Raw genomic sequence first — 56253 nt, 5'->3', positions numbered from 1 at the left:
CAGACGATGGGCGATGAGTGCTGGCGCTTCAGCGGTCTACTGGAAGCCGAGGCCCGCCGCTCCGGAGCCCATCGGAGCAAGGACCTCGTCAGTCATCTGACCGGCTGCCCCCGATGCCGCCACGTCCTGCGTGAACTGGCGGGCCTGAAGGAACATCCGGCCGTCGTCCTCGCGGAGGGACTGCTGCCGTGGGCCGGAGCCGCGTATCTCGCCACACGCCACCCCCGGCACGCCCTCAGCGACCCCGGGGAGCCCGGCATCCGGGGGCTGCACACTCCCGCCGGACCGCCGGGCAGCGCCACGCAACTGGTCAGCACCGTCGTCGCCGCCACTGCCTCGGCCCGGTGGCGGGTGGGGAGCACCTGGCGGGCCTCCGGCCGACGAGCCAGGGCCACGGCGACACTGGCCGCCGCGATCGCCGTCGTGGCCGTGGCCACGATGACCGTCCTCGCGCTGCCACCGGTGCGCCACGCCGCCAAGACCAAGGAGGAGACCGCGCCCACGATCCCGCCCGCGCTGGACACCTCGCCCCCGCTCGCGCCCGCGTCCCCCTCGCCGAGCCCGTCCGCCTCCTCCTCGGCCCCTCACTCCCGCGGCACCGAGAAGCATCACCGACGCACGTCTCCCGAGCCGAAGCCGTCCCCGAAGCCGGAACCGTCGTCGGACGGTGGCGGGGACACCTCACCGCCGGCCAAGAACGGACCGGCCTTCACCCAGGTGGTCAACGGGAAGAACGGGCTGTGTCTCGGGGCGCGGGACGGCCGTCTGGCGGCAGGAGCCGATATCACCGTGCAGACCTGCACCGATACCGCCGCGCAGGGGTGGTACATGAGCGCGGACCACCTGATCCGCAGCTCCGCGGACCCGGCGTTCTGCATGGACTCCCGCAATGACACCGACACCGGAGTCGGTGTCTGGCCGTGCGGCGAGGCCGATGACCGGATGTCCGACAGGCTGCGCTTCCAGACGGGCGGCGACGGTTCGATCCACCCGTTCATCGATGTGGAGGACTCGGCCGTGACCCCGCTGGGCGACTCCGCCGGGGAAGGGGTCATCTTCGACTGGTCCCGTGGCTACCCCAACCAGCATTGGTGCGTCCGTGGCCCAGGGGGTCTGGGAAACCTGCCGAAGTGCTAGCCACCTCCGATGCCGGGCGCGGGGAGCGCCGGTGCGCGCTCCCCGCGATCTCCGACAGCGGAACGGAACGGTCCCGATCCCGTAAGGTCGGCGGATGGCGAAGTACTTCGACGTGCACCCCGAGAACCCCCAACAGCGCACCATCGACAACGTGGCCGACCGGCTCCGCTCCGGTGCGCTCATTGCCTACCCCACCGACTCCTGCTTCGCGCTGGGATGTCAACTGGGCAGTCGTGAGGGCATCGACCGGATCCGGTCGATCCGCCACCTTGACGATCGCCACCACTTCACCCTGGTATGCCAGAGCTTCGCCCAGCTCGGCCAGTTCGTCCACATCGACAAGGACGTGTTCCGCGCGGTCAAGGCGGCGACGCCCGGCAGCTACACCTTCATCCTCCCGGCCACCAAGGAGGTACCGCGGCAGCTGCTGCACCCGAAGAAGAAGACCGTCGGGGTCCGGATCCCCGACCATGTCGTCACCCAGTCCCTGCTCACCGCGCTCGGCGAGCCCCTGCTCTCCAGCACCCTGCTCCTCCCCGACGAGGAGGAGCCGCTGACCCAGGGATGGGAGATCAAGGAGCGTCTGGACCACGTGGTGGACGTCGTGCTCGACTCCGGTGACTGCGGCACCGAGCCGACCACGGTCATCGACTTCTCGGGCGACGGAGCCGAGATCGTACGCCGAGGAGCGGGCGACACCTCGCGGTTCGAATAGAACACCGGCAGGCCACCCGGAGACGGTGAGGCCGCCGAGGAGGAGCTGAGACGCGCGGTCGGCGCGTGCCCGGTGCCGGGCCGCGCCCGTCGTCGCTCCTGCCTGCGGCGCAGGGCGGCTCCGCCGCGCGGGTGAGCCGGTCCCTACGTGCGGCGGATGTGCGCGTCCGGGCGCGGGTGCGAAGTTGTCGGAGCACCCCGCGGTACCCCACCGGGTCGGCGGCCGCTCGCGGTCGCCCCATCACCCCCGGTTCGGACGAGTGAACGAGGAGAGCCGGCCATGGCGGCGCACACGATCCTGACCCGGTTGCACGGCCGGACGGTGGCCGGCGTGCCCCGCTGGGCCGTGTGGACCGCTTACACCATCACCCTGCTCGCGCTGCCCTCGTGCGTGTGGCGGATCGCGGCCGTCAACCTCGGTGCGCCGCTGCTGGAACACGACGCGACCGCCCCTGCCGGTCCGGAGACGTTCGACGGGGAGTGGTGGTACCTCATCGGGCTGAGTGTCGTCAGCGAGGCACTGGCGTTCCTGGCGGTCGGGCTGGTCGCCACGTGGGGTGAGATATGGCCGCGGTGGATCCCCGGACTGGGCGGACGCCGGGTTCCGGTCCTGGCGGCCGTCATTCCTGCCGGGCTCGGCTCGGTGGTGCTGCTGGTCTTCCCCTACGCGATGGTGATGTCCGCCTTCGGTCTGAAGATCACCGGCGAGCCGGACGATCTGGCCGTGCACGGCTGGCAGATCGCCGCCTTCTGGTTCGCGTACGCGCCGCTGGCCTTCTGGGGCCCGCTGCTCGGCGTCTTGACGGTGCACTACTACCGGCGACGCCGCTGCGCCGGGCACGCCGTCGGGAGCCGGGAAAGCCGGGTCGGCCCACAGCGATCCGTACGGGACGTTTGGCGAGCCGACACCCGGAAACCCGGTGCCGTGACAACGGAGAAAGGAGTCACTGATGAGCACCGTGCGGGAGTCCGTCGAGGTTGAGGTTCCGCTGCACACGGCTTACAACCAGTGGACCCAGTTCACCGAGTTCCCGCGGTTCATGGAAGGCGTGGATCAGGTGACCCAGGTCGACGACCGGCACAACCACTGGTCGACCTCCATCGCGGGTGTGCGCCGCGAGTTCGACACCGAGATCGTCGACCAGCTCCCCGATGAGCGCATCGCCTGGCGCACGACCTCGGGTGATGTACGGCAGCAGGGCCTGGTGACCTTCAGGCGGCTGGACGAGAGGCACACCGAGGTCAACCTGGCGCTGGTCTTCGAGCCGACCGGAGTGGCCGAGAAGGCCGCGGACATGACCGGTGTGCTCGACCGGAGGATCAAGGGCGATCTGCACCGCTTCAAGGACTTCATCGAACGCCGGGGGCAGGAGGAGGGGGCCTGGCGGGGCCGTATCAGCCCCGCCTGACCCTGGACCGCCCCACGGAGGGACGACCCCGTCCGCCGTACCCGTTCAGTCGGAGGTACGCGGACGGGGTCGACGCGTTCCACGGTCGTCTCGTCCGGACGCCGCACATACCGGGATGGCTCGCGCTCCATATCGAGGAGATCGAGCAACTCGCCCCGCCGGGAACCGGGTTCCGGCGGAGGCGACGGGCGTCGGGGAGGCGATGCCGGGGGTGTGCGATGCTGCCCCGCATGTCTTCTGAGGGAACAACGGCCCATCCGGTGAACACTCCCCCGCACTCCCGCGACCGCCGCCTGCGCGGCTGGGGACTCGTCCTGCTGTCCGTCGCGGGACTGCTGTGGATCTGGGCCGCCGTGCTGCTCCTGGCGCCGTACCACGTCACGGTGCCGTACAGCATCACGGGCGACGACAAGAAGTGCGAGGCGCCGCTGTTCGCCGAGGTGGACGAGTCCGAAGTGGCGAAGAAGGGCACGGCGCTGGTCACCGCGTGCGCGGCGGAGCGGCGCTGGCCGACGGCCGTGGCGGTGATCGGGGCCTCGGTGCCGGTCTCCGTCTTCGGCGCGGTCCTCTACACCACGGGTGCGCTGGGCCGTCGGCTGAGCGAGCCGGCGACGGGGCCCACTCGCGGCTCCGCCGGGCAGCTGCCCGATCCGACCGCCCCAGGAGGCCGGCACCACTGAAGCGGCGATGGTGTCACCGGAGCCGCTTCCGGCCGCCGGAAGCGGCTCGGCGTCACCGTCCGGGCGGCACCGGGCAGTTGTACCGCCTCGGTTGCGCGGGCGGGCTCACCGGGCCGTGTACCGGGTCGGGGCCTAGACTTCCGGTATGGAACAGACCTGGCTGGAGAAGCTCGGTACCGGTAAGTACCTGCTCGTCACCAGCTACCGCAAGGACGGCTCGGCCGTCGCCACTCCGGTCTGGGTGGTGTCCGACGGGCCGGCGCTGGGTGTGTGGACGGCCACGGACTCATGGAAGGTCAAGCGGATCCGCGACCGCGGTGAGGTGATGGTCGGCCCGTGCGATGTGCGGGGCAACCCCACGGGCGAGCAGCGCCCCGCCACCGCCGAGATCTGCGACGCGGCCACCACCGAGCGGTACCGCGCGCTGGTGGCCCGCAAGTACGGCCCTCTCGGGCGGCTCACCCTCCTGGGCAGCCGACTGCGGCGCGGCAAGGCGGGCACCGTCGGCATCCGGATCACGGCCCCGTGACGCGGTGCCCCTGGGGATCGCCGGACTGAGCGGGGCTGAGCCGACGGGAGTTCCCGGAGGCGCCGCCGGGTGACGCGAAGCCCCGGCGGCCGCCGGGCGCCGATGGTGCGGGCGGGTCAGACGCGGGCGGCGGGTTCGGCCGCGCCGGTGCGCAGTCCGCCGTGGTCGCGTCGGCTCCCGTCGGCACCGGCGGCCGCGTCGCCATCGCGGTGGTCGCTGTCGGCGACACCGGCCATGCCGGCGTCAGCCCTGCCACCGTCCGATGGGCGTCGCCCGTCCGTGCCCCCGTCGGCACCGTCCTGGAGGGTCTGGCCGCGCAGCAGGAACCACGCCCCGACCGCCGTCGCGAGCAGGACCACCGCGCCCACACCGCAGGCGATCCGCAGACCGGCCACGAATGAGTCCTGTGCCGAGGCGAGCAGTCCGGCGGCGAGGTCGGACGGCAGGTGGGCGGCCGACTCGGCCGCGCCGCCCAGCGACTCATGGGCGGCCGCCGCCGTGTCCGCCGGGACGCCCGCGGGCGTCTCGAAGCCGCGGTAGACACCGGTGACCATCGAGCCGAGCAGGGCGATACCGAGTGCCGCGCCCAGTTCGTAGGCCGTCTCGGAGACGGCGGACGCTGCGCCCGCCTGCTCCTTGGGGACGCTGGAGAGGATCACATCGGCGGTGACGGTGAACGAGAAGCCCGCTCCGACACCGACGACCAGCAGCACCCCGCCGAGCACGGGGAAGCCGGTGTGGGCGTTCAGGAAGACCAGTACGGCGAGCGAGAGCCCCATGGCCGCCAGACCTCCGGACACGATCGCGCGGACGGAGTAGCGCCGGGCGGCCGCACCGGCCACCAGCCCCGCGACCACGGCACCGATGGCCGCGGGCAGTTCGGCGAGTCCCGCCTCGAGCGGTGTCCGTCCCTGGACGAGTTGCAGGAACTGTGACAGGAAGAAGACCAGCCCGGACAGGCCCAGGATGGTGAGCAGGTCGGCCAGGACCGCGCCGGAGAAGCCACGGTGCTTGAACAGCCGCATGTCCAACAGCGGTTTCGGAAGCGTCAGTTGGCGCCGGACGAATGCCAGCAGCGCGAGGACGCCGACCAGGCCCGCCACCATCGCCACCGCGCCGGTGGCATGTGTGGCCAGCTCCTTGACGCAGTAGACGACACCGATCATGCCGACGAGGGAGAAACCGACGCTGAGCAGGTCCCAGGGACCGGGGTCGGGGTTCTTGGACTCCGGCAGCAGCTTCACACCGACGAGGACGAGCACGGCCATCACGGGCAGGTTGATGAGGAACACCGAACCCCACCAGAAGTGCTCCAGCAGGAATCCGCCGACGATCGGCCCGACCGCAGCGCCCGCGGAAGCCGCGGCGCCCCAGATGCCGATGGCGACACTCCGTTCCTTCGCATCGGGGAAGAGGTTGCGGATGAGGGCGAGGGTGGACGGCATCAGCGTGGCACCCGCGACACCGAGCAGCGCACGGGCCGCGATCATCATCTCGGGCGAGGTGGCGTACGCGGCGAGCAGCGACAGCCCGCCGAACGCGGTGGCGCCGATGAGCAGCAGCTTCTTACGGCCTATGCGGTCACCGAGACTGCCCATGGACACCAGCAGGCCCGCGATGACGAACGAGTACACGTCGCCTATCCACAGCAGCTGGTTGCCGGTCGGCTCCAGGTCCTCGCTGAGGTACGGCGTCGCCAGGCCGAGGACCGTCGCGTCGACGGCCACCAGCAGCACGGCCAGGATGAGCACCGACAGGGCGAGCCAGCGTCCCGGAACCCCCGCGGCCGCGCCGGGCCGCGGGGCCCGGTGCGGGCCGGTCAGACGCTCCGGGGTCTTGCCAGTCACTTCTCCACACTCCGAATCATTCCTCCGAGCAGCAGCTCGGAGACCATGTGACCCGCGTCCTTGGACGCGATCCTGCCTTCCTGGGCACTCCAGGCCGAGGCCGCGATCAGGGCGTACAGCGCCTCGGTCAGCCAGGCCGGTGTCAGGTCGAGCCGGAACAGCCCCTGCTCCTGGCCCCGCCGGAACAACGCGCCCACCTGTTCGTCGATGCGCTCCCAGCCCTCGTCCATGGCATCGGACTCGCACAGCTGGTTCTCGCCGTAGATGAAGGCCAGGAAGCCCGACACCGGCAGCGCCTCGATGACCAGGCGCCGCACCGCGTCGACCGGATCCCCCTCGTCGATCCGCGCGGCCGCGAGCCGCTCCTCGACGAGCTGGATGCCGAGCACACCGAGCGCCTGGACGAGCGTGTCCCGCCCGGCGAAGTGCCGGTGCAGGGTGGCGCGGCTGATCCCGGCCGACTTGGCGATCTCATCCATGGACGCCGTCGCCTTACGGGCGAGCAGCTCGGCGGCGGCGCGCAGGACGTGTTCACGATCAACGGACATGAGACAAGAGTAACGCATGTGAGACACGAATGTCTCATGCGATACGCGCGTGATTCATCGCGACTGCCGGACTACGTGCGCGGCACGGGTACACGCGGAGCAGGTAGTGCTCCGCGTATTTCCACGCTGCACCCCCTCGCGGAGCACCGGGAGAGTGATGGGGCCTGCCGCTTCCCGCCCCCGAGCGCCGCGACGACCGGGGACGGGGGGCCGTCGCATGGACGGCCCAGGTGAGGTGCCACACCACGTAAGCGCCTATTGATGTGCGGGGAATTGTTCTTGTGATGCTGGGGTCTTGCTGGCGCCCGCGGGATCGGCGGCGGCCTGCACGAGGTTGCGCTCCAGGCGTTCCAGGGTGCGCAGGGCCGCGACGCGCTCATCGCCGGAGAGGTCCGCGGTCACCAGCTCCTCGAGCCGGCTCCAGTTCCGCTCGACCTCGCGGCGCAGGGCATGACTGGCGGCGGTGGGTTCGATGAGTGACACACGCTTGTCGGTGGGTGAGGGGCGGCGGCTGACGAAGCCGGCCTGCTCCAGACGCCGGACGGTGCGGGTCATCGTGGCGGCGTCGGAGTCCATCAACCGCACCAGATCCGCCTGTCGCTGTGCACCGAGTTCCCACAGCTGCATCATGACGAGCTCCTGGCCCGGGTGGAGACCGATACGACGCAGCAACTGGCCCGCGAACATGCGATGCAGACGGGCCAGCCGGAAGATCGCATGGCCGATCGGACCACTGTCGGCCGCGGTCGGCACCGGAACGGTGGCCTCCTGCCCCGGTTCCGTGAAACTCCATCCGGCCCCCGGTGTGGACTGCGCCATCTCCTCCTCGCTTTCCTGCCTGGACAACATACCCCTCCTTCACCGGCATACGCCCTCATGGAGCCCGCCAGAACACAGGCTCAGCAAGGCCATCCGGCGGATGTGGCGCGCTTCACAGCGAACCTCGGGAATGATCGCGGGGGATTTACCTGTTCGGACAGGTGATTTACTTGTTCGGACAGGCATCTGCTGCTGCGGCGGCGGATCGCCCTGACCGCGGAACGTCACTCATCCCGAGGAAGAAGGCCATGACCACTGCTTTTGATCCGATCGTCCTGGGCGACAAGCACCTGACCAGCCGTATCGCGATGGCTCCGATGACCCGCAGCCGTGCGTACGGGCCCGGCGCCGAGCCGACGGAGCTGATGGCGACGTACTACGCACAGCGTGCCGACGCCGGGCTGATCGTCACCGAGGGCATCCAGCCCTCGGCGGTCGGCCAGGGCTACCCCGACACCCCCGGCCTGCACACACCCGGCCAGGTCCGGGCATGGCGGACGGTGACCGACGCCGTGCACCGCGAGGGAGGCGTGATCTTCGCGCAGCTGATGCACACCGGCCGGATCGGTCACCCCAGTCTGCTGCCCGACGGCCTGACGCCGGTCGCGCCCTCGGCGGTGGCCGCCCAGGGCAAGGTGTACACCCACCAGGGTCCGCAGGACTTCGTCACACCGCAGGAGTTGACCGAGGCAGAGATCCGGGAGACCGTCGGCGACTTCGCGAACGCGGCGCGCAACGCCATCGAGGCCGGATTCGACGGTGTGGAGATCCACGGCGCCAACGGCTACCTGGTCCACCAGTTCCTCGCGGACAACACCAACCGGCGCACCGACGGCTGGGGCGGCACCACCGAGGGCCGGATCCGCTTCGCCACCGAGGTCGTCACGGCCGTGGCCGAAGCCATCGGCGGCCACCGGGTGGGCCTGCGGATCTCGCCCGGGAACGTCTTCAACGACATCGCCGAGGACAACCCGGACGAGGTCTACGGGGCTCTGCTGGACCGGCTCGCCGCTCTGGACCTCGCCTATCTGCACCTGATGGAGGGCCCGGACCGCTCCCTGACCGCACGGCTGCGCAAGGCCTGGCCGGGCACGTTCATCCTCAACCCGTTCACCTACCCGGACGCCACCGGCGTCGACGCGCTGAACCTGGTGGAGGACGGCAGCGCGGACATGGTGGCCTACGGGGCGCTGTTCCTCGCCAACCCCGATCTGCCCCGGCGTCTCGCTGCCGGCGGTCCGTTCAACACCGCGGACAAGTCCACCTTCTACGGCGGCGACCACCGCGGCTACACCGACTACCCGACCCTCACCGCCTGACCGGCCACCCCGTCGACACCGCCCCTACCTGGGAGGTCCTGATGTCCAAAGCAATCGCCTTCTCCGAGTACGGCGCACCTGAGGTGCTCCGGCTGTCGGAGGTCACCCCGCCGGAGCCCGGACCGGGCCAGGTCCGGATCCGGGTGCGAGCCGCCTCGGTGAACCCGCTCGACATGAAGATCCGCTCCGGCCTGATGGCCGCCGCCATCCCGGCGAGCTTCCCCGTGGTCCCCGGCCTGGACGCGGCCGGTGTCGTCGACGCCCTCGGCGAGGGAGCCGAGGCCGCCGTGGGCGATGAGGTCCTCGGTGCCACGGTCGGCGGCAGCTACGGCGAACACGCGCTGCTGGAACGGCCGGTCGCCAAGCCCGCGGCGCTGTCATGGGAGGTCGCCGCGTCGCTGGTCACGGTCGGCCGGACCGCGTCCCGCGTCCTCGCCCAGCTCGGTGTGCGCGAGCGGCAGACCCTGCTCGTCCACGGCGCCGCGGGCAGCGTGGGCTTCCTCGCGGTGCAACTGGCCGTCGCACGCGGCATCACCGTCATCGGAACGGTCGGTGAACACGACCTCGATCGCGTCACCGCGCTCGGAGCCACCGCCGTCCGCTACGGCGACGGCTGGGCGCAACGGGTGAAGGACGCGGCGCCCCAGGGAGTCGACTTCGTCCTCGACGCCTCCGGCGCCGGTGTCCTCGCCGACTCCGTGGCCCTGACCGGCGACAGCGCACATGTCATCACCATCGCCGACATGTCCGCCGCGCGGCACGGCGTCCGCTTCAGCTCCGGGGGCGCCGATCAGGTCGGGGAATCCCTGTCGGAGCTGGCGCGGATGACCGCCGACGGCAGGCTCACGCTGCCGATCCGGCGCACCTACCCCCTGGCGGAAGCGGCGCGCGCCCACAGAGATCTGGAAGCGGGTCACAACCGGGGCAAGGCCGTCCTGCTGCCCTGACCCCCGATACCGCCGCCTCGCGTCACAGACACCGACGAGGCGGCCACCCGGGCCGCAGCCGGCGATCCCCCGAGCCGGCTGCGGCCCGTCCACCACAAGCCGAACCGCCACGAGCGAAGGACCCATGAGCCGATGGCAGCCCGCACCACCCTCGCGCCGCTCACGGCCGACGCGGACATCACCACCGCGTTCGAGGTCCTCGGCCTGAAGTGGAACGGCATCATCCTCCACACCCTCGCCACCCGGCCCGCCCGCTTCGGCGAACTGCACACCGCCATCGGGCAGATCAGCACCAAGATGCTCGCCGACCGGCTCCGCGAACTCCTCGACGCCGGGCTCGTCATCCACGACCGGCTCCCGCCCGGACCCGCCACCTACACACTCACCCCCGACGGCCGGGCCCTGCTGCCCGCACTGGAGTGGATCCGCTCCTGGGCACAGCGCAGAAGAACCACATAACCCCGCTCGTAGAACGGAACTCATCATGTCCGCACGCCCCCTGCCCGAAGCGACCTTCGCCCGCACCGTCCTGGGCTCCGGCCCGGGCCTCGCGCTGGCCCATGGCGCCGGGAGCAGCGTGACCGGTACCTACGGTCCGATCCTCAAGGGCCTGGCGGCCCGCCACACCGTCGTCGGCATCGACTACCCCGGCAGCGGCGACACCCCCCGCTCCACCACACCGCTGGAGCTGGACGACCTCGCCGACCAGCTCGTGGCCGCCGCCGTCGCCGAGGGCCTGGACACCTTCGCCCTGTCCGGCTACTCCCTGGGCGGCCCCGTCGCCATCCGCGCCGCCGCCCGCCACCCCGAGCGCGTCACCGCCCTGGTGCTGACCGCGACCTTCCCCCACCGCGACAACCGCATGGCCCTCGCCCTGCCCGTCTGGCGCAAGCTGGCCCAGTCCGGCGACCGCCGGCTGCTGGCCGAGTACCTGACGATGATGGCCCTGGGCGCCGACGCGCTGGAAGCGATGCCGGACGAACAGATCGAGCAGGCGATCGGCTTCACCGCCGCCAGCGTCGCCGAGGGCACCCCCGAACACGCGGATCTGGCACCCCGCGCCGATGTCCGCGGCGACCTCCCGAACATCACGGTGCCCACCCTGGTCATCTCCACCACGCAGGACTGGTTCACCTCCACCCGTCTGCACCACCAGCTCGCCGACACCATCCCGGGCGCCAAGCTGGTGGAGATCCGCACCGGCCACCTGCCCATGGTGGAGCGCCCCGAGGAATGGCAGCGGCTGATCACCGACTTCCTCGACCAGCACAGGGCCTGAGACTCACCGTCGGCGGGGGCACACCGATGATGAGGTGCCCCCGCCGGCGGTGACAGCATTCCCCCTGGCTCGCGTCCGACGTGGCCGCCCGCTCATCCGAGGGAAATGTCATCAAGGGGGATGTCATCAACACGTCCAGTCAGGTCGATGGATCAGGCTCGCACTACCGGACCGCCCGGCTGCTGCACGACCAGGACGCTCCGCTGGAGGAGGTCGCCGGTCATCTGCTCGCCGCAGATCCCGGTGGCAGGCACTGGGTGGTCGGCGCGCTGCGCGCCGCCGCACGCCTGGCCGCGGCACGCGGCGACTCCGAGCGGGCCGTGGCGTACTTGCGGCGCGCGCTGCGCGAGCCCCCTTCGTCCGGGGAGGAGGTCCTGCTGGCCGAACTCGGCCGCGCCGAGGCACCGGCTCACCCGGCGGCCGCGGTCCGGCACTTGTCGGCGTCGCTGAACGGGCTCAGCACGGACTCGGCGCGGCTGGAGGTGGTGCCCGTCCTGGCGGACGCCCTGGAGCGGGGCCAGCGCGGCTGCCAGGCGGCGGAGCTCCTCGACCGTGAGGCCCGGTCGCTGACCACGAGCGACCGGCCCCATGACGACACCGTGTTCGGCCTGTGTCTGCAGCGTGTCCTCATCGAACTGGAGGACCTGGACCGGCGGCCGGGTACGGGCGGGAAGCTGGCCGGGCTGTCGACCGACGACGACCGCACCCGCGAACGGGCCACCGCGGCGGTCCGGTCGGCTCTTGCGGTGGGCCGCCCCGCCGATGCCGCCACCGTGGCCTCGTACGCCCGTGACGCGCTGGACGGCCCCCTGCCACAGGACGAGGTCATCACCCGTGCGATCGCACTGGGCGCCCTGGCCCTGGTGTGGTGCGACCGGTCGGAGGAGACGACGCGGATTCTCGACCGCCTGTCCGAGCAGACGCAGTGGTGCGACGCCACCGCCGCGCGGACACTGGTCTCGATGGGCCGGTGCGAAGTGGCCTACCGGACCGGCCGTCTTCCCGCCGCACTCGACGCGGGACGCCGCTGGCTCGATCTGGCCTCGGTCTCCCGTGGAAACCCCATGGTGCCCCTCGCTCTCGCAGGTGTTCTGCGCGTGCTGGCGGAGACGGGACGGCACGAGGAAGCCGAGTCGCTGCTCGGCCTCGCCGAACCCGAGCGGTACGGCGACGTCTGGCAGTGGACACACCTGCTGGAGGCACGCGCGCGCATGCGCCTGGCGGACGGCCGGTTCGCCGATGCCCTGGAGGATCTGCTGGAGTGCGGACGCCACCAGGTCGCCTGGCAGCGGGACAACCCCGCCATCCTCCCGTGGAGATCCCTCGCCGCACTCGCCCACCTCGCCCTGGGCCGTTCCGACCAGGCCGCACACCTGGCTCACGAGGAACTGGAGCAGGCCAGGGCCTGGGGCACCCCCCGTACCCTCGGCATCAGCCTGCGCACGGTCGCCGTGACCGTGCGCGGCCGAGGGGGCATGAAGCAGCTGGAGAGCTCCGTCGGCTTGCTGGAAGAAGCGGGAGCCACGCTCGAACTGGCCCGGTCGCTCGTCGAGTACGGCACCCTGCGCTTCGAGGCCGGGCATGCCCGGCTGGGCCGGGACACGGCCCGGCGCGGGCTGGACCTCGCCCGGCAGTGCGGGGCCGTCGGCCTCACCGACCTGGCCCGCGAACGTCTGCGGGCGTTCGGCGCGCGGCCCCGCCGGGCGGACACTGCCGGAGCACTGGCGTTGACCGGCCGCGAACGCCGCGTGGCGGAGCTCGCGGCCGGTGGACTGACCAACCGGGAGATCGCCGACACCCTGTTCATCACACAACGGACCGTGGAGAACCACTTGACCAGTGGCTTCCGGAAACTCGGCATCACCCGTAGACGCGAGTTGGCATCCGTGCTCGACAACGGACCGAAATGACGGTGGCGCGCGGACGGGCGGCGGGCCCGTGCCTGGAAGACAGGACACGGGCCCACCGCCACCCGCGGCCGCGGAGCCGAACCCGCGTACCGCAGCGCGTTGCCGGCTACCCGGCCCGTCGCAGTCCCGCGTACTGCATCGAGCCGAACACCACCACGGCCACGCCGATGAAGCCCACGTAGCCGCCACCGAGGAGGGTCAGTGGGAACCACGACGCCCCGGCGGCGAGTATGGCCGCGCAGCCCAGCGCCCACACGACGTTGAGCACGACGGCCGCGACGGCGATCGGCCGGATCACGGCCGGACGGGTGGCCGCGTACCACAGACCGGCGGCGTAGACCGCCAGGAACGCACCCTGGGCCCAGTGCAGCCACACCGGCAGGCCGAGCAGCGGGTCCAACGTCCTGGCACCCAGCAGGCTGAGGGCCGCGACACCTCCGGACACCATGCCGTCCAGCTTCAGGGAGAAGCGCAACAGGCCGTTCGGGGCTGATCCCGCCGTGCTGAAGCGGTCAGTGTTTTCCATCGATCTCTCTCTTCGTATCCGGGCGGCCCTGAGGGCCTGTCCTCACGAAGATCAAGGCTGCCGAGTCGGACGCCATCGTGGATCACGGGGTTTCCGTGAGAATTCGCGCCACGCCGGTCCGCGCAGGCGGCCTCCTGCGCCGAGCAGGTAGTGATGGCGTAGCCGACTGCGTAGTTTCCGCCTTTCCGCCGCACAGCGGGCCGTGCAGTGTGTGAGGTGTTCGACCGCGATACCGTTCAACGTTGGGTAGGGCGATGGAAACCTCGCAGCAGTCCGCACACGCGCCACGGGCGCCGTTGCGTACCGGCGCCGTCGGCCCCAGCGGCAGAAGCCAGGGCGTGGCCCTCATCGAGTGCGACCCCCGTTTCACCGGTCACACCTCGCGTCCGCTCGCACACCGACCGGAAGCGGCCGGCCACGCCCGTCGCATCGCCCGGTCGGTCCTCAGCGCCTGGCACATCGACGAGAACGCCGCCCACTCGGTACTGCTCGTGGTGTCCGAGCTGGTCACGAACGCCGTAGAACATGCCCAGCCGCCGCTGGCCCTGCATCTGTGCCGGGAGAAGGCGGACCGACGGGTGTGGGTGGGAATCACCGATGGCGGCCCCTCGGCGCAGGACGATCCACGGGCGTCATCCCGCGCTCACGACGAACGCGGGCGCGGTCTGGTCATCGTCGAAGCCCTGGCCGCCGCTCACGGCATCGATCGTCATATGGGCGGGACCACGCACTGGGCGCGTCTGCCGGTGGCGTACGGGGCTCGCGGATAGGCAGTCCGCCACGCGCGATGGCCGCCCGTCGGTGAAACTACTTCCTAGTAGACTTTTTGTCCCGATCAGGGGTCGATTACTCTCCGGAAGTATGGATTCCGCGGCTCGGCCCAGCGTCCCGGAGGGCGTCGAGACCCTTCCGGCCGACGTCACCAGTTTCGTCGGCCGACGGCAGCAGGTGACGGATGCGAAGCGGCTGCTGGCAACGTCGCGAGTGGTCACGCTCACCGGCCCCGGAGGGGTGGGCAAGACCCGCCTCGCCCTGCACGTGGCCGCCGCCGCGTCGCGGAGCTTCCGGGACGGAGTGCGCTTCGTCGAGCTGGCGGAATTGCGCGATCCCTCTCTGTTCGCGCACACGGTGGCGGCGCAACTCGGCCTGCACGACCAGCCCTCGCGCACGACGATCGACATGATCGTCGAATACCTCGGCTCCCGCGAGGTACTTCTCGCCCTGGACAACTGCGAGCATCTGATCGACGACTGTGCGCTGTTCGTCGATGCCGTCATCCGAGCGTGTCCCCAGGTGCGGATCCTGGCGACGAGCCGGCAGTCGCTCGGCGTGTACGGCGAGACGACCCTGGTGGTTCCCCCGCTGCCGGTGCCCAGCCCGGAAGCGGTGCCGTCGCCGGACGCGCTGACGCAGTACGACGCGGTGAAGCTTTTCGTCGACCGCGCCGGCGCCGTGCTGCCCGGGTTCAGCCTCCGCAGCCAGGACTGCGCGGCCATCGCGCGGCTGTGCCGCACGCTCGACGGGATCCCGCTGGCGATCGAGCTGGCCACGGTGTGGCTGCGCGCACTGTCGCTGGGTCAGATCGAGGAGCGCCTGTCCGAACGCTATCGCCTGCTCACCGTCAGCCCCCGGAACGCACCCACCCGACAACGCACGCTGCAAGCGCTGATCGACTGGAGCTACGACCTGTGCTCGCGGCCCGAGCAGGAGCTGTGGGCGCGGGCGTCGGCGTTCTCCGGCAGCTTCGACCTGGACGGCATCGAATACGTCGGCGCCGATGATGAGCTGACGCCGGAGGAGATACGCAACATCGTCCTCTCCCTCGTCGACAAGTCCATCCTGATCCGCGACGAGCGTGATGGCCATGTGCGCTACCGGATGCTGGAGACCATACGCGAGTACGGCGAGGCGCGGCTCGTGGCGGCCGGTGAGCACATCGCCGTCCACCGTCGTCATCGTGACTGGTACGCCCGCATGGTGGAGCAGTTCCAGGCCGAATGGATGGGGCCGGATCAGGATTCCTGGATCCTGCGGCTGCGACGCGAGCACGCCAACTTGCGGGAGGCTCTCAACTTCTGCCTCACCCAGCCCGGAGACGCCGTCCTCGCGCTGCGCCTGGCCGACAAACTGGGGACCTACTTGGGCGCCCAGGGCTTCAACAGCGTCACACGCCACTGGCTCGACCAAGCGCTGGCGGCCGGCTCCGAGCCTTCGCCGGAGCGCACCTCGGCACTGCGCAGAAACGGCTGGGTCGCGCTGTTGCAAGGTGATGCCGACGCCGCACACGCGCAGCTCACCGAGGCCGCCGAGTCGGCCAGGAAGCTCGGCCTCACGACGGAGAGCGCGTACGTGACGCTCGTGGAGGGAGTGAAAGCCACATCCTCCGGGGACATCGAGAAGGCGGCGCTGCTCACCACCGAGGCCCTGTCCGTGTTCAGTTCGGGCGACGACCTCAGCGGCAGGCTCCTCACGATGGCCATCCATGGACTCATCCTCGGGAACACGGGGCAGCGCGACCGTGGCCTGGCCCTCCTCGAGGAAGCAGTCGCCACCAGCGCGCGGCGCGGAGAGGTGGTCTGGCGCGCCTGGACACTCCTCGCCCTCTCCTTCGTCGAACTCGATCACGACCTCACACGCTCGGAAGCGGCGGCGCGTGAGGCGCTGAACCTGCGCCGCAGAGTCAGCGCCAAGGTCCTGATGGCCTTCGCGTTCGAAATCCTTTCCTGGGTGAGCGGACGCCAGGCGCGCCATGTCCGGGCAGCGACCCTCAGCGGTGCCGCCGACACCATGTGGCGGACGGTGGGCACGTCACCGGCCTACTTCCACCCGGTGGGAGTGGTGCACCATCAGCACATCGGCATGGTCCGCGCGGCCCTGGGCGACGACCGCTACGACGCCGCGTTCCAGCGCGGCCGCGACCTGCCCGAACAGGCGGCGGTCGACTACGCGCTCGAGACGGCTCCCTCGGCCGGTGAGCAACGCCAAGCGAGCGGTGACGAGACCGACTTGACGCCGCGCGAGAAGCAGATCGCCAAGCTGGTGTCCGAGGGCCTGACCAACAAGGAGATCGCGGCACGCCTGGTCATCGCCCCCCGCACGGCCGAGGGACATGTGCAACGCATCCTCATCAAGCTCGGGTTCAGCTCACGTGCGCAGATCGCCGCCTGGTACGTCAGCGGGCAGACGGTCCGGGAAGTGTCCATCCCCTCGAACTGACCGCCATGGCTCACGCGTGAGCGGCGACCCTGACGCATCCCCGTCGGAGCCCCTGACGTAGCGTTCACCGCGAAGAGGCTCATACGCACGGGGGTTGCACGATGAAGAGGCCGACACGGCGCCAGTGGTTCGCTCTCGGCACCACCGGTGCCGTCCTCGCCCTCGCGGCCGTCTTCGTCGTACGTGAGGTGACCTCATCGGCCTCCGGTATCGAGCCCGCCGAGCACGCCGGTTCGCGGGCATGCGCCGGACTCGCGGACGGGTACCCGGACACGGTGGGCGGCAAGGACCGCGACCGTGTCGATGTGCCGGGGGCCGCGTCCTGGGGTGACGGTGCGGTGGTGTGGCGCTGCGGTCTCACGCCGATCCCGCCCACCGCCGACCCGTGCGTCACCGTCAACGGCGTGGACTGGGTCCTTCGGGAAGCCGAGTCCACCGGCGGGAAGAAGAGCCTGATCACCTACGGCCGTACTCCGGCCGTCGAGGTCACCGTCCGGGACGACACCACGGCGATCGACGCGGTGCTGGTGGACATCAGCCGGATGGCCGAACCACTGCGGAAGGACACCAAGTGCATCTCCACCAGTGACGTCCCCCTCTGAGGCACTGCCCGACACGGGGTGGCCGGCGTCAGGCCAGCAGCTGGTTGGGGTGGGAGAGCCGGCGCGCGGTCGCAAGGAGAGCGTGGATCTGGGGTCCGGCCTGGTCGATGTCGGTCACCGGCGTCTTGAACGGCAGCCGGACGTCGCGGTGGGTGCGCGGGTACTCCAGGCGCAGGGTCAGCCCGTAGCGGTCCATGGCCACCGGGAGGGCGCGCAGCATGCCACGGTCCGGGTGCGGGCGGATCAGGCGCAACAGCAGGTGGATCAGCTCGCTGTGGTCGTCCACGAGGTGGGTCAGCATCCCCGCTTCGCTGGTGGCGATGGGGTCGAGTGCGGTCGCCTCCAGGGCGTGGAGGGTGACGTAGGAGCGCCCCTCGGCGTCTTCGAGCACCGCCTGGCCGAACTCCATGCAGGTGCTCTCCGTGGCCTCCGCGCTGTACGGGGCGGCGAGCAGTCCGGTCACCGTGACACGGGCGCGCAGCCGGTCGCGTACGGGGGTGGGGGCGATGTCGGTGAGCTCCAGCCGGACCGGGATGCGCCCCGTGCTCTGGGCACTCGCGTCCTCGGAGGGGGCGTGCAGATGGAAGTGGCCCATCGCCCCGGTGCCGTCGAGGCGGCGTACTTCGGTGTGGAGCCCGTCGCTCACCACTGACATGGAATGGGCGGCGGCCAGGATCGACCGGACGCGTTCGGCGGCGGTCGGGGTGGTGGCGCGGCTGCTGAAAGGACGCATCCGGGTACTCCAGCGCGGTAGGACGGCAAGCACAGTTACTTAGGCATGCCTAACCTAACTTATCGCGGTGCGGTTCGGATAGTCCGCCCCCGAGGCATCCTCGGGGGCGCACCGCCGACCGTGCCGGAGCCCGGCCGCCCGCCGGACCCCGGGGGTCAGGGGATCTCTTCGAGCCGTTCGCGGTTGAGCAGGTACAGGGGCAGGTGCGGCTGCTTCGCGGTGAGCGGGAACGCGTAGTCGTAGGCGAGGCTCGCCATCGCGAGCGGTCCGAGCGCGGCGCGGGCACGCGGCGCCCCCGACTCGCCCCAGTAGCCGCCGTGGGCCGCGAGGCATTCCGTCAGCGCCTCCTCGAAGGCCTCGTGCTCGCCCGTGATCAGGCGGTGGAAGAGCGCGGCGGGCTGGTAGTCGACCCGGTTCACGAAGTCGTTCGGCGCGTGGGTCACGGCCTCCGGCATCGATGTCTGCATGGTGGCGACCAGCTTCTCCACCACATCGTCCATGGGACTCCGGGTGAAGTAGCTCCGCAGGGTGTCGACCCAGTGCAGGACGTAGGCGTCGACGGAGTCGTCCTCCCGCAGCCGTGCCGGCGGCACCTGACACAGACGGCCGATCCGGTCCTTCTGGCGGCACACGATGGCGAGGTAGAGGGCGTCGAGCCAGGCACGGGCGTCCGCGGGCGGTTCGGCGGGGGTGGCGGGGAGCTCCCGGACCAGCTCCTCGCCCAGGGTGCATTCCTGTCGCTCCGCGCCGGTGAACAGCGCGCAGCCCAGGCGCAGTGCGGTCGCCCAGGCGTCCCAGGTCTCGATGCGCGCGGCATCGGGGTCGGAGGCGCAGTGGGCATGGGCGAGTGAGACGGCGGAGGTGAAGGCGTCGCCCAGTCCGGCGGGGTCCTGGGCGAGCCGGGCTATCGACTCCGCCGTGGTGTGAGTCAGTTCGCCGATGTCCGGGGCCGTGGCCGTGGCGCGAGTGGCGAGCCGTCCGGCGCCGTCCAGCCGGATCAGGCCCTTCATCAGGCCGAGCAGGTCCGGTGGCGGTTGCAGGGACAACCTGCGGGTGTCCTGGTCGATGACCGTGAGCGAGGTCAGACCGCCCCGGTGCCACCAGTAGACCCGCGGTGACAGCGCGCCCGGCCCGTCCTCATGAGCCCCCAGCGCGTACGCCGCCAGGCCGTTGAGCGCGTCGACCACCGAACCGTCCGTGATGGGGTGGTACGCGAGGTGGTGCCGGTTCGGCACGACGACGAGGGCACCGCCCTCCGGCAGGGGCTCGCCGACGACCTCCCGCGCCAGGTCCGACAGGACCAGCGCCTTGCCGGCCACGAACGGGGAGTCACCGCGGACGGTGTGCACCCGCGCCCGCCCCTCGATGAACAGCTCCTCGTGGTCGACCGGCACCCGCGCCAGGTTCGTGTACGCCGCCTGCCCCAGCTCCTCGAACCCGGCGCGCTCCACGTCCGCGTCGGTGAGGATCCGCACGCTGGTGGACCCGTCGAGGGCGTAGGCGAGGACCAGTCCATCGGCCACCACGCGCGCGTACCGCAGGGCGTCGGCGAGTTCGGGGGTGAGGGACTCGACGGGCAGCAGCCGGACGTACGCCCCCCGCAGCAACTCCTCGGCGCTCTCCCCGCCCTGGCTCGCCTGCCGCAGAGCGGCGAAGTGCGCGGCGACCAGACCGGGCCATTCGGCCTCGGGCGCGCGACGGCAGACGTCCGCCAGATTGCCCAGGGGGCGGTCTTGACCGTCCTGGGCGTAGGGGGCGGCGAGTGCCCGCAGGTGTGCGGCCTGCGCGGCCGTCAGCATGGGCAGGTCGGGGGCGCCCACGGGGTGCGGGACGTCGTCGTGTCTCATCCCGACGACCCTATGGGGTGGGGCTGACACCGCGCCCCGGACGGGATGGCGGGCACCGCGCGGGCGGGGCTCATACGGGCCCGGCCGCGCCACCGACGGTGTGCATGTGCCGCAGCCCCTGGCGGTAGGAGTCGAGGAGCCCGGTCTCGGCGTAGGGCACCCCGAGAACGCGGCAGTGCTGCCGGACCAGGGGCCGGGCGAGGCGGAGGTGGGGCCGGGGCAGGTTCGGGAAGAGGTGGTGTTCGATCTGGTAGTTCAGCCCGCCGAGCAGCCAGTCCGTGACCGCGCCGCCGCGTACGTTGCGCGAGGTCAGGACCTGGCGGCGGAGGTGGCCCCAGCGCTCGCCCGCCGCGTCGGGCATCTCCATGCCCTTGTGGTTCGGCGCGAAGGCCATGCCCAGGTGGAGTCCGAAGAGCGCCTGGTGGAGCAGGGCGAACGCGAGCGCCTTGCCCACCGGCAGACAGCTCAGCAGCAGAACGCCGTAGCCGATCGCGTGCAGCGCCAGCAGGGCGCCTTCGACGGCCCGCTCCCGCGGCGGCTGACGCCGGAGGTCCTGCACACTGCTCACCTTCAGGGCGATGCCTTCGAGGAGCAGCATCGGGAAGAACAGCCGCGCCTGGTGCCGGGTCACCCAGCGGGCGAACCCACGGCGCTCGGCGGCCTGTTCCTCGGTCCACACCAGGGCACCGACACCGACATCGGGGTCCTTCTCGATGTGGTTGGGGTTGGCGTGGTGCCGGTTGTGCTTGTCGTTCCACCAGGCGCAGCTCATACCGAGGAGCAGATTGCCGTGGACGAGTCCGATGGCCCGGTTCGCCCGTCGGCCGACGGCGATCTGGGAGTGTCCGGCGTCATGGCCGACGAAGGCGGTGCGGGCGGACAGGACCGCGAGCGGCGGGGCGAGCAGCAGCGTCCACCAGGTGTTCCCGGCGAGGACGAGCGCCACGACCACGGCCGCCAGGGCGAGGAGGTTCAGGGTGATCATCCGGGCGTACCAGCCGCGGCGCCGCTCCAGCAGTCCCTGTGCCCTGACCTCCCGCAGGAGGGGGGCGAACTCGCTCCCCGGCGGCGCGGTACCGCCGGCGCGTACGCGAGACTCGGGCGGCAGGGTGGCCTGAGACATGGAGGACTCCGGTCCTGTATCGGTCGCAACGTTCTGACCTGCAAAAACGTACGGACCACAGGCAGGGCGGCGCCATGGCGGCACCACCCCAACCACCCGGGGGCCAGCCCCCGGACGCCGCAGGGGGGCTGGCTACACCCTCCCGCCCCGGCGCCCCTGCGAAGGGGCCGGACCGGTGCTGGACCGGATCACCAGCTCCGGGTCGAACAGCAGCTCCCCGGTGGGGACATCACGATTGCCGACCAGAGCCAGCACCGTGCGGCCGACTTCGAGCGAGAGCCGGTCGGCGGGCTGGCGCACCGTGGTGAGCGGGGGGTCCACGAACTCGGTGATCATGGTTCCGTCGTATCCCACCACCGAGATGTCCCCGGGCACCGAGCGGCCCTGGCGACGTACCCCGCGGATGGCGCCCAGGGCCATGTAGTCACTGGCCGCGACGATGGCGGTGGCTTCGAGGCCGAGGAGGGTGGTGGCGGCCGACTGGCCGCCCTCGACGGTGTAGGACTGCCGGATCACCCAGCGCTCGGGGTCCTCGATGCCCCGTTTGGCCATGGCCGTCAGGAAGCCCTCGACACGCTTGTCGGCCGGATGGTTGCCGACCGGGCCGGAGGCCATGCCGATCCTGCGGTGACCGAGCCGGTGGAGGTGGTCGACGGCCAGTTCGGCGGCCAGGACGTCATCGGTGGAGAACACGGGCGCGGGCACACCGTCCGCGAACTCCCCGTTGATGGCGACGTACGGGATGCGGCGCGTCCGCAGCATCTCGTAGGTCTCCAGATCCGCTCCCTCGACGGTGTTCGACGCCGAGAGGAACACCACCGCCGCGATGCCCTTGTCCACCAGGGAGGCGAGGAAGTCGCGCTCCTGGACGCCGCCGGGGAACGCGGGACACACCACCGTCTTCAGCCCATGGGGCGCGAGGGAGGACTCGATCCGCTCGGCGACGTCGGCGAAGAACGGATTGGACACGTGTTCGGTGAGCACCGCGACCAACTGCCCGTGGGTCGGCCGTTCGTAGCCGAGCTCGGCCATGGCCTGCTCGACGGCGTCGCGGGTCTTCCTGGAGACGCCCTGCCGCCGGTTGATCACACGGCTGACGGTCGCCTCGCTGACCCCTGCCCGCGCGGCGACCTCGGTGATCCCCACCTTCACTGCGTGCCGCCTTCCCTGATCCGGAGTGTGGCCATTCCCATGCTCGGTACGGAGACCGTGTGCAAGCCGGGCGCGAGTACACGCCGGCACCGGTCGATGATACGGCCACGGGGGTCGTGGACCGTGATGTCCGCGGTGAGGGAGTCCTCCTCCGCCGACACGGTGAGCCGGTCCACCGGTGTGCCGTTGACCAGGACGACGCTTCGCTGTCCGGCGGTCCGCAGCGGCACGACGCGATCGCTGTGCACATCGATGACGCACACCCCGTCGGCCGTCGAACGTACCAGCGTGTAGAGCTCGTCGGGCCGCCCCGGTTCGACCGTGCCGTCCAGCAGTTGGGGGCGCAGCCGCCGCCAGGCGGACAACCAGAACGCGATGGCCTCGCGGTGGCCCGCGGGGAGCCGGTCCAGTCGCACCGAGAGCTGTGGCACGGCGTGGAAGGTGCCGATGAGCTGGCGCACCGCGGCCTCGACCGGAGCACCGGGATCCCACAGCAGCATGTCGGAGTGGACGGCGCCACCGATGGTGAGCAGCGCGGTGTCGATGGTGCGCACCCGGTTGGCGGTCGCGTCCGCCGGGCAGTCGAAGGAGCGCATCATATTGCCGAACGGGGCCATACCGGGGCCGGTGTACGGCTGGCGCAGCTCGAGCAGCACATCGGGGCGGACGGTCTGGAGCGCGTGTCGCAGGTCGGCCAGGAGGAGGGCCATGGCCGCTCCGACGTCCCCGGCGCCGTCGCCCGCGTAGACCATGGCCTGGTCGAGGAAGTCCACCTTCAGGCCGTCGAGTCCGTGGTCGCGCACCAGACGTACGCACTGCTCGACGACGCGGGCGCGCACCTCCGGGCGACGCGGGTCCAGGACATCGGCGCCGGGGACGGTGGCGGGGCGCGTGGCGTACGGTGCCCACCGGCCGTGGCACGCCGCACGTGGGCCCAGGAGGAGGGGGGCGACCCAGACCAGGTAGCGCAGTCCGTGTGCGCGGACCCGGGCGACATGGGAGGTGAAGTCCGGGAATGTGGTGTCGTCCGGCTCCCAGTCGCCGCATCCCCCATAGCCGCGTCCGTGACCGTGGCGCTGCCAGCCGTCGTCCAGGATCATCACACCACAGCCCAGTTCGGCCGCCAGCCGGGCCTGGACCTCGAGGGATTCCGCGTCGACCTGCTGGTTGAAGGCGTACCAGGTGGAGTAGACGGGTGTGCGGGCGCTGTCGGGCACCGGCAGCGCCGCCACCTCGCCCGTGAACCAGTCGCGCAGCACGCGCAGCGCCGCGGCGACGGATTCCGCGCGCGGTACGAGCAGCAGCCGGTGCGGTGCGTCCGACGCGGGCAGATGGAGGTGGACGACATAGGTGTCGTTCTCCTCCGACACCCCGAACCGCAGGGTGGTCTCCGGGACGGGGTCGACGGCCGCGAAGGTCAGCAGGGTCGCGCCGGAGTGGTCGTAGAGACAGCCCGCGGCGTGTCCGTCGACCAGGGAGGCCACCGCGCGTCCCTCCCAGTCGGCGAGCAGGGTGCGATGCCAGCCGACCCTCGGATGCCAGTATCCCGCGGCGTCACCGAGCGGTACCGAGAACCGCACCTCGACGGGGACTCCACCGGCCCGCAGCCACAGGGTGCTGGGGCCCCCTGGCTCTGCCACCAGGTCCCAGGAGACATCCGCGCCGGGCGCCAGCACGGCGATGCTCACACCGTCGAGCAGCGGCTCACAGGCCGCGGGAGCCAGCTCCGCGGTGGTGACGGCCTGGTGGGTCGCATGGGACATGGTCACTCCTTCACGGCACCGGCCAGCAGACCGGAGACGAAGTGGCGTTGCAGCATGAGGAAGACGACGGCCATGGGCACCGCGGCGACGGCGGTGCCCGCGAGGATGGCTCCGTAGTCGGTGTTGTTCAGTCCCTGGAGGGCCGCGAGGGCCACGGGGATGGTGAACGACTCGCTGTCGCGGAGCACGATCAGCGGCCAGATGAAGTCGTTCCACTGGTAGAGGAAGAGGAAGATGGCGAGCGCCGCGAGGGCGGGCTTCATCGGCGGGAGGACCACCTTCCAGAACAGCCGCAGCTCACCACAGCCGTCCATCCGAGCGGAGTCGAGCAGTTCGTCGGGGAGCGCGGCCATCGACTGACGCATCAGGAAGATGCCGAACGGCAGGGCCAGGTTCGGCATGACCACGGCCTGGTAGGTGTTCAGCCACTCCAGCTCGGCCATCAGCCTGAACAGCGGGATCAGGGTCACCTGGGCCGGGATCACCAGCCCGAGCATCAGCAGTCCGAACAGCGCTTCGCGGCCCTTGAAGCGGTACTTGGCGAAGCCGTAACCGGCGAGGGTGCACACGGCCCCGGAGCACAGCGTGTAAAGGGCCGCGATCAGGGTGGAGTTGAGGACCACCCGGCCGAAGGACGCGGTCCGTTGCAGGGTGTCGAGGTTCTCCCCGAGGTGGCCGCCGGGCAGCAGCGGCGGAGGACTGTCGAAGATCTCGCGGCTGCTGTGGGTACTGGCGACGACCAGCCAGTAGAGGGGGATGACCACCGCTGCCAGGGCGATGGCGAACGACGAGGTCAGCAGGATGCCGTGGCGGCGCTGTGCGGGCTTCACGACCTGTCTCCCAACACCCGGAACTGGACGATTCCCAGGAGGCCGATGAGGACGGCGAGCACATAGGCGATGGCCGACGCGTAGCCGAAGTCGAAGTACTTGAAGGCGGTCTGGTAGAGGTACACACCGATGGTCAGGGTGGCGTTGTCCGGGCCGCCCCCGGTGAGGATGTACGGCTCGTCGAAGAGCTGCAGGGTCCCGATGGTGGACAGGACCGTGGTGAGGAGCAGCGCGGGACGCAGTCCCGGCAGGGTCACATGGCGGAAGGAGTGCCAGGGGCCCGCTCCGTCCACGGCGGCCGCGTCGTACAGCTCGGTCGGCACGGTCTGCAGCCGGGCCAGCAGGATCACCGCGTTGTATCCGGTGTAGTGCCAGGTCAGTACGAGGCCGATGGAGATCTTCGCCCAGAGGGGATCGGTCAGCCAGGGGACGCCGTCGATGCCGAAGAGTTCCAGGAACCAGTTGACCAGGCCGTACTCCTGGTGGAGGAGGACGGAGAACATGATGCCGTAGGCCACCAGACCGGTGACCATCGGCAGGAAGAATCCCAGCCGGAACGCCGAACGTCCGTGCAGGAGAGCTGAGTTGAATGCCACCGCCAGTCCGGTGGCGAGAGCCAGCATCACCGGGACCTGGACGGCGAGCACCACGGCCGTGTTCTTCAGCGCGGTCCAGAAGAGGGGGTCGTCGACGAGGCGCCGGTAGTTCTCGCCGCCCACGAAGGTGTCCACGCCGCCCACCGTCTTGTGCAGGCTGAGCACGAAGGACCAGCCGATGGGATAGAGCTTGAACGCCGCGAACAGGACGAGGGCCGGCAGGATGAAGAGGTAGGGAGCGAGGCGTCCGCGCGGTCTTCTCCCCTTCGCTCCGGCCGCGGCGAGGGGCTCCGTCACCGTCGACGGCTTGTGGAGGACGGCGCTCACCGGACGGTCTTCCGTCCGGTCTGCTTGCCGAGCCGGTCGGCGGCGTCGTGCAGGGCCCCGGCCGGGTCGGCGCCCTTGAGCAGCACCCTGGTCTGGGCGTCGGTGACCACCTTGAGCGCGCGGGCGTAGTCGGAGGAGTAGGTGAAGGAGGGGGAAGGCGCCTTGAGCGCCTTGAGGAAGACCTCTCCCCGCTTCTGCCCTCCGAAGTAGGCCGACGGCTCATGGAAGGCCGCGTCGCCGTACGCCGTCATCAGGGCCGGGGCGATGGCCTGGTCCCGGTAGATCTTCGCCTGCGAGGCCGGGCGGGTCAGTACGTATTCGACGAAGGTCCAGGCGGCGGCCTGGTGGGGACTGCTGCCCGCGACGGCGAGATGGGTGGAGTTGACGGTGGCCGATCGCGAACCGCCGGGGCGGACGGCCGGGGGCAGCTGGACGCGCCACTTGCCCTTCTGCTGGGGCACTTCACGTTCGATGACACCACCGAACCAGGTGGGCATGGGCTGCACCGCGACGGTGCTCTTCTTCAGCGAGCTCACCATGGTGTTCCAGCCGCCGGAGAAATCGCTGACGAGTCCGGAGTCGTTCATCCGCTTGATGATCTTCATGGCACGCACCGCCTCCGGGGAGTCGAGCGTGATGTCACCGTCGGCGTTGAAGTAGAAGGTGCCCTGGAGCTGGAGGAGCATCTGGAAGAAGTTGGCGGCGTCGGCCTGGGAGGCGGGCTTGTCGATGCCGATCAGCCGGGTACCCGTGTCGGCCTTGATCTTCTTTCCGGCCTCCACGACGTCGTCCCAGGTGGCCAGCGCTCCCGCGTCGACACCGGCCTTCTCGAAGAGGTCCGCGCGGTACCAGAAGCCCGCCGAATTCGCCTCCCAGGGAAGGGCGTTGACCCGGTCGCCCGTCGGCGAGACGGTGCGCCACAGGCCCGGGGCGAAGGCCCCGCGATACCGGGAGGCGCCCAGCTCGCCCAGGTCGGCGAGGCCCTCCGGGAACTTCTCGGTATAGCCGGGGAGGTAGTCGACGCCGATGTGCAGCACATCGGCGAGCCCCTCGCCGCCGGCCGCCATGGCGGTGGTGATCTTGTCCCAGATGGCCGGGTTGCCGATGTCCTCGACGGTCACCTCGACACCCGGGTGCTTCCTGCGGAACTCCGGCACCAGCGCCTTCAGCGCGGTGGCCGGACCCTGCCAGCTCCAGACGGTGAGGGAGCCCTTGTTCTTGTCACCCGCGCCACCGGTCCCGGCGGAGCCGGAACCGGAACACGCGGCGAGCGAGGTCGTGGCGGCGAGGGCGCCGCCGAGCTGGAGGAGTCTTCGGCGGTCGATGCCGCGGGGGGTGTTCACGGGCGAGACGTTCATGACTGATCCCTGTCTGCGGCTGTGCGCGCAGCCGCGCCGTGGCACGAGGGGTGATGGCAGGAACGTAGTACTTGCAAAGATTCACTGCAATCTTTCAGCAGACTTTATTTTGCTGCCTGCCTTCACATAAGCAAGCATGCGCACACTCATTGCAAGTCATGAGTGCCCATTGCTAGCGTCACCGCCCCAAGGGCCGCCCGGCTCCCGTCCACGCCGATGACGACCGGGAGAAACAGAGATGAGACCTTCCCGCCTGGCCATGCTGTCCGCGCTGTCCACACTCAGCGTGCTCGCGGTGACACTCCTGCCGACCGGTGGGGCTCCCGCCGCGGCCACCCCACCGGCACCGCTCACCGTCGACGACCCCGGCTTCGAACAGAAGGGCGCGGGCTGGACCTTCACCCCGGGTGCGGGGACCGCCACCAACCTGCCCCACGGCGGGGACCGGCTGCTCTTCCTCGACGCGGGGCCGGAGCGGAAGGCGTCCCAGACCGTGACCGCCCGCCGCTCCGGCACCTACGACCTCTCCGCGTGGATCGCCACGGGAGGGCCCGGCGCCCATTTCACGGTGCGGGTGAACGGCCGCGTCGTGGACTCCGTCGAGCTGCCGAGCCGCCCCACGTACGCCCGCTACACGGTCAGCCGGACAGCCGTGAGGGCCGGCGACCGGCTGGAGATCGCCTTCGAGTCCGGCGAGGGCTGGGTGAACGCCGACGACGTCATGGTGTCGCCGTCCTCCCCGGTGAATCCCACGGTCAGCTCCTCGGACCCGAGGATCGTGGAGATGTTCACATGGTCCAAGCGGAAGGCCAACAGCTGGGTACAGCTCCCGGGCACCCAGGGGCCGTTGAACGTCGACGAGAATCAGCGGGCGGGCACCGGCAGCGGCACCTACGGCCCGAGCTACTGGGCGGGGTACGCCCACCGCAGCGCGTACTACTCGCGCGACTTCGCCCACCAGCTCGGCGGAGCCGCCGTCCTCGGGCTGACCACCGAGAACAAGGCGATGCTCCGCTCCTACGCCGCCTCCGCCACGGCCGCGCACCGCTACTACCCGGTCTGGGCGCTGAACTTCGACACCACCACCCCGCACACCATCGACTACCACGGCCCCGACGACTTCGTCCGCGAAGTGCCCGCCACCTTCGAACTGGTGGAGAAGGCCGAAGAGGCCTACCGGTGGAGCGGTGACCGCGCCTATCTCGACGACACCGCCCTGTGGAACTACTACCGTCACGCGACCGGGGAGTTCGTCGATCTGCACAACGGCACCAAGGACAACGGCAAGGTCAAGGTGGCCGAGGGGACGGGGAAGGGCATCTTCGCCGGGGCCGCCAGCTACAACGAGGAGGGCAACGAACACCTCGCCGAGGCGGGTGACGGCATCGCGGCGCAGTACCAGGCGTACCGGGCGCTGGCCGCGCTCGCACACGACAAGGGCGACCGCTCCCTCGCCACCGCGTCAGCCCGCCAGGCCCGGAAGCTCAAGGAGTACTTCAACTCCACCTGGAGCGGGGAGGGTTCGGGCGCCTCCATGGTACGCGCCTACCGCACCGACGGCACGGCAGTCACCGGCTGGGGCAAGGAGAACAGCTGGTTCATGCCGATGAAGGGCATCATCGCGCCCGGCCCCCGCAACGACGCCTACCTCGACTACATCGACCAGCAGGCGAGCGGTTCGGGCAGACCCGCCAACATCGAGGCCCTCACCTATCTCCCCGACACCTTCTTCCGGTACAACCGCGCGGACACGGCCTGGAAGTGGATGCGCCACATCTACGACCAGCGGAACACCCAGCACACCGTGACCCGCCAGGGCCCCAACGGGGACTACCCCGAGGTGTCCTTCACCCTGCTCGGCCAGACGGTCCAGGGGCTGATGGGCGTCGCGCCCAACGCGCCCCACCACGCCCTGACCACCCAGTCATGGCTGCCCAGCGGAATGGACTGGCTGAAACTGGACCACCTGCGCATCGGCCGGAGCACCTTCGGCCTGCGCCACGACGGCACCACGTCCTCCACTCTCACCCACACTTCCGGGGACACCACCTACAGCTGGGAGGCCCGGTTCCCGGGCACACACGGCCGGATCACGGTCGACGGGAAGGCGCGCACGCCCCGGACCAGGACGGTGCACGGCGTGACGTACACCTGCACCGTCGTCTCCGTGGCCCCCGGAACGTCCAGGACCGTCCGGGTCGGCTGACCCTCCCCACCCTCGAACCGCCGGGGCGGCCGGTCAGATCTCGGGGAACTCCGGAGACAGCCCGAGTTCCTCGGCGACCGGCCGCCAGATGGCGGCCAGCACGTCATCCGCGCTGACCGTGGGATCGCCCAGCATCAGCCGGATGCCGTAGCCGTCACTCAGCGCGAGCACCAGGGTACTGAGGCGATGGACGTCCGCCGGGCGGAACTCACCGGAGGCCACCCCCTGCTCGATCGCCCCGCCGACCCACGCGTGGAGCTGGGCGTAGAGGTCCACGGCGAACACCCGTGTCTTCTCGTCGCGCAGCGACCGCACCCACAGCTCCTGCCACAGCCGCCAGTCCTGGCGGAGTTCGGGGTCCGTCGGCAGCAGGCTGTGCACGATCCTGGCCAGGACGACGGCGGCGGGCACCGTGGCCGCGTCGTCGTCGAGGCCGAGGGCGGTGGAGGCGAAGGAGTGGGTCATCGCCTCCGTGAAGAGCTTCTCGCGGGTGTCGAAGTGGTAGTGCAGCAGGGCGGTGGACACCCCGGCGCGCTCGGCCACCATCTTCATCCGGATCTTCTCGAAGCCGACCTCGGCGATCACCTCGCACGCGGCGGACAGGATGCGCTCACGGGTCTCCTCCGCGGTGCGCGCCCTGGTCTCCATGTCGTGCCCTCCCCCACTCGTCGTACGGTGTGCCGTGGCCATCATCCCTCACCCCGATTCCGGGCGGGGGGCCGCCGTGCCGGGGCCTCGGCCGGAGTAGCTGTGGAAACCCTGCCCCGACTTCCGGCCCAGCAGACCGGCGTCGACCATCCGGGCCAGCAGGGGCGGCGGGGAGTAGTGCGGTTCCCTGAACTCGGCGTACAGGGAGTCGGCGATGGCCTGGGTGGTGTCCAGACCGATGAGGTCGGCCAGGGCGAGCGGGCCCAGGGGGTGGGCGCAGCCCAGGACCATGCCCCGGTCGATGTCCTGGGCGGTGGCGATACCGGACTCGACCATGCGGACGGCGGCCAGCAGATACGGGACGAGCAGCGCGTTGACGACGAATCCGGCGCGGTCGGGGGCGCGGATGACCTCCTTGCCGAGGACGCCGGTGGTGAAGGTCTCGGCCCGGGCGAGGGTGTCGGCCGAGGTGAGCAGCGAGGGCACCAGCTCCACCAGCGGCAGGACCGGGACCGGGTTGAAGAAGTGCACACCGATGACATGGCCGGGCCGTGAGGTGGCGGTGGCCAGGCGGATGACGGGGATCGCGGAGGTGTTGGTGGCCAGGACGCAGTCCTCGGAGGTGAGGAGGGCGTCCAGGCGGGTGAACACTTCCAGCTTGACGCGTTCGTCCTCGGCGACGGCTTCGACGACCAGGTCACGGTCGTGCAGTGCGTCCAGGTCGTCGGCGACGGTGATCCGGGCCAGGGCCTCGTCGCGGAGACCGGGAGTGATACCGCCGCGGGAGGCGGCGCGCTCCAGGGAGCGGGCGATGCGCTCCCGGCCCGCGCGGGCCGCGTGGGCGTCGCGCTCCACGACGGTCACCGGCAGCCCGGCGCGGGCGCAGACTTCGGCGATGCCCGCGCCCATGAGGCCGCAGCCCACTACTCCGACGCGTTCGATGCCGCCCATCGCGGTTCCTTCCTGCCGTGGTTCATGGGGCCGTGGTTCATGAGGGCCGTGGTTCCTGGGCCGTGGAGTGGTGGCCGCGGCGCTGCGCCGCGGCCAGGTGGTCTGCCATGGGGATGGCTTCCGCGCTCCCGGGGGCGGCCCGGCCCTGGCTCGCCCCCGGGAGCGGGAAGTGTGGAGGCTCAGCGCGAACCGGGCAGTGCCAGGACTCCCGTACCGCGCTTGACCAGTTCATTGGCGATGATCAGCCGCTGGATCTCGGAGGTGCCCTCCCAGATCCGGTCCACCCGCAGCTCGCGGTACAGGCGTTCGACGGCGTACGAGCGGTCGTAGCCACGCCCGCCGAAGATCTGCAGACACCGGTCGATCACCCGGCCCGACGCCTCGCTGGCGGCCAGCTTGGCGATGGACGCCTTGGCGTGCAGGGTCTTGCGGTCCTCCGGCGACGCCTGGTCGACCTCCCACGCCACCTGGTGGGTGTAGGCGCGGTTGACGGCGATGTCCACGGCGGAGTCGGCCAGCATCCCCTGGATCAGCTGGTAGCTGGCGATGGGGGCACCGAACTGCTCACGTTCCACGGCCCAGTCGCGGGCCAGCTCCAGCGCCCGCTCCGCCGCGCCGATGGTCCGCGCGGCGATCATCAGACGCTCCTCGGTGAACCACGAGCGGGTGATGTCGTACCCCCCTCCGATACCGCCGAGCACCGCGTCCTCGCCCACCTGGACATCGGTGAAGGTGAACTCGGGGTGCTCGTAGACGAAGGTGTGCATGAAGCGGGGCACCCGGGTCATCTCGATACCGGGGGTGTCCTTGTCGACGAGGAAGAGCGTCGGGGCGCCCTCGGGTCCCGCGGCGGCGAGGACGATCATGAAGTCGGCGTGGTCGCCGACGGTCACGAACCACTTCTCGCCGTTGAGCACCCATCCGGCGTCGTTCCTGGTGGCCGTGGTGGCCAGGTTCTGCGGGTCGGATCCGGCGCCGGGTTCGGTGACGGCGTAGCAGTCGCGCCGCCGTCCCTCGATGACCGGGACGAGGAAACGCTCACGCTGTTCGGGAGTGCAGAAGCGCAGCGCGTTGGCCGGGCGCCACACCATGTCCCACAGCGCGCCGGTGAGCCGTCCCAGCTCCTCCTGGACGGTGGCCTGTTCGGCGATGGTCAGCCCGGCGCCGCCCCATTCGGCGGGCATGTTGACCGCCTGGAGTCCGGAGTCGAGGACCGCGTCGCGGATGGTGGCGTGGGCGCTCTCGGGCAGGCCGTTGTTCTCCTCGCAGGCGATTTCATAGCCCGCGATGAGGTCGGTGAGCGCGCGGGCATCGGCCTTGAGCCGGGCCTGACGTTCGGTGAGACGGAAGTCCATGGCGGTCCTCACTGCTTCGAGGGTTTCGAGGGTGGTGGCGGGGTGGTCAGTGGGTGGGAAGGGCGAGGGCCCGGGTGCCGCGCTTGATGAGCTCGTTGGCGATGATCAGCCGCTGGATCTCGGAGGTGCCCTCCCAGATCCGGTCCACCCGCAGCTCGCGGTACATCCGCTCGACGGCGTAGGAGCGGTCGTAGCCACGGCCGCCGAAGATCTGCAGACACCGGTCGATCACCCGCCCGGCCGCCTCACTGGCGGCCAGCTTGGCGGTGGACGCCTTGGCGTGCAGGGTCTTGCGGTCGGTGCCCGGCTGATCGGCCTCCCAGGCGACCTGGTGGGTGTAGGCGCGGTTGACGGCGATGTCCACGGCGCAGTCGGCCAGCATCCCCTGGATCAGCTGGTAGCCCGCGATGGGGCCGCCGAACTGCTCGCGTCCGATGGCCCATTCCCGGGCGAGCTCCAGCGCGCGCTCGGCCGCGCCGACGGTACGGGCCGCGATCATCAGACGCTCGTCGGTGAACCACTCCTTGGTCAGCTCGTAGCCCTGTCCGACGCCGCCGAGCACGTCCTCGTCGGCGACGAAGACATCGGTGAAGGTGAACTCGGGGTGCCCGTTGACGGCGGAGTGCATGAAGCGGGGCACCCGCGTCATCTCCACGCCCGGAGCCGACTTGTCGACGAAGAACAGCGTGGCCAGCCGGTCGGGGCCCGCGTCGGCCTGCACCAGCAGGAAGTCGGCGATGTCACCGCAGGTGACGAACCACTTCTCACCGCTGATGAGCCAGCCGCCCTCGGTACGGGTGGCGGTGGAGGTGCCGGAGGACGGATCGGATCCGGCACCCGGCTCGGTCACGGCGAACGCGTCGAACTTCTCGGCGCGCAACACGGGGAGCAGGTACTTCTCGCGCTGCCGCTCGTCGCCGTAGGCGAGGACGTTGGCCGGCCGCCAGGGGATGTCCCACAGACAGTTGGTGGCCTTGCCGAACTCCTCCTCGACGATGACCTGGTCCAGCAGGCTGAGTCCGGCGCCGCCCCATTCGGCAGGCATGTTGATGGCGTAGACCCCGGCGGCCATGGCGGCGCGGGTCAGCTCGGCGACGGTCTCCTGCGGGAGCGGGCCGCCCGCCTGCTCCGACTCGTCCTCGTATTCCATCAGCAGTCGGGCGTAGTCGGCCGCGCGCCGCTTCAGGTCGGCCTGTTCGGGGGTGTAGCGCATGTCCATGGGGGACCTCTTCGGTACGGGTTCGGGCTGCGGGTGCGGTGGATCAGGCGAGGACGGCGCGGGAGTCGAGCGCCAGGACTCCCGTGGGCCGGACGAGGAGCGGGTTGACCTCCAGTTCGGCGATCTCGGGGTGGGCCGCGGCGAAGGCGGTGATGCGCTCGATGGCCTCGGCGGCCGCCGCGATGTCCACCGCGGGACGGCCCCGGACCCCGTCGAGCAGCGAGGCGGTGCGCAGCTGGCGCAGCAGCCGGAGCGCGTGGTCGGCGGGTACGGGAGCCAGCGCGAAGGTGACGTCGCGCAGGGCCTCGGCGAGGATGCCGCCGAGCCCCACCATGGCGACCGGGCCGAAGCGGGGGTCGCGGTTGACGCCGACGATGAGCTCGATCCCGTCGGAGAGGTCGGCCATGGCCTCCACGGAGTAGGCGGGTGCGCCGAGTCTGCGGTGCATGTCCCGGTGGGCGGCGAGCAGTTCGTCCGGCCCGGCCAGGCCGAGGGCCACTCCCCCGGCGTCCGACTTGTGCAGCAGATGGAGGGCCTTGAGCACATAGGGGCCGCTGATCTCGGCTGCCGCGGCACGCAGTTCGTCCTCGTCGCGGATCTCGCGTGCGGCCGGGAAGGGGACGCCCGCGGCTTCCAGGGCCGCGCGGGTCTCCAGATAGCCGGTCCGCTCCAGTGGTTCGGCGGCCGGTGGCAGCGGGGCCACTCCGGTCACTCCGGCCGCGGCGGCGCCGGGTCCGGCCAGCGCGGCGAGGGCGCGGGCGGCGTCCTCGGTCGCCCCGAACACGGGGATCCCGGCCTCGGTCAGGGTGCGGCAGCTGGGTGAGTCGGGGTACATCGACTGCACGACGAGGGGGGTGGCGCTGTTCCGGTGGCGGGCGACGATGGCGTGGGCCGCCTCCTGCTCGCCGCGGGCGAGTGCCGCGCCGCCGCCGAGCCCGCCGCCCGCGTCGGCGTAGCCGCCGAAGTAGCCGGTCATCAGGACGGCGTCGGTCTCCTCGGCCTCCAGCAGGGCCGTGACGGTCCCGGTGTACGAGGTGGGGTCCTGTTCGCCCATCCCGGCCAGGTCCACGGGGTTGCCCAAGGCTGACTGCTCCCAGAGCACCTCCCGCAGGCCGTTCTGGGTGTCCGGGGTGAGTTCGGGGACGGTCAGACCGGCTGCCTCGACGGCGTCTGCGGCGATGACCCCGTGGCCACCACCGTCGGTGAGCACGGCGACGCCACTGCCCCGGGAGCGCCGCTGACCGGCCAGGGCGGCGAGGACGACGGTGAGTTCGCGCGGGGTGGCGACGAGTTCGACTCCGGCGTCCCGGCAGGCGGCGCTGACGACGTCGGCGGAGGTGGTCAGGGCGCCGGTGTGGGACTGGGCGCTGCGGGCCGAGGCGTCACCGCGGCCGGCGGTCAGCAGCACCACCGGCTTCCCCGCGACGGCCGCGGCCTCGGCGAAGGCCCGGCCGTCCGCGAAGTCCTCGGCGTAGACGGCGATGGCGCGGGTGCCCTCGTGCCGGGCGCAGTCGGCGAGCAGGTCGACGAGGGTGACATCGGCCTGGTTGCCGAGGGAGACGAACCGGGAGAAGCCCAGGCCGTGCGGGGTGAAGCGGAGCTGGAGCTCGAGGGCGAGATTGCCGCTCTGGCTGAGCAGGGCGATCCCGCCGGGAGTGAAGCTGTCGGAGGCGAGGTGGAGTTCGGTGGTGTTGTCGGCGATGCCCAGGCAGTTGGGGCCGACCATCACCGCGCCCGCGGCGCGGACCCGTTCGGCGATGACGCGCTGGCGTTCCCGTCCGGCGGCGCCGGTCTCGGCGAAGCCCGCCGTGATGGCGACGATCGCGCGGGCCCCGCAGTCCAGTGCCTCGTCGACGGCGCCTTCGAATCCGGCGGCGGGTACGGAGACGACGGCCAGGTCGACGGGTTCGCCGATGGCCTTGATGCTGGGGGCGGCGGTGCGGCCCAGGACCGTTCCGCCACGGCGGTTGACGAGGTGGACGGGGCGCCGGTGGTCCGCGCGCACGGCCTGGGAGGCGATGGCGTGGCCGTACTTGGCGGGGTCGTCGCTGGCTCCGACGACCGCCACGGACACGGGGTCGAAGAGCGCGCTCAGGTCACGTCCCATCACTTCACCAGCCGCAGAGCGGAGTTGGGGCAGACGGCGACGGCCTCGGCGGCGGCCTCTTCCGACCCCTCGGGCACGACGGTCCGGATCGGCTGGGCGTAGCCCCACTCGTCGATCTCGATGAGGTCGGCGGCGGGTTCCTGGCACAGGCCGTATGCCTGGCAGCGGGTCGAGTCCAGCAGCAGTTTCATGGCGGGGGTCCTTTCGGAGCGGGCGGTACGGCGCGGGGCGGGGGCCGCCACGGGGAGGGCGCCGGTGTCCGTGGGGGTGCGGGGTCAGGGGACGGCGACGACGAGGCGGTCGCCGTCGCGGGGTGGCGCGGCGGAGCAGCCGGGGCAAAGGGTGTGCCGGTGGTCCTCGACCCGGTCCGGGAAGTGGCCGAGCAGGGTGGCGGCGATACGCGCCGCGGCGTCGAGGAGGCCGCAGGCACCGCGGCCGGGCAGTTGGGTGGACCAGCGCCGCAGCTTCTCGGTGTCCTCCTCGCCGGATTCGCCGCGGGCCACCGCGGTGAGGGTCCCGGCGAGCGCCCGGGTTCCGGAGACACACACACCGCACTGGCGGGCGCTCTGCGCGGCGAGGTATCCGGCGGCGTCGGCAGCGGCGCCGACGGGGCAGTCGCCGGGCGCCAGGAAGTGGAGGGCGCCGCAGCCCAGCGCGCCGCCCGCGGCGGCGAGTTCGTCGTGGTCGAGCCGGAGATCGGTCCAGCCCGCGCCGTGCACCCCGCCGAACAGCCCGCCGAGGAGGACCGCGGGGGCCCTGCCGTGGCCGCGGAGGTCGGCGAGGGTTTTGAGATGGGTGCCCGCGGGCGCCTCGACGAGCACGGGCTCGCTCCCGGGTCCGGCGACGGTGACGAGGTGGGTGGTGGCCACCGCGGTGGCGGCGTCGGGGTGGGAGGTGAGCAGGGCGACCCGGGCCAGGGTCTCCACGTTGGCGACGAGGGTGGGCGCGCCGCCGACGCCGCGTTCGAAGGGGCGCGGGGGTTTGGCGGTGGGCAGCGCGGGACCGCCGTCGATACGGCGCACCACGGCGCTCTCCTCCCCCGCCACATAGGTGTGCTCGGTGGCCACCACCTCGACGGGGATCTCGGGGGGCCGCTCGGTGAGCGCGCGGCGGACCGCCGCCTCGGCGGCCGGGTCGGCGAGGTAGACGTAGCCCCGGCGGGCGCCGGTGACGGCCGCCGCGAGCCGCAGGCCGTCCAGGACCAGGTGCGGCCGGTGGCGGAGCAGCCAGCGGTCCTTGACCGAACCGGGTTCGCCCTCCTCGCCGTTGGCGACGACGACGCTGTCGCCGGGCGCGTCCCGCACGGTGCGGAGTTTGACCGCGGCGGGGAATCCGGCACCGCCGCGGCCGCGCAGTCCCGCGGTGGCGATGCGGTCCAGCAGCTGATCGGGGGCGGGTGCGGCGACGTATCCGCCGTGGGCGCGGTAGCGGGCGAGGTCTTCGCCGCCGGGTGGTTGCGGGGCGAGGGCGGTGGGCTGTCCCTGAGGGATCAGGGAGAGGATGCCGGTCATGCGGCGGCTCCCTTGTCTGCGCGGTTCCTGAGGCTGAGCACCGCTTGTTCCAGTGCCTGCCGCTGCGGGGCGGCGCGGTCGTATCCGGCCCCGGGCAGGCCGATGAGCATCCGGTGGTGGTCGAGGACGACCTCGCCCGCCACCAGGGCGGCGTGGGGATCGGCGGGGTGGTTCCCTCCGGCGGGTCCGTCGGTCCCGGCCGGCGCGTCCGCCTCGGCGGCGTCGACGACCAGCGCGGTGACCTCGGCGAGGTAGCCGAGCCAGCTGCGCTGGGTGCCGCGCAGGATCAGCCGTTCGACCCTGCGGTGTTCCGCCGTGGTCAGCGCTGCCAGGGAGAGGTCGGCCGGGCGGGGGCGCAGCGCGGCCACCGCGGCGGGCAGCTCTCGTTCGGGCTCGGGGGTGAGGCCGAGCCAGACCAGGCTTCGACGACCGCTCATGCGTGCCTCCGGGTGGGCGGGGACGTCCCCTGCCCCGTGTGTCCGGGGAGGGGTGTGGGCGCGGTGAAGGGGGAAGCGGGGGCGGGGCGGCGGTTGCTCCGGCGGCCGGTGCGGCGCGGACGGAGTTCCGCGGGGCGCGGGCCGGTCTCGGGGGCGGTCCGCGCGGACCATGTGAGGACGGGGTCTGTTCCGGGAGGCTCTGACCTGCTGAACCGCAGGTGTCCGGACGGGACCGCGTCGGTGCGGGGCGAGCCTGGTGAGGTCCGCCGCGAGTAGACTAACTAACTAATTAGTCAGCCGACAAGCCTTGACAGTGACCCGAGGTCCCCTCAATCTGACTAACCAATTAGTCAGCGAGGTTCCCGGCACGGCCTGGATCACAGCCGACCGCCGACCCTGCGCAGCCTGATCACCCATCGCCGCCCACGCGGCGTGGAGGAGGATCCGATGCAGCCCCCGATCACCCCGGCACCCGCCGTCTCCCCGGCTCCGCCGGGCATCCCCCCGGAGCACCCCGGGGACGCTCTCCCCGCGCGCTACTACACCGACCCGGACATCGCGACGGCCGAGACCGACCGCATCTTCACCCGGTCCTGGCAGCTGGTCTGCCACGAATCCGATCTGCCGGGCCCCGGCGCCCGGCTGGCCGCCACCGTGGCGGACCGCAGCGTCCTGGTCGTACGCACCACCGACGGCGGTCTCGCCGCCCACCTCAATGTGTGCCGGCACCGAGGCACCCGGCTGGTCACCGCGCCCGAACCCGCGGGCAAGGCGATCCGCTGCCCGTACCACGGCTGGACCTACAAACTCGACGGAACGCTGGTCGGCGCCCCCGAGGCCCGCCAGATCCCCTGTCTGGACAAGCCCCGGCTCGGGCTGCACCCGGTCAAGGTGGAGTCGTTCCTGGGGTTCGTCTTCGTCAACCTCGACCTCGACGCCGTCCCGCTCGCCGAGAGCTGCGCCGGTCTGGCGAAGGCCGTCGGCCACTACGCCGGGGCCGATCTCGTACCTGTCGGCAAGTACCGCATCCACGACATGGACACCGCCGAGGAGCAGAACGCCAACTGGAAGGTGATCGTCGACAACTATCTCGAGGGGTACCACGTCCCTGTGGCGCACCCCGCGCTGATGCGGCTGCTCGACTACCAGGCATACACCGTGGATGTGCAGGAGTCGTACGTGCTCTTCGAGTCGCCCCTGCGCGACAAGCCGTCCTCGAACTGGACCGAGCGCCTCTACCAGCGGTTCGCCAGTCCCATGCCCGGTCTGACCGAGGAGGCCGACCGCCGGGTCTGGCGCTATGCGGTGATCTACCCGAACACGCTCATCGACTTCTACCCTGACCACGTGCTCGCATGGACCGCCCTGCCGACCGCCCAGGACCGGGCGGCCATCCCGGGTGCCTTCTACACCCGCCACGGCGAGAGCGCACGCACCCGGCTGGCCCGGAAGCTGAACATCCACATCGGCTGGGTCACCAACGACGAGGACGCCGAGCTGGTGGAGCGGGTCCAGGCGGGACTGTCGACCCCGGGCTTCGAGCCGGGCCCGCTCTCACGCCGCGAAGCGGCCGTCGGCTGGTTCGCCCGCCGGGTCCGGGAGGACCTCGACGGCGCCGCGGACACCACCGGCGGAACCGGCGCCACGGACGGGACCGGCGCATGACCGGCCGCCCGCCCGAGGCCACACCGGTCACGCGCCCCGCGTCCGCCCCGGCGGTCTTACCTCCCCTCCGCTGAGACACCTGCTGTCCCATCACGACCGGATCACTACGGAGACAGGGCCTCCGTGAGCCGCGCCCCCGGTCCCCGCCCTGAAGCTGTGCCCTTCCTCGACGGAGAGGACGCTCCGTGTCCCCCGAGGTACCTCCACCCTCCCGGCGCACCGTGTTGCGCGCAGGCGCCTGTGGCCTGCTCGGCGCGGCCGGCGCCTCCCTCAGCGGCTGCGGGTTCATGCCCGCCAAGAAACCGGACGAACGGGACCTGGCCCCGGTCCGCGCACGCGTCGACGGCGATCTCGTCTACTTCAACTGGGCCGACTTCGTCGACCCCTCGGTCTTCAAGGGCTTCGAGAAGGAGTACGGCGTCAAGGTCATCCAGTCGAACTTCGACTCGATGGAAGGCATGGTCGCCAAGCTCAACGCGGGCAATCGCTACGACATCGTCTTCCCCACGGCCAAATGGGCCCAGCGCCTGGTGCGGGGCGGACGGCTGCGCCGGATCGACCACTCCGAACTCGGCAACTCCCACGCGGTCTTCGGGAAGCACGCCTACTTCACGGACCCCTGGTACGACCCCGGCTCGGCGCACACCGTCCCGTTCACCGCCTACAAGACCGGCATCGGCTGGCGCCGCGACCGGATCGGCGACCTCACCGGGTCCTGGAAGGACCTGTGGAGCGACCGGGCCAGGGGCAAGGTGTTCCTGCTGGACGACCGGGACGAGGTGCTCGGTATGGGCGCCCTCCACCTCGGGCTGGACGTCAGTACCGCCGACCCCGGCGAACTGGACCGGGTCACCGCCTCACTGGCGACTCTCCGCCCCCGTCTGCGCGGCTTCTCCAGCGACAGCTACAACAACCTGCTCAACGGCAACGCGGTGATGACCCAGGCCTGGAGCGGCGACATGGCCGCCATGCTCAACCAGGCGAAGGACCCCTCCGTCTTCGGCTTCCAGGCTCCCAAGGAGGGCACACCGATCAACTCCGACTGCTACGCGATCCCCTACAACGCCCGCCACCCCGGCACCGCGATGCTCTTCATCGACTACATGCTCCGCCCGGAGAACGTGAAGAAGAACATCGAGTACATCGGCTACCCCATGCCGGTGTCCGGTTCCGAGGAGATCTACCGCGCCCTCGTCAAACCGTTCCCGGAGTGCGTGGTCACCGAGGACGACCTCAAGGCGGACCTGTTCTTCCGCAACGGCAGCCGTGCCCAGGAAGACGCCCGCGACACCGCCTGGACCCATGTGAAGGCGGGCTGACATGACACTCTCCCCTCCCTCCCGCAGCCCCCGCCGGGGCCGCCGCGCACCCGCCACCCGCATCTGGACCTGGTTCATGGTCCCGGGCACCCTGTGGATGACCGCCTTCCTGATCGCCTCCCTGGTGCTGGTGGCCGTACTGGCCGTCGGCACCACCGACAGCCTGGGCAACCCCCGCTTCGGATTCGACCTCAGCAGCGTCCGGGCCCTCACCGACCCCGCCTACTCCCACGTCCTGCTGCGCTCCCTGGGCTACTCCCTGCTGACCTGCGTGATCTGCCTGCTCATCGCCTACCCCGTGGCGTACACCATCGCCCTGCACGGCGGACGCTTCAAGAACGCGATGATCGCCGCGATCGTGGTGCCCTTCTTCGCCAACTACCTGGTGCGGATGTACGGCTGGTCGGTGGTGCTCTCCGACGACGGCCCCCTGCTGAGGGCGTTGCGCGCGATCGGTCTCGCCGACTCCGGTACGAAGGTCCTCAACACCGGCACGGGAGTGGTGGCGGGACTCGTCTACGGATTCGTGGTCTTCATGATCATCCCGTTGTATGCCGCCCTGGAGCGGCTGGACATCTCGCTCATCGAGGCCGGACGGGACCTGTACGGCGGCCCCCTGCGCACCTTCTTCTTCGTGACCCTCCCGGCCACCCGCCAGGGCGCGGCGGCCGGACTGGTCCTGGTGTTCCTGCCCGCCATGGGCGACTTCGTCAGCGCACAGCTGATGGGCGGTCCGGACCAGATCATGATCGGCAATCTCATCCAGGACAAGTTCTTCCAGGGCCAGAACTGGCCGCTGGGATCGGCGCTCACGATGATGCTGATGCTCGTGCTGCTGATCGGCATGCTCGGTTATCTGCGGCGCACCCGCAAGGACGAAGCGGAGGCCCGCGGATGACCCTGTTGCGCACACCTGCCGCCACCGATGGCACCCCCGCGGAACCGGGCCGCACCCGGCCCCGGAAGCGCCGCGGGCGCGCCGACCGCAAGCCCCGGCTGGCCCTCTCCGTCACGGCGCTGTTCTTCGCGCTGCTGTACCTGCCCATCGCCGTGGTGGTGCTGTTCTCCTTCAACACCATCAAGTCGCTGACCGTCTTCGACGGCTTCGGGCTGCGCTGGTACCGGGCCTTCCTCCACGACGAGGTCCTGATCAACTCACTGGGCACCAGCCTGAAGATCTCGCTGGTCGCGATGGCGGGTTCGGTTTTGCTGGGGACGGCGCTGGCGCTCGGTCTGGTGCGCTGCCGGACCCGGCTGGGCTCGGTGGCCGGTCTGATCATGCTGGTGCCGCTGATCACGCCGGAGATCGTCACCGGAGTGGCGTCCATGCTCCTGTTCAAGGGCCTGGGGGTGACGCTGTCCACCGGCACCGTGATGATCTCGGAGATCACCTTCTCCATCTCCTACGTCACGGTGATCCTGCGCTCCCGGGTCGCGGCGCTCAACCCCGAGGTGGAGGAGGCCGCGATGGACCTGGGGGCCACCCGCTGGCAGGCGGTGCGGCTGGTGACGCTCCCGGCCCTGCTGCCCGCGGTGCTCGCCTGCTCCGTACTGATCTTCGCGCTGGTCTTCGACGACTTCGTCCTCGCGTACTTCACCACCGGTGTCGATCCACAGCCGCTGTCGGTGCGCATCTACTCCGCGATCCGCTTCGGGGTGCAGCCCACCATCAACGCCGTGGGCACGCTGATGCTCGCCGGGTCCATCGGCCTCATCGCCCTCGCGCTGTTCATCCCGCGCCTGTTCGGCCGCCGCGGCGGCCTCGATCTCCTCTCAGGGAAGTGACCCCATGGACGCGACTCCCGCCGTCCGGCTCGACGGCGTCTCCAAGCGGTACGCGGACTCCTACGCCGTCCGTGACGTCCACCTCGACATCGAAGCCGGGGAGTTCTTCTCCCTGCTCGGCCCCTCGGGCTGCGGCAAGACCACCTCGCTGCGGATGATCGGCGGATTCACCGACCCGACCGAAGGGGCGGTGCTGCTCGGCGGCGAGGACGTCACGGCGCTGCCGCCCAACAAGCGCAACGTCAACACCGTCTTCCAGAGCTACGCCCTCTTCGACCACCTCAGCATCGCCGACAACATCGCCTTCGGACTCAAGCGCAAGGGCGTGGACAAGGCGGAGATCCGCCAGCGGGTCGGCGAGATGCTGGAGCTGGTGCAGCTCAGCGGTCAGGCCCGCCGCAAGCCCGGTACCCTCTCCGGCGGTCAGCGCCAGCGCGTGGCGCTCGCCCGTGCCCTGGTCAACCGCCCGGCAGTGCTGCTGCTCGACGAGCCGCTCGCGGCGCTGGACCTGAAGCTGCGCCGTCAGATGCAGGTCGAGCTCAAGCAGATCCAGCGCGAGGTCGGTATCACCTTCATCTTCGTCACCCACGACCAGGACGAGGCACTGACCATGTCCGACCGGGTGGCGGTGATGAACGAGGGCCGGGTCGAGCAGTGCGGCACCCCCGAGGACGTCTACGAGCACCCCGCGAGCCGCTTCGTCGCCTCGTTCATGGGCACGTCCAACCTGATGGCGGGCACCTACCGGGACGGCGCGGTCCTCCTGGACGAGGGGCCCGCGCTGCCGGTCGGCCACCGCGACGACGTCGGCGACGGCACCTCCGTCAGCGTGTCCGTCCGCCCCGAGAAGATCTGGCTGTCCGACTTCGAACCGGGCATGGAGGTGTTGCGGGGGGTCATCCGCGAGACGGTCTACTCCGGTCCGACCACCACCTATCTCATCGAACTCGCTCCCGGGGTCACCCTGTCGGTGCTGGAGCAGAACACCGCGCGGGCCCGGATGGAGGACCGCTGGATCGGCGGCGAGACGGTGGAGTTCGGCTGGCGCCCCGAACACTGTCTCGTCCTCTCCTGACCGCCCGACCCGCGCCCCGGGCGCACCGAACGCCCCGCGCACCGAACGAAGGAACCGACGAGATGCACCACGATGTGATCGTGCTGGGCGCCGGTCTGGCCGGGCTCACGGCCGCCCGCGACCTGGCCGCCGGTGGCACCGACGTCCTGGTCCTGGAGGCCAGGGACCGGGTCGGCGGCCGGGTCGAGCAGACCCGGCTGCCGGACGGCCGCACCGTCCAGCTGGGCGGTGAGGTGGTGGGCCGCGCCCACACCGCGTACCTGGAGCTCGCCGGGGAACTGGGACTGACCCTGGTCCCCAGCTATGTCGCCGAACCCGGCAAGATCACCCGAGCCACTCCGGAGGGACGGTCCGCCGGGGATCCACCCCACTGGTTCGGCCCCGGCGACCTGGCCGAACACGAGCGGCTCAGCGCCGAGTTCGTGGCCCTGGCGGCAGGTGTCGACCCGGACGACCCCTGGTCGCACCCGGAGGCCGCCGCGCTGGACCGCCTCTCGGTGGGCGGCTGGCTGCGGTCCCGGCACGCCTCCCCCGCCGTCGTCCGGCTCTGGGAGATCGGCCAGCTCGCCCTGGCCGACGGCTCCTGCGAGCGGACCTCGCTGCTGGCGGCGCTCCGCAAGAACGCCGCGGTACCGAGCTCCGGCCACTACGACTACGACGACTGGGAAGGACTCCGGCTGGCCGACGGATCCGCCACCCTCGCCGAGGTGATGGGCCGCGAACTGGGCCCGCGCGTCCGCCTCGGCTCCCCGGTGGCCGCCCTCGACATCGCCCCGGGCCGCTGCGCGGTACGGCTGGCCACGGGCGAGACCCTCACCGCGGGGGCCGTGGTCAGCGCCCTGCCGGTGGGCCCGCTGCGCTCGGTGGCGATCACCGGGGTCAGCCGGCCCCGGCTGGCCTCACTGCACCGTCAGCGCCAGGCGGTGGCGGCGAAGTTCACCGCCGTCTACACCGAGCCGTTCTGGCGCGACGCCGGACTCAGCGGGCTCTCGGAGTGCGAGGGGGTCCTCGGCTCGACCTGGCCGCAGAACGACGGGGTGCTCTCCGCCCTGGTGCCCCCCGAGCGCTACGGGGTCCTGCTGGGCACCCCGCCGCAGCTGCGCACCCCCGAACTGCTCGAGGAGATGGCCGGGATGTTCGGTGACCGCGCCCGCTCACCGCTCGCCTGCCACCTGCGGCTGTGGGGCAGCGACCCCTGGACCCAGGGGTACGTCACCCAGTGGACACCGGGCGAGGTGATGGCCGTGGGCCCGCTGCACGGCACGCATGAGCCGCCGTTCTACGTATGCGGCTCCGACCAGTGGGTGGCGGGCTACATGGAAGGTGCGGTGCGCACCGGACGCGCCGCCGCCCGGGAGGTGCTGAGCCATGGCTGACCGTCACCACTCCTCGGTCCTGAACCACATCGACGGCGCCGATGTGGCGGCTGCCTCCGGCGCGACGATGCGGCTGGTGAACCCGGCCACCGGCGCCGTCTGCGGCAGGGCCCCCCTGTCCGGTGCGGCGGACGTGTACGCGGCGGGCCGGGCGGCGCGCGATGCCTTCGACGCCTGGTCGCTCACCACGCCGCTGGAGCGCCAGACCGCGCTGCTGCGGATCGCCGACGCCATGGAGCGGCACGCCGACGCGCTGGTGGAGGCCGAGGTCGCCGACACCGGCAAACCGTACGCCGCGTTCCGGGACGACGAACTGCCCCCGACCATCGACGTGCTGCGCTTCTTCGCCGGTGCCGCCCGGAACCTGCCGGGCGTCGCCGCGGCCGAGTACACCCCGGACCGCACCTCGGTGCTGCGCCGCGAACCGGTCGGAGTGTGCGCCCAGATCACCCCGTGGAACTACCCGCTGATGATGGCGGTGTGGAAGATCGCCCCGGCGCTGGCCGCGGGCAACACCGTGGTGCTCAAACCCTCCGACACCACCCCCCGGTCCACGGTGGCGCTCGCGCGGCTCGCCGCCGAGCACCTGCCGCCGGGGGTGCTGAACGTGGTGTGCGGGGACCGGGACACCGGCCGGGCACTGGTCTCGCATCCGGAGGTGCGTCTGGTCGCCCTCACCGGCAGCGCGCGGGCCGGACGGGAGGTCGCCACCGCCGCGGCCGCCGACCTCAAACGCCTGCACCTCGAACTCGGTGGCAACGCACCGGTCCTGATCCACGAGGACGCCGATCTCGACGACGCCGTCGAGCAGTTGGCGGCACTGTCCTTCTACAACGCCGGGCAGGACTGCACCGCGGCCACCCGGTTCCTCGTCCACGAGAGGGTCCACGACTCCTTCGTGGACGCCTTCGCGGCCGCGGCCGCACGGCAGCGGCCCGGCGGCCCCGATGACACCACGGCCGCCTTTGGCCCGCTCAACAGCGCGGAGCACCTGCGCACGGTCCGCGGCGCGCTGGACCGGCTCCCGGACCACGCCCGGGTGGTGGCGGGAGGATCCGCCGTGGACCGCCCCGGCTTCTTCCACGAGGCGACGGTGGTGACGGGGGTGCGCCAGAGCGACGAGATCGTGCAGGGCGAATTGTTCGGCCCGGTGGTGACCGTCCAGCCGTTCGCCGACGAGGCGGAGGCGCTGCGCCTGGCCAACGGGGTGCCGCAGGGGCTCGCCGCCAGTGTGTGGACCCGGGACCACGACCGCGCCATGCGCGCGGGCCGGGGGCTGCGCACCGGAATCGTCTGGGTAAACACCCACGGCACCACGGTCTCCGAACTGCCGCACGGCGGCGTCCGGCACTCCGGCTACGGAAGCGATCTGTCGCTGGGAGGACTGCTGGACTACACCCAGCCCAAGCATCTGATGCTGTGAGACACCCGCCGCCGTCCGCCGCCCTCCCCCTGGGGTGCGGACGGCGGCGGGGCGGTTCCCGTGGGGGAGGCCGCCTCAGCGGGGCACGGGGTGGGCGGCCGGGTCCAGGCGGAGCAGAGCCTCCTCGTCGGCGGAGTCGGCCGGGGCCTGGTAGACGACCAGGCGCTGGCCACCGCTGCGGGAGAGGGTCATCACCTCGAACGTCAGCGTCATCACGCCCACCGTGGGGTGCTGGAAGGTCTTCTGGCCGCCGCCACGCTCCCGGACCTCGTACCGGTTCCAGATCTCGGCGAACTCCGGCGACTTCAGCAGGAGTTCACCGACCAGAGCGGCCAGGCGCGGCGCATCGGGATCGGCGCCCCCGACCGCCCGCAGATGGGCGGCCGACTGGGCCACCGTCTCCCTCCAGGGGACGTAGAGCGTACGGCCCACCGGATGCAGGAAGAGGTAACGGGTGATGTTGCGCTGCTCTGCGGGCCAGTCCCACAGGCCCGGCAGCAGGCGTCGGCCGGGCGCGTTGGCGGCCAGGCAGTAGTTGTACGCGTCGACGACGTACGCGGGCATCGGCCGCAGCCGCTCCAGCATCTGGTGGACCGACTCGCGTACCGTGTCGGCGGCGACCGGCCGGGGCTCGGTGAACCGGCCCGAGGCAAGCTCCGCCAGGTCGTGCAGTCGCTCGTGCGCGTCGCCGCACAGCCGCAGGGCGCGGCTGATGGCGTCGATGACGGCCGCGGAGGGGTTGGTCTCGCGGCCGCGCTCCAGACGTGTGTAGTAGTCGACGCTCACACCGGCGAGCGTGGCCAGTTCCTCGCGGCGGAGGCCCGGGGTACGGCGGATGCCCGCGCCGGGCGGGAGTCCGGCCTCCTCGGGGCTCACCAGGGCCCGCCGTGCTCGGAGGTATCTGCCCAGTTCCGTACCGCTGTTGCCGTCGTTCATCCGTCCATTGTCCCAGGCGCCCGGTGCCGCTGGGGGGCCGTGGCAGGGCCTGGAACGGGGCTCCCCGGCGAACGGCGGCCTGCCGCGGCGCCGGTCCTCGCGGCAGAGTGGGTGGTGTCGCGGGACGGCCCGTCCCCGCGGTCCCAGGGGGTGCACGGCACCGGACCGCGGACGTGGGGGCGGTGGCCGTCCCGTCACACCGTTTCCGCGAGGTGGCTCACGGGACCGGCCCTTGACCGGGGCGGTCCCGCGAAGCCTGCTTCGCCGCCGCCCTTCTCGTCGCCAGGAGAGTTCCGTGAGCGTCACCACCGGGCACGGCCGCGTGCCGTCCACCGCACCGGACCCGTCGCCGGTTCCTCCGGCGCCGCACCGCGCCGTGGCCACCGCCGCGGCCGGTTCCGGTGCCGGCCATGACGGCGCCCCCGGCCGCCCCGGCGCCGCGCTGGTCGCCGCCCTCCTCGGCTTCACCGTCATCACCGTCGACGTGTCCGCCGTGAACCTCGCCCTGCCCGCCATCCGGGACCACCTCCACGCCGGGATGTCCGGCCTCCAGTGGGTGGTGGACGGCTACACCCTGATGTTCGCCGCGCTGATGCTCTCCGCCGGCGCCCTCGCCGACCGGGCCGGGGCGCGGCGTGCGTACGGCTGGGGGGTGGCGCTGTTCACGCTGGCCTCGCTGGGCTGTGCCCTCGCCCCGGGTATCGGCACCCTGGTGGCGGCCCGGATCCTCCAGGGCGGCGCGGCGGCCGTCGTGATGCCCGCCTCCCTGGCCCTGATCCGGCAGGCGTACCCCGACGCCCGGCACCGGGCCCGCGCCATCGCGCTGTGGACGGTGGGCGGTTCGGTGGCGATGGCGGCCGGCCCCGTCCTCGGCGGGACCCTCACCCAGACCGCGGGCTGGCGTTCGGTGTTCCTGCTGAACCTGCCGGTGGGAGCGGTGATCCTGCTGCTGCTCACCCGGGTGGCGCGCTCACCGCGCAGGCCCGCGCCGCTGGATCTGCCGGGCCAGCTCACCGCGGTGGTGGCGCTCGCCGGTCTCGCCCTCGGTGTGATCGAGGGCGGACACGAGGGGTGGACGAGCCCTGTGGCCCTGAGCGGGTTCGCCGCCGCGGCCGCCGGCGCTCTCGCCTTCCCGTGGGTGGAGCGGCGCCACCGCGCGCCGATGGTGCCACCGGCCATGCTCCGGCGTCGCGAGGTGTCCGTGTCACTCGCCGTGGGCTTCGCCATCAACGCCGGTTTCTACGGTGTGGTGTTCCTGCTGGGCCTCTACTGCCAGGAGTTGCGGGGCATGTCGGGGATCGCGACGGGTCTGATGTTCGTCCCGCTGTCGGTGCTCATCACCAGCACCAACCTCGTCTCCCCGCGTATGGCCGAACGGATCGGCCGGCGGCCGGTGATCGTCATCGGACAGATCATCCTGGCCGTGGCGATGTTCGCCCTGCTGCCGCTCACCGCGGACACTCCGCTCTGGCTCGTGCTGTTGCTGCTCGCCCCGACCGGCGTCGGCGGGGCGCTCGCGGTGCCCGCGCTGACCGCTCTGCTGATGGACAGCGTGCCGGGCGACCGGGCGGGGACGGCCTCCGGCCTCCTCAACTCCCTGCGCCAGACCGGCGGCGCGCTCGTGGTCGCCCTCTTCGGATCGCTGCTCGCCGCCACCGGGGACGAGGCGTTCTCACTCCCGGGAATGCGCACGGGTCTGCTGGCGGTGGGACTGCTGCTCTGCGCCACCGCGGCGGTGGCGGGGGCGCTGCTGCCGCGGGACAGCAGGACGTGAGGGGCCGCCACCGCGGGAACCTCACTTCCGGACACCGCGCGGACGGCCCGGTCCAGCAGTGGACCGGGCCGTCCGCGCGCCGGTGTTTTCCCTGGATATCTCCATCCGGGATCAGCCACTCGACAGCACCACAAAACGTTGCCATGAGAGATCTTCGAGGCACTCGCCACCTTTTCGATCAGGGTTGGTCCGTACCTGAATTCAAAGCCTTCTCGCGTTATCCCTGCATTACATGCGCATTCACCTTGACAGTTGACCTTTCCATGGCACGATATCGGTCGGTCAACGGCGCCCGACGTTTCAAGAACCACGCCCGTCACTGCAGGGAGTTCAGATGGCCGAGAGGGACCTGACAGAACACCTGACGGACCTCGGAGTGGGTCCCCGCGCCGCTGAGGCGTTCCAGGCGTTGCTGCAAACCGGGCGCACCGACTCCGGCCGACTCGTGGAACTGCTGGGGTGGGATCGCGAACGCGTCACCGAAGCCGTCCGACAGCTCGTCGAGCTGGGGCTGGTCACGTCCGAAGGCCCCGATCGCACCGCCTTGTCCCCCGCCGAGCCGAGCCTCGCCCTCGACCGTCTGGTCCACCTGCGCTCCGCCGAGGTCCAACAGGCCCAGCTGGCCGCGCTCCGCGCGTACCGGGACTATCGGCGCTGCAACGGCGCACAGACCACGCACGATCTGCTCGAGGTGGTGACGGGGCCGCAGATCGTGGACCGCATTTGGCAGATCGAAAGGTCCGTGGAGTCCGAAGTCCTCCGGTTCGATTCACCGCCCTATCACACGTTCGGCGGCCCCAATGACGTGGAGGTGGCGAATCTCAAGCGGGGCGTTGAATATCGCGTGGTGTACTCGAACTCCGCCGTGCAGAACAGTGACTACTACTCGGTGAATATTCAGCCGTGCATTGCCGCCGGCGAACAGGCCCGGGTGCTGACGACGGTACCGGTCAAACTCACCGTTTTCGACCGGCGACTGGCGATCGTGTCGATGTCGTCCGTCGAGGCGGAATCCAATGAGGCCCTGCTCCTGGTGCGGCCCTCCAGTCTGCTGACCGCGCTCATGGGGCTGTTCGAGACGTCGTGGCGCTCCGGCTACCCCATGCACCTCAACGAGCAGGTCCCGCGCGCGCTTCGGCCCTTACAGCGCCGCATCCTCGAGCTCATGGGGACGGGGGTCACCGATGACACGATCGCGCAGTTGCTGGGCATCAGCCGTCGCACGCTCTCCCGCCACATGGAGCGGCTCTATCAACTGGCCGGGGCGGTCAACCGCTTCCAGCTCGCGCTGCACGCCGCGCGCAAGGAGTGGATCTGACGTCCTCCGCGCGCCACCGGGATCATGTCCGTTTGCGTAAGTGCGCCACTGGCGCAGCTGTGCCGCCACGGCCCCGGAGCAGCCGGTACACCAAGGGGACCCGGTGCTCCCCCGGCATCGGCACCTCCCCCTTGGAGCAACTGTGCCCACAGGCATATCAAGACTGGCCACGGTCGTCGCGCTCGCGACAGCCGCCCCTCTCGTCGCCGGACAGGTGTCCCACGCCGATGCGCCGCGCCCCACCGCCGCCGTCCGTACCTCCCCCCAGGCCATCCCGGGGCAGTACATCGTCGTCCTCAAGGACCGTGCCCTGTCCGCCCGTTCGGCGGCGGCAGAGAGCACCCGGCTCATCACGGCCCACGGCGGAACCCTGCGACACGCCTACGGCAGCGCGCTCAAGGGCTACGCGGCCGCGATGTCCGCCGCCCAGGCGGAACGGGTCGCGGCCGATCCGCGGGTGGCCTACGTGGAGCAGGACACCGAGGTCCAGGGCTCCGCCGTGCAGAGCGACCCCCCGTCCTGGGGGCTCGACCGGGTGGACCAACGGGCCCTGCCGCTGGACCGGGGCTACGGTTACGCGACCACGGCCGACCATGTCACCGCGTACGTCGTCGACACCGGTGTCCGTACCTCCCACACCCAGTTCGGGGGCCGGGCCTCGGTCGGGGTGGACGAGATCGGGGACGGTCACGACGGCCAGGACTGCGCCGGTCACGGTACTCATGTCGCGGGCACCATCGGCGGGAAGGACTACGGCGTCGCCAAGGGCGTCGGGCTGGTGTCCGTCCGGGTGCTGAAGTGCGACGGCAAGGGCTCGTCGTCATCGATCATCGCGGCCGCCGACTGGATCACCGCCCATGCCGAGAAGCCCGCGGTGGTCAACATGAGCATCAACGGCACCCGGAACAGCGCGGAGGACAGCGCGATCAGGAAGTCCATCGACTCCGGGGTCACCTGGGTCGTCTCCTCGGGCAACGACGACGGCGACGCATGCGACAACTCGCCCGGCGACATCGGCACCGCGCTCGTCGTGAACAACTCCACCGCCGACGACAAGCGCCGCTCCGACTCCAACTACGGCTCTTGTACCGATCTGTTCGCCCCGGGAACGGGAATCGCCTCCGCGTGGTACACGGGGGACTCGGACACCCACACCCTCAGCGGGACGTCCATGGCCGCACCGCATGTGACCGGGGCGGCGGCCCTCTACCTGTCCGCACACCCCGGTGCCTCCCCGGCCGAGGTCCACCAGGCGCTCATCGACAGCGCCACGCCCGGCCGGATCTCCGATCCCGGCAGCGGCACGCCCAACCGGCTGCTGTTCACCGGCGGCGAGGGCACTCCGTAACCCTCCCCCGTCGCACCACATCCAGTCCTCACCCTCCGCCACCCCCCACACCTTCACCGCCCCACCTCAGGAGGTCTCATGCGTTTCACCCGTATCGCCGCCACGGCCGCCACAGCGGTCCTGACGCTGGTGGGCGCCAGCGTCATCGCGTCCGAACCGGTTCAGTTCAACAGCGAGGACACGACGACGGCAGCCCCCGCCGCCGCCTCCCTGCCGCAGTACGACCACGTGGTGATCGTGCCGTTCGAGAACAAGAACTACACCTCCATCAAGGGCAGTTCGAAGGCGCCCTATCTGAACTCGCTCGCCTCCCAGGGCGCCCTGGCCACCAACTCGTTCGGCCTGACGCACCCCAGCCAGCCGAACTACATCGGCCTGTTCTCCGGCTCCCAGCAGGGCGTCGACGACGACAGCTGCCCCAACGACTTCTCCACCGGAAACCTCGGCCAGCAGCTCATCGACGCGGGCAAGTCCTTCACCGCCTACTCCGAGGATCTGCCGAGCGCCGGGTACACCGGCTGCAAGAGCGGCGACTACCGGCGCAAGCACGCCCCGTGGGCCGACTTCCCCACCGTCGGCAACGCCAGTCATCACCTGCCGTTCTCCAGCTTCCCCTCGGACTACAGCAAGCTGCCGACGGTGTCGTTCGTGGTGCCCGACATGTGCCACGACATGCACGACTGCTCGGTGGAGACGGGAGACACCTGGCTGAAGGAGAACCTCGACGGCTACGCGCAGTGGGCGAAGACCCACAACAGCCTGCTGATCGTGACCTTCGACGAGGACAACTTCACCTCCGTCAACCAGATCTACACCTCCTTCGTGGGAGCGAACGTCAAGACCGGCTACGCGTCGAACACACAGATCAACCACTACAGCGTCCTGCGCACCCTGGAGGACATGTACGGGCTGTCGCCGCTGGGCGGCGCGGCGGGCAAGTCGGCCATCAGCGATCTGTGGACCACCTCGTCGTGATCCCCGCGCCATGACCGCCGGTGGCCGGAGCGGATACATGGGGAGCTCCGGCCACCGGCACCCACCCCTGCCACCCGTACGAAGCCCGTTGAGCTCGCCCCGGACACCAGCGGCCGAACGACCCGGCCGGCTGGGGACCGCGCACGAAAGGCGGAGACCCCGACCGTGTACCTGTCCAGCATCGACCGACCGGAGAAGGACGCCGCGGGAACCGCGCCGCGCACCACCTTCAAGGCCATCGGCCCCAATGTCCTGGCGCTGGGCGCCGTCAGTCTGATCACCGACATCTCCTCGGAGATGGTCACCGCCGTCCTTCCGCTCTACTTCGTCCTCACCCTCCAGATGAGCCCGGCCGCCTACGGGCTGATCGACGGGCTCTACACCGGAGCCACCGCGCTGCTGCGCCTGGTGGGCGGCTATCTCGCCGACCGCACGCTGCGCCGCAAGGCGGTGGCCTCGGTGGGCTACGGCGTCTCGGCCGTCGCCAAACTCGGGCTGATGGCGGCCGGATCCTCGGTGACGGCGCTCGGCGCGGTCATCGTCGGCGACCGCACCGGAAAGGGGCTGCGCAGCGCCCCACGTGACGCGCTGATCTCGCTTTCGGTACCCGAACCGGCGCTGGGCCGCGCCTTCGGCCTGCACCGGGCCATGGACAGCGCGGGCGCGTTCGCCGGTCCACTGGCCGCCCTGGGTCTGCTCTCGCTCATCGGGGCGACCTCACCCGCCGCCTTCGACGCCATCTTCTTCACCAGCTTCTGCGTCGCCGCCCTGGCCGTCGTCATCCTGCTGGCCTTCGTCCGCGACCACCGGGCGGAGCGTCGCGAACCCCGCTCCGTCAGCCCCCGCGCCGTGGGCCGGCTCCTGCGCCGACGAGGTGTCCGCCGGCTGATGTACACCGCCGGTCTGCTGGGCCTGGCCACCATCGGCGACGGCTTCGTCTACCTCCAGCTGATGCACCGCAACAACGTCGCCGCCGGATGGTTCCCGCTGTTCGCGGTCGGCACCAACCTCGTGTACCTCCTGCTCGCCGCTCCCCTGGGAGCCGTCGCCGACCGTATCGGCCGCACCCCGATGCTGCTGGGCGGCTACGGAATGCTCTTCGCCGTCTACCTGCTGCTCCGGTCACCGCTCTCCGGCACGCCCGCCACCGTCCTCGTCCTCTGCTGCTACGGCACCTTCTACGCCGCCACGGACGGCGTCCTGATGGCCCTGGTCAGCCCTGTCCTCCCGGCTGCGCTGCGCACCACCGGTGTGGCGCTGGTACAGACCGTCCAGGCACTCGCGTACTTCGTCTCGTCCGTCGCCTTCGGCGTGGCCTGGTCCCAGTGGGGCGCCGCCACCGCCTCCACCGTGGCGGCGGGCGCCGTCCTGCTGGCCGTCGCACTCACCTCGGGCCTGCTGGCCCGTCCGCTGACCGAGGAGACCACCTCGTGACCCGACGTACCCCCTGGCTCATCCTGGCCGTGGCCGCCACGTTCCTCGCGGTCCTGGCGGCGGTGGCGATCCACCGTGCCGCGCGGCCGACCGCCGCCACGAGCCCGGTCTCCGCGGTCTCCGTCGCCCCCGGCCACCGGATCGTCGCCCGCAGCACGGCCCCCGGCAGCCGTGACCATCTGATCTCGGTGAGCGCTACGCGTCCCGCGGCAACCCGGAAGACCTCGCGGGTCACCTGCGCCCGGCTGTACGCGGCCGGTGGGACCGCGCTGTGCCTGCGTCTGGACGGTAGCTTCAAGACCTATGAACTGGCCGTCCTGGACAGCCACTTGAAGACGCACCGGTCCGTACCGCTGGTGGGTGTCCCCAACCGGGCCCGAGTATCACCCAGTGGCCGGATGGTCGCCTGGACGGTGTTCGTCACCGGCGACTCCTACAACGGCGGCCGCTTCTCCACCCGGGCGGGCATCCTCGACACCCGGACCCAGAAGCTCGTGCCGACGCTGGAGGACTGGCACATCACCCTGCGCGGCAAGCCCTACCACGCGGCCGACGTCAACATCTGGGGCGTCACCTTCGCCCCCGACGACCGGCACTTCTACGCCACCCTCTCCACGGCGGGCCATCGCTACCTGGTCCGCGGCGACCTCGCGCGGCGCACCCTGCGCACCCTCCGCGGAAACGTCGAATGCCCCTCGCTCTCCCCCGACGGCACCCGTATCGCCTTCAAGTCGGCCCGCGACGACCAGCCCTCCCACGGCTGGCGGCTTTCCGTCCTGGACCTGACCACGAACCGCGTCACCCCTCTCGCCGAGACCCGTTCCGTGGACGATCAGGCCGCCTGGCTCGACACACGGACCGTGGCCTACGGCCTTCCCCGGGGACACGGCCGCGCCGATGTGTGGCGGGTACCGGCCGACGGCTCCGGGACACCGCGGGTACTGCTGCACGACGCCGATTCGCCCGCCGCCCTCGCCCCCGCGGACTGAGCGCGCCCCCCGCCGGACGAACGGATATCCGTAAACGTCGGACACCACACCCTGCGCTGTGCGACGTTGACCGCAGGAGAAGTGCACAACGTACTTCTCCGCAGATCAGGAGGGCAGCATGACCAACGGGGCAGAGGTCGCGCGCACGGACTGGCCGGTGCTGGAGGCAGCACACCGGGCACTGCGCGACGCGATCCGGGAGATACCCATCGCCGACTGGGGTTTGCCCACCCCGTGCGAGGGGTGGAACGTGGCGCAGGTGCTGTTGCACGCGGCCGGGGACCAGCAGGCGTACGCGGCGTCGCTGACGGGAGGGCCGGGACCGGCGTACAACCCGTTCGAGCCCGCCACGGCCTTCGACGGAGCACCCGAGGATGTGCTCGAACCCGCTCTCACCGGCGCCGCGGAGGCATGGGCCGGGGTGGAGCACGACGCCGCCGAGGTGTCCGTGCCGATTCCGCCGATGAAGATGGCGGCGGAACTCGGCGTCAGCGCGTGTGCGCTGGACGCCGCGGTGCACGCCTGGGACATCGCCGTGGCCACCGGACAGCCGTCGCCGCTGACCGCCGAGCTGGCCCGTCCGCTGCTCACCGCGGCACGTCAACTCGTCGAGCCCCTGCGGGGCTTCGCGTTCGGCCCGGAGCTCCCGGCCGAGGAGGGGGACGACGACGTGGCCGCGCTGCTGCGCTACCTCGGCCGCCGCCCGGACTGGAGCCCGACGGAAGCGTGACCTGAGCGGGGGCCGGCCGTGTCGCTGCACGGCCGGCCCTCCGTTCGCCGGGCGATGGCGTCGGCTCCGGCTGCGGCTGCGGCTCAGGCGGTGACGTCCAGCAGCACGGCCCACTGTTCGACTGCCGGGCGCTCCGCCAGATCGGCCACCGCGATGTCGAGGCCGTGTTCCTTGCGCCAGCGGCCCACCAGTGACATCAGCCGTACGGAGTCCAGACCGTAGTCGATGAGGTTCTCGTCGTCGGGGATGTCCTCGGGGGCCTCGCCGAGCACATCGGCGATATCGCTGCGCATCTGCGTCAGGGTGAGCGCCATGGTGGTCAGATCCCTTCCAGGACGGTGGCGGTGGTGGTCACGACGGCGCAGCGGCCCGCGGCCCAGCGCAGGGCCATGGCGTGCTCATCGGCGGAGAAGTCGGCCACGGCGTCGGCCACCACGAAGGCCTGGATGTCGCGCATCCAG

The 56253-nt window shown here is 71.2% G+C and carries 52 protein-coding genes (2 of these 52 cut by a window edge); 29 read left to right on the top strand and 23 right to left on the bottom strand.

The window, feature by feature from the left end; genetic code table 11:
• From AC07FT_RS19865 to AC07FT_RS19840, 6 genes are all read left to right on the top strand, one after another.
• Positions 1-1137: the 3' portion of a ricin-type beta-trefoil lectin domain protein gene (locus AC07FT_RS19865; RefSeq protein ID WP_479177362.1), read on the top strand. Its footprint begins 690 nt before the window's first position; only the last 1137 of its 1827 coding nucleotides appear in the window; the start codon falls outside the window, past its left edge; its stop codon occupies positions 1135-1137.
• 94 nt (positions 1138-1231) lie between these two features.
• Positions 1232-1852 (top strand): L-threonylcarbamoyladenylate synthase, encoded by a 621-nt coding sequence (locus AC07FT_RS19860; protein WP_479177361.1) that lies wholly within the window; start codon positions 1232-1234, stop codon positions 1850-1852.
• Between the two features lie 279 nt (positions 1853-2131).
• On the top strand, positions 2132-2833 hold the full coding sequence (locus AC07FT_RS19855) for a hypothetical protein (RefSeq protein ID WP_479177360.1): 702 nt from the start codon (positions 2132-2134) through the stop codon (positions 2831-2833).
• The gene (locus AC07FT_RS19850; RefSeq protein ID WP_479177359.1) at positions 2802-3260 is read left to right on the top strand and encodes an SRPBCC family protein; all 459 of its coding nucleotides are present in this window, start codon (positions 2802-2804) and stop codon (positions 3258-3260) included. The genes AC07FT_RS19855 and AC07FT_RS19850 overlap by 32 nt, the downstream gene beginning before the upstream one ends.
• Before the next feature lie 230 nt (positions 3261-3490).
• On the top strand, positions 3491-3940 hold the full coding sequence (locus tag AC07FT_RS19845; RefSeq protein ID WP_479177358.1) for a hypothetical protein: 450 nt from the start codon (positions 3491-3493) through the stop codon (positions 3938-3940).
• A 145-nt stretch (positions 3941-4085) separates the two neighbouring features.
• On the top strand, positions 4086-4469 hold the full coding sequence (locus AC07FT_RS19840; RefSeq protein ID WP_479177356.1) for a PPOX class F420-dependent oxidoreductase: 384 nt from the start codon (positions 4086-4088) through the stop codon (positions 4467-4469).
• Positions 4470-4585: 116 nt separating this feature from the next.
• Here AC07FT_RS19840 and AC07FT_RS19835 read toward each other — a convergent pair whose 3' ends face one another.
• The 3 genes from AC07FT_RS19835 to AC07FT_RS19825 form a co-directional block, all read right to left on the bottom strand.
• The gene (locus tag AC07FT_RS19835) at positions 4586-6292 is read right to left on the bottom strand and encodes an MFS transporter (RefSeq protein WP_479177452.1); all 1707 of its coding nucleotides are present in this window, start codon (positions 6290-6292) and stop codon (positions 4586-4588) included.
• 20 nt (positions 6293-6312) lie between these two features.
• The gene (locus tag AC07FT_RS19830; RefSeq protein ID WP_479177355.1) at positions 6313-6864 is read right to left on the bottom strand and encodes a TetR/AcrR family transcriptional regulator; all 552 of its coding nucleotides are present in this window, start codon (positions 6862-6864) and stop codon (positions 6313-6315) included.
• Between the two features lie 255 nt (positions 6865-7119).
• Positions 7120-7683, bottom strand: a complete 564-nt coding sequence (locus AC07FT_RS19825; protein WP_479177451.1) for a MarR family winged helix-turn-helix transcriptional regulator — start codon at positions 7681-7683, stop codon at positions 7120-7122.
• 248 nt (positions 7684-7931) lie between these two features.
• Here AC07FT_RS19825 and AC07FT_RS19820 point away from each other — a divergent pair, with 248 nt between their 5' ends.
• The 5 genes from AC07FT_RS19820 to AC07FT_RS19800 all read left to right on the top strand — a co-directional run bounded on the left by AC07FT_RS19820 (position 7932) and on the right by AC07FT_RS19800 (position 13138).
• Positions 7932-9002, top strand: a complete 1071-nt coding sequence (locus AC07FT_RS19820; RefSeq protein ID WP_479177354.1) for an alkene reductase — start codon at positions 7932-7934, stop codon at positions 9000-9002.
• Between the two features lie 41 nt (positions 9003-9043).
• Positions 9044-9949 carry an NADP-dependent oxidoreductase gene (locus AC07FT_RS19815; protein WP_479177353.1) on the top strand — a complete coding sequence of 302 codons (906 nt, stop codon included), beginning with the start codon at positions 9044-9046 and terminating at the stop codon, positions 9947-9949.
• 132 nt (positions 9950-10081) lie between these two features.
• On the top strand, positions 10082-10408 hold the full coding sequence (locus tag AC07FT_RS19810) for a winged helix-turn-helix transcriptional regulator (protein WP_479177352.1): 327 nt from the start codon (positions 10082-10084) through the stop codon (positions 10406-10408).
• A 25-nt stretch (positions 10409-10433) separates the two neighbouring features.
• On the top strand, positions 10434-11228 hold the full coding sequence (locus AC07FT_RS19805; protein ID WP_479177351.1) for an alpha/beta fold hydrolase: 795 nt from the start codon (positions 10434-10436) through the stop codon (positions 11226-11228).
• Positions 11229-11308: 80 nt separating this feature from the next.
• Positions 11309-13138, top strand: coding sequence for a LuxR C-terminal-related transcriptional regulator (locus AC07FT_RS19800; RefSeq protein ID WP_479177350.1), 1830 nt, complete (start codon positions 11309-11311; stop codon positions 13136-13138).
• Positions 13139-13244: 106 nt separating this feature from the next.
• Here AC07FT_RS19800 and AC07FT_RS19795 read toward each other — a convergent pair whose 3' ends face one another.
• Positions 13245-13664, bottom strand: a complete 420-nt coding sequence (locus tag AC07FT_RS19795; RefSeq protein ID WP_479177348.1) for a hypothetical protein — start codon at positions 13662-13664, stop codon at positions 13245-13247.
• 254 nt (positions 13665-13918) lie between these two features.
• On the opposite strand from AC07FT_RS19795, the gene AC07FT_RS19790 reads away from it, so the two are divergent.
• The 3 genes from AC07FT_RS19790 (at position 13919) to AC07FT_RS19780 (ending at position 17482) form a co-directional block, all read left to right on the top strand.
• Positions 13919-14434, top strand: a complete 516-nt coding sequence (locus AC07FT_RS19790) for an ATP-binding protein (protein WP_479177347.1) — start codon at positions 13919-13921, stop codon at positions 14432-14434.
• A 91-nt stretch (positions 14435-14525) separates the two neighbouring features.
• The gene (locus tag AC07FT_RS19785) at positions 14526-16880 is read left to right on the top strand and encodes a LuxR C-terminal-related transcriptional regulator (protein WP_479177345.1); all 2355 of its coding nucleotides are present in this window, start codon (positions 14526-14528) and stop codon (positions 16878-16880) included.
• 101 nt (positions 16881-16981) lie between these two features.
• Positions 16982-17482, top strand: coding sequence for a DUF3515 family protein (locus tag AC07FT_RS19780; protein ID WP_479177344.1), 501 nt, complete (start codon positions 16982-16984; stop codon positions 17480-17482).
• 28 nt (positions 17483-17510) lie between these two features.
• Here the strand turns inward: AC07FT_RS19780 and AC07FT_RS19775 are convergent, their stop codons facing one another.
• The 8 genes from AC07FT_RS19775 to AC07FT_RS19740 form a co-directional block, all read right to left on the bottom strand.
• Positions 17511-18215, bottom strand: a complete 705-nt coding sequence (locus tag AC07FT_RS19775) for a DUF2470 domain-containing protein (RefSeq protein ID WP_479177343.1) — start codon at positions 18213-18215, stop codon at positions 17511-17513.
• A gap of 155 nt (positions 18216-18370) precedes the next feature.
• Positions 18371-20062 carry an immunity 49 family protein gene (locus AC07FT_RS19770; RefSeq protein ID WP_479177342.1) on the bottom strand — a complete coding sequence of 564 codons (1692 nt, stop codon included), beginning with the start codon at positions 20060-20062 and terminating at the stop codon, positions 18371-18373.
• Positions 20063-20132: 70 nt separating this feature from the next.
• Positions 20133-21185: an acyl-CoA desaturase gene (locus AC07FT_RS19765; protein ID WP_479177341.1), complete on the bottom strand. Its 1053-nt coding sequence runs from the start codon at positions 21183-21185 to the stop codon at positions 20133-20135.
• A gap of 132 nt (positions 21186-21317) precedes the next feature.
• On the bottom strand, positions 21318-22337 hold the full coding sequence (locus AC07FT_RS19760; protein ID WP_479177340.1) for a LacI family DNA-binding transcriptional regulator: 1020 nt from the start codon (positions 22335-22337) through the stop codon (positions 21318-21320).
• The gene (locus AC07FT_RS19755) at positions 22334-24100 is read right to left on the bottom strand and encodes a glycoside hydrolase family 36 protein (protein WP_479177339.1); all 1767 of its coding nucleotides are present in this window, start codon (positions 24098-24100) and stop codon (positions 22334-22336) included. Before AC07FT_RS19755 ends, AC07FT_RS19760 begins: the two co-directional genes overlap by 4 nt.
• Positions 24101-24102: 2 nt before the next feature.
• The gene (locus AC07FT_RS19750) at positions 24103-24930 is read right to left on the bottom strand and encodes a carbohydrate ABC transporter permease (RefSeq protein ID WP_479177338.1); all 828 of its coding nucleotides are present in this window, start codon (positions 24928-24930) and stop codon (positions 24103-24105) included.
• Positions 24927-25853 carry a carbohydrate ABC transporter permease gene (locus AC07FT_RS19745; protein WP_479177337.1) on the bottom strand — a complete coding sequence of 309 codons (927 nt, stop codon included), beginning with the start codon at positions 25851-25853 and terminating at the stop codon, positions 24927-24929. Before AC07FT_RS19745 ends, AC07FT_RS19750 begins: the two co-directional genes overlap by 4 nt.
• Positions 25850-27211 carry an ABC transporter substrate-binding protein gene (locus AC07FT_RS19740; RefSeq protein WP_479177336.1) on the bottom strand — a complete coding sequence of 454 codons (1362 nt, stop codon included), beginning with the start codon at positions 27209-27211 and terminating at the stop codon, positions 25850-25852. The genes AC07FT_RS19745 and AC07FT_RS19740 overlap by 4 nt, the downstream gene beginning before the upstream one ends.
• A 238-nt stretch (positions 27212-27449) precedes the next feature.
• Here AC07FT_RS19740 and AC07FT_RS19735 point away from each other — a divergent pair, with 238 nt between their 5' ends.
• A complete protein-coding gene (locus tag AC07FT_RS19735; protein ID WP_479177335.1) occupies positions 27450-29417 on the top strand; it encodes a carbohydrate-binding protein in 1968 nt (655 codons plus the stop codon).
• Between the two features lie 33 nt (positions 29418-29450).
• Here the strand turns inward: AC07FT_RS19735 and AC07FT_RS19730 are convergent, their stop codons facing one another.
• From AC07FT_RS19730 to AC07FT_RS19695, 8 genes are all read right to left on the bottom strand, one after another.
• Positions 29451-30065: a TetR/AcrR family transcriptional regulator gene (locus AC07FT_RS19730; RefSeq protein WP_479177334.1), complete on the bottom strand. Its 615-nt coding sequence runs from the start codon at positions 30063-30065 to the stop codon at positions 29451-29453.
• Between the two features lie 48 nt (positions 30066-30113).
• The gene (locus tag AC07FT_RS19725; protein WP_479177332.1) at positions 30114-31016 is read right to left on the bottom strand and encodes a 3-hydroxybutyryl-CoA dehydrogenase; all 903 of its coding nucleotides are present in this window, start codon (positions 31014-31016) and stop codon (positions 30114-30116) included.
• A 179-nt stretch (positions 31017-31195) separates the two neighbouring features.
• Positions 31196-32371, bottom strand: a complete 1176-nt coding sequence (locus AC07FT_RS19720; protein ID WP_471197361.1) for an acyl-CoA dehydrogenase family protein — start codon at positions 32369-32371, stop codon at positions 31196-31198.
• Positions 32372-32417: 46 nt separating this feature from the next.
• Positions 32418-33590 (bottom strand): acyl-CoA dehydrogenase family protein, encoded by a 1173-nt coding sequence (locus AC07FT_RS19715; RefSeq protein WP_479177331.1) that lies wholly within the window; start codon positions 33588-33590, stop codon positions 32418-32420.
• 43 nt (positions 33591-33633) lie between these two features.
• Positions 33634-35697 (bottom strand): acetate--CoA ligase family protein, encoded by a 2064-nt coding sequence (locus AC07FT_RS19710; RefSeq protein WP_479177330.1) that lies wholly within the window; start codon positions 35695-35697, stop codon positions 33634-33636.
• Positions 35697-35888 (bottom strand): ferredoxin, encoded by a 192-nt coding sequence (locus AC07FT_RS19705; protein WP_479177329.1) that lies wholly within the window; start codon positions 35886-35888, stop codon positions 35697-35699. Before AC07FT_RS19705 ends, AC07FT_RS19710 begins: the two co-directional genes overlap by 1 nt.
• 84 nt (positions 35889-35972) lie before the next feature.
• A complete protein-coding gene (locus AC07FT_RS19700; RefSeq protein WP_479177328.1) occupies positions 35973-37208 on the bottom strand; it encodes an NADH-ubiquinone oxidoreductase-F iron-sulfur binding region domain-containing protein in 1236 nt (411 codons plus the stop codon).
• Positions 37205-37645 (bottom strand): hypothetical protein, encoded by a 441-nt coding sequence (locus AC07FT_RS19695; RefSeq protein ID WP_471197373.1) that lies wholly within the window; start codon positions 37643-37645, stop codon positions 37205-37207. Before AC07FT_RS19695 ends, AC07FT_RS19700 begins: the two co-directional genes overlap by 4 nt.
• Before the next feature lie 447 nt (positions 37646-38092).
• Here AC07FT_RS19695 and AC07FT_RS19690 point away from each other — a divergent pair, with 447 nt between their 5' ends.
• The 7 genes from AC07FT_RS19690 (at position 38093) to AC07FT_RS19660 (ending at position 46288) form a co-directional block, all read left to right on the top strand.
• The gene (locus AC07FT_RS19690) at positions 38093-39310 is read left to right on the top strand and encodes an aromatic ring-hydroxylating oxygenase subunit alpha (protein WP_479177327.1); all 1218 of its coding nucleotides are present in this window, start codon (positions 38093-38095) and stop codon (positions 39308-39310) included.
• A 221-nt stretch (positions 39311-39531) separates the two neighbouring features.
• Positions 39532-40629: a polyamine ABC transporter substrate-binding protein gene (locus AC07FT_RS19685; RefSeq protein ID WP_479177326.1), complete on the top strand. Its 1098-nt coding sequence runs from the start codon at positions 39532-39534 to the stop codon at positions 40627-40629.
• Position 40630: 1 nt separating this feature from the next.
• The gene (locus AC07FT_RS19680; RefSeq protein WP_479177325.1) at positions 40631-41527 is read left to right on the top strand and encodes an ABC transporter permease; all 897 of its coding nucleotides are present in this window, start codon (positions 40631-40633) and stop codon (positions 41525-41527) included.
• Positions 41524-42414, top strand: coding sequence for an ABC transporter permease (locus AC07FT_RS19675; protein ID WP_479177324.1), 891 nt, complete (start codon positions 41524-41526; stop codon positions 42412-42414). Before AC07FT_RS19680 ends, AC07FT_RS19675 begins: the two co-directional genes overlap by 4 nt.
• A 4-nt stretch (positions 42415-42418) precedes the next feature.
• Positions 42419-43489 carry an ABC transporter ATP-binding protein gene (locus AC07FT_RS19670; protein ID WP_479177323.1) on the top strand — a complete coding sequence of 357 codons (1071 nt, stop codon included), beginning with the start codon at positions 42419-42421 and terminating at the stop codon, positions 43487-43489.
• Between the two features lie 62 nt (positions 43490-43551).
• A complete protein-coding gene (locus AC07FT_RS19665) occupies positions 43552-44865 on the top strand; it encodes a flavin monoamine oxidase family protein (RefSeq protein WP_479177322.1) in 1314 nt (437 codons plus the stop codon).
• Positions 44858-46288, top strand: coding sequence for an aminobutyraldehyde dehydrogenase (locus AC07FT_RS19660; RefSeq protein ID WP_479177321.1), 1431 nt, complete (start codon positions 44858-44860; stop codon positions 46286-46288). Before AC07FT_RS19665 ends, AC07FT_RS19660 begins: the two co-directional genes overlap by 8 nt.
• 75 nt (positions 46289-46363) lie before the next feature.
• On the opposite strand, the gene AC07FT_RS19655 is transcribed toward AC07FT_RS19660, so the two are convergent.
• A complete protein-coding gene (locus AC07FT_RS19655) occupies positions 46364-47224 on the bottom strand; it encodes a helix-turn-helix domain-containing protein (protein WP_479177320.1) in 861 nt (286 codons plus the stop codon).
• 376 nt (positions 47225-47600) lie between these two features.
• Here AC07FT_RS19655 and AC07FT_RS19650 point away from each other — a divergent pair, with 376 nt between their 5' ends.
• The 7 genes from AC07FT_RS19650 to AC07FT_RS19620 all read left to right on the top strand — a co-directional run bounded on the left by AC07FT_RS19650 (position 47601) and on the right by AC07FT_RS19620 (position 55792).
• Positions 47601-48998 (top strand): MFS transporter, encoded by a 1398-nt coding sequence (locus AC07FT_RS19650; RefSeq protein ID WP_479177450.1) that lies wholly within the window; start codon positions 47601-47603, stop codon positions 48996-48998.
• Positions 48999-49332: 334 nt separating this feature from the next.
• Positions 49333-50316, top strand: coding sequence for a helix-turn-helix transcriptional regulator (locus AC07FT_RS19645; RefSeq protein WP_479177319.1), 984 nt, complete (start codon positions 49333-49335; stop codon positions 50314-50316).
• A gap of 142 nt (positions 50317-50458) precedes the next feature.
• Positions 50459-51664: a S8 family peptidase gene (locus tag AC07FT_RS19640; RefSeq protein ID WP_479177318.1), complete on the top strand. Its 1206-nt coding sequence runs from the start codon at positions 50459-50461 to the stop codon at positions 51662-51664.
• A gap of 78 nt (positions 51665-51742) precedes the next feature.
• Complete coding sequence (locus AC07FT_RS19635) at positions 51743-52639, top strand: alkaline phosphatase family protein (protein ID WP_479177317.1); 897 nt, start codon at positions 51743-51745, stop codon at positions 52637-52639.
• Positions 52640-52804: 165 nt separating this feature from the next.
• Entirely contained in the window at positions 52805-54073 is a 1269-nt protein-coding gene (locus AC07FT_RS19630) for an MFS transporter (RefSeq protein ID WP_479177316.1), read from the top strand.
• Positions 54070-55062 (top strand): hypothetical protein, encoded by a 993-nt coding sequence (locus AC07FT_RS19625; RefSeq protein WP_479177315.1) that lies wholly within the window; start codon positions 54070-54072, stop codon positions 55060-55062. Before AC07FT_RS19630 ends, AC07FT_RS19625 begins: the two co-directional genes overlap by 4 nt.
• Before the next feature lie 118 nt (positions 55063-55180).
• On the top strand, positions 55181-55792 hold the full coding sequence (locus AC07FT_RS19620; RefSeq protein WP_471197409.1) for a TIGR03086 family metal-binding protein: 612 nt from the start codon (positions 55181-55183) through the stop codon (positions 55790-55792).
• 83 nt (positions 55793-55875) lie between these two features.
• On the opposite strand, the gene AC07FT_RS19615 is transcribed toward AC07FT_RS19620, so the two are convergent.
• Together AC07FT_RS19615 and AC07FT_RS19610 are read right to left on the bottom strand one after the other, a co-directional pair.
• Positions 55876-56106 carry a phosphopantetheine-binding protein gene (locus AC07FT_RS19615; RefSeq protein ID WP_479177314.1) on the bottom strand — a complete coding sequence of 77 codons (231 nt, stop codon included), beginning with the start codon at positions 56104-56106 and terminating at the stop codon, positions 55876-55878.
• A 5-nt stretch (positions 56107-56111) separates the two neighbouring features.
• On the bottom strand, positions 56112-56253 hold the end of the coding sequence (locus tag AC07FT_RS19610) for an isochorismatase family protein (RefSeq protein ID WP_479177313.1). 491 nt of this gene lie beyond the right edge of the window; the window shows 142 of its 633 coding nt (coding positions 492-633); its start codon lies beyond the right edge, outside the window; the stop codon is at positions 56112-56114.

This window comes from Streptomyces sp. NPDC045899 (assembly GCF_056431485.1).
This window is presented reverse-complemented; position numbering and strand designations above follow the sequence as displayed.

What these genes read in the sequence shown, in the direction of transcription:
- AC07FT_RS19860 (WP_479177361.1), top strand. Translation starts at nt 1,232, where the DNA reads ATGGCGAAGTACTTCGACGTGCACCCCGAGAACCCCCAACAGCGCACC.
- AC07FT_RS19855 (WP_479177360.1), top strand. Translation starts at nt 2,132, where the DNA reads ATGGCGGCGCACACGATCCTGACCCGGTTGCACGGCCGGACGGTGGCC.
- AC07FT_RS19850 (WP_479177359.1), top strand. Translation starts at nt 2,802, where the DNA reads ATGAGCACCGTGCGGGAGTCCGTCGAGGTTGAGGTTCCGCTGCACACG.
- AC07FT_RS19845 (WP_479177358.1), top strand. Translation starts at nt 3,491, where the DNA reads ATGTCTTCTGAGGGAACAACGGCCCATCCGGTGAACACTCCCCCGCAC.
- AC07FT_RS19840 (WP_479177356.1), top strand. Translation starts at nt 4,086, where the DNA reads ATGGAACAGACCTGGCTGGAGAAGCTCGGTACCGGTAAGTACCTGCTC.
- AC07FT_RS19830 (WP_479177355.1), bottom strand. Translation starts at nt 6,864, where the DNA reads ATGTCCGTTGATCGTGAACACGTCCTGCGCGCCGCCGCCGAGCTGCTC.
- AC07FT_RS19825 (WP_479177451.1), bottom strand. Translation starts at nt 7,683, where the DNA reads ATGGCGCAGTCCACACCGGGGGCCGGATGGAGTTTCACGGAACCGGGG.
- AC07FT_RS19820 (WP_479177354.1), top strand. Translation starts at nt 7,932, where the DNA reads ATGACCACTGCTTTTGATCCGATCGTCCTGGGCGACAAGCACCTGACC.
- AC07FT_RS19815 (WP_479177353.1), top strand. Translation starts at nt 9,044, where the DNA reads ATGTCCAAAGCAATCGCCTTCTCCGAGTACGGCGCACCTGAGGTGCTC.
- AC07FT_RS19810 (WP_479177352.1), top strand. Translation starts at nt 10,082, where the DNA reads ATGGCAGCCCGCACCACCCTCGCGCCGCTCACGGCCGACGCGGACATC.
- AC07FT_RS19805 (WP_479177351.1), top strand. Translation starts at nt 10,434, where the DNA reads ATGTCCGCACGCCCCCTGCCCGAAGCGACCTTCGCCCGCACCGTCCTG.
- AC07FT_RS19795 (WP_479177348.1), bottom strand. Translation starts at nt 13,664, where the DNA reads ATGGAAAACACTGACCGCTTCAGCACGGCGGGATCAGCCCCGAACGGC.
- AC07FT_RS19790 (WP_479177347.1), top strand. Translation starts at nt 13,919, where the DNA reads ATGGAAACCTCGCAGCAGTCCGCACACGCGCCACGGGCGCCGTTGCGT.
- AC07FT_RS19785 (WP_479177345.1), top strand. Translation starts at nt 14,526, where the DNA reads ATGGATTCCGCGGCTCGGCCCAGCGTCCCGGAGGGCGTCGAGACCCTT.
- AC07FT_RS19780 (WP_479177344.1), top strand. Translation starts at nt 16,982, where the DNA reads ATGAAGAGGCCGACACGGCGCCAGTGGTTCGCTCTCGGCACCACCGGT.
- AC07FT_RS19775 (WP_479177343.1), bottom strand. Translation starts at nt 18,215, where the DNA reads ATGCGTCCTTTCAGCAGCCGCGCCACCACCCCGACCGCCGCCGAACGC.
- AC07FT_RS19770 (WP_479177342.1), bottom strand. Translation starts at nt 20,062, where the DNA reads ATGAGACACGACGACGTCCCGCACCCCGTGGGCGCCCCCGACCTGCCC.
- AC07FT_RS19765 (WP_479177341.1), bottom strand. Translation starts at nt 21,185, where the DNA reads ATGTCTCAGGCCACCCTGCCGCCCGAGTCTCGCGTACGCGCCGGCGGT.
- AC07FT_RS19755 (WP_479177339.1), bottom strand. Translation starts at nt 24,100, where the DNA reads ATGTCCCATGCGACCCACCAGGCCGTCACCACCGCGGAGCTGGCTCCC.
- AC07FT_RS19740 (WP_479177336.1), bottom strand. Translation starts at nt 27,211, where the DNA reads ATGAACGTCTCGCCCGTGAACACCCCCCGCGGCATCGACCGCCGAAGA.
- AC07FT_RS19735 (WP_479177335.1), top strand. Translation starts at nt 27,450, where the DNA reads ATGAGACCTTCCCGCCTGGCCATGCTGTCCGCGCTGTCCACACTCAGC.
- AC07FT_RS19730 (WP_479177334.1), bottom strand. Translation starts at nt 30,065, where the DNA reads ATGGAGACCAGGGCGCGCACCGCGGAGGAGACCCGTGAGCGCATCCTG.
- AC07FT_RS19725 (WP_479177332.1), bottom strand. Translation starts at nt 31,016, where the DNA reads ATGGGCGGCATCGAACGCGTCGGAGTAGTGGGCTGCGGCCTCATGGGC.
- AC07FT_RS19720 (WP_471197361.1), bottom strand. Translation starts at nt 32,371, where the DNA reads ATGGACTTCCGTCTCACCGAACGTCAGGCCCGGCTCAAGGCCGATGCC.
- AC07FT_RS19715 (WP_479177331.1), bottom strand. Translation starts at nt 33,590, where the DNA reads ATGGACATGCGCTACACCCCCGAACAGGCCGACCTGAAGCGGCGCGCG.
- AC07FT_RS19710 (WP_479177330.1), bottom strand. Translation starts at nt 35,697, where the DNA reads ATGGGACGTGACCTGAGCGCGCTCTTCGACCCCGTGTCCGTGGCGGTC.
- AC07FT_RS19705 (WP_479177329.1), bottom strand. Translation starts at nt 35,888, where the DNA reads ATGAAACTGCTGCTGGACTCGACCCGCTGCCAGGCATACGGCCTGTGC.
- AC07FT_RS19700 (WP_479177328.1), bottom strand. Translation starts at nt 37,208, where the DNA reads ATGACCGGCATCCTCTCCCTGATCCCTCAGGGACAGCCCACCGCCCTC.
- AC07FT_RS19695 (WP_471197373.1), bottom strand. Translation starts at nt 37,645, where the DNA reads ATGAGCGGTCGTCGAAGCCTGGTCTGGCTCGGCCTCACCCCCGAGCCC.
- AC07FT_RS19690 (WP_479177327.1), top strand. Translation starts at nt 38,093, where the DNA reads ATGCAGCCCCCGATCACCCCGGCACCCGCCGTCTCCCCGGCTCCGCCG.
- AC07FT_RS19680 (WP_479177325.1), top strand. Translation starts at nt 40,631, where the DNA reads ATGACACTCTCCCCTCCCTCCCGCAGCCCCCGCCGGGGCCGCCGCGCA.
- AC07FT_RS19675 (WP_479177324.1), top strand. Translation starts at nt 41,524, where the DNA reads ATGACCCTGTTGCGCACACCTGCCGCCACCGATGGCACCCCCGCGGAA.
- AC07FT_RS19670 (WP_479177323.1), top strand. Translation starts at nt 42,419, where the DNA reads ATGGACGCGACTCCCGCCGTCCGGCTCGACGGCGTCTCCAAGCGGTAC.
- AC07FT_RS19665 (WP_479177322.1), top strand. Translation starts at nt 43,552, where the DNA reads ATGCACCACGATGTGATCGTGCTGGGCGCCGGTCTGGCCGGGCTCACG.
- AC07FT_RS19660 (WP_479177321.1), top strand. Translation starts at nt 44,858, where the DNA reads ATGGCTGACCGTCACCACTCCTCGGTCCTGAACCACATCGACGGCGCC.
- AC07FT_RS19655 (WP_479177320.1), bottom strand. Translation starts at nt 47,224, where the DNA reads ATGAACGACGGCAACAGCGGTACGGAACTGGGCAGATACCTCCGAGCA.
- AC07FT_RS19645 (WP_479177319.1), top strand. Translation starts at nt 49,333, where the DNA reads ATGGCCGAGAGGGACCTGACAGAACACCTGACGGACCTCGGAGTGGGT.
- AC07FT_RS19635 (WP_479177317.1), top strand. Translation starts at nt 51,743, where the DNA reads ATGCGTTTCACCCGTATCGCCGCCACGGCCGCCACAGCGGTCCTGACG.
- AC07FT_RS19620 (WP_471197409.1), top strand. Translation starts at nt 55,181, where the DNA reads ATGACCAACGGGGCAGAGGTCGCGCGCACGGACTGGCCGGTGCTGGAG.
- AC07FT_RS19615 (WP_479177314.1), bottom strand. Translation starts at nt 56,106, where the DNA reads ATGGCGCTCACCCTGACGCAGATGCGCAGCGATATCGCCGATGTGCTC.